Origin of the sequence: Methylobacterium sp. Leaf123, from assembly GCF_001423405.1 — a bacterium.
GTDB lineage: Bacteria > Pseudomonadota > Alphaproteobacteria > Rhizobiales > Beijerinckiaceae > Methylobacterium.
This window is the reverse complement of record NZ_LMNS01000005.1, coordinates 1-55,438: the sequence shown is the minus strand read 5'-3', so window position 1 is coordinate 55,438 and position 55,438 is coordinate 1. Positions and strand designations below refer to the sequence as shown.

The 55,438-nt window shown below is 67.8% G+C and carries 52 protein-coding genes and 2 pseudogenes (1 of these 54 cut by a window edge); 23 read left to right on the top strand and 31 right to left on the bottom strand.

The window, feature by feature from the left end; all coding sequences use genetic code 11:
* The 12 genes from ASF53_RS06530 to ASF53_RS06475 all read right to left on the bottom strand — a co-directional run.
* Positions 1-124, bottom strand: partial view of a hypothetical protein gene (locus ASF53_RS06530; RefSeq protein WP_056195723.1) — the beginning only. It extends 494 nt beyond the left edge of the window; the window shows 124 of its 618 coding nt (coding positions 1-124); its start codon is at positions 122-124; the stop codon falls past the left edge of the window.
* 57 nt (positions 125-181) lie between these two features.
* Entirely contained in the window at positions 182-421 is a 240-nt protein-coding gene (locus ASF53_RS06525) for a hypothetical protein (RefSeq protein ID WP_003605055.1), read from the bottom strand.
* Positions 422-515: 94 nt separating this feature from the next.
* Positions 516-1,553, bottom strand: a complete 1,038-nt coding sequence (locus ASF53_RS06520; RefSeq protein ID WP_056195719.1) for a formate dehydrogenase subunit gamma — start codon at positions 1,551-1,553, stop codon at positions 516-518.
* 259 nt (positions 1,554-1,812) lie between these two features.
* Positions 1,813-2,409, bottom strand: a complete 597-nt coding sequence (gene fdh3B, locus ASF53_RS06515; protein ID WP_056195717.1) for a formate dehydrogenase FDH3 subunit beta — start codon at positions 2,407-2,409, stop codon at positions 1,813-1,815.
* Between the two features lie 17 nt (positions 2,410-2,426).
* Positions 2,427-5,369, bottom strand: a complete 2,943-nt coding sequence (locus ASF53_RS06510) for a formate dehydrogenase subunit alpha (RefSeq protein WP_056195713.1) — start codon at positions 5,367-5,369, stop codon at positions 2,427-2,429.
* A gap of 7 nt (positions 5,370-5,376) precedes the next feature.
* Positions 5,377-5,622 carry a formate dehydrogenase gene (locus ASF53_RS06505; RefSeq protein ID WP_003601742.1) on the bottom strand — a complete coding sequence of 82 codons (246 nt, stop codon included), beginning with the start codon at positions 5,620-5,622 and terminating at the stop codon, positions 5,377-5,379.
* A 76-nt stretch (positions 5,623-5,698) separates the two neighbouring features.
* Positions 5,699-6,334, bottom strand: coding sequence for a TorD/DmsD family molecular chaperone (locus ASF53_RS06500; RefSeq protein WP_056195709.1), 636 nt, complete (start codon positions 6,332-6,334; stop codon positions 5,699-5,701).
* Positions 6,335-6,421: 87 nt separating this feature from the next.
* On the bottom strand, positions 6,422-7,132 hold the full coding sequence (locus ASF53_RS06495; RefSeq protein WP_056195705.1) for a DUF3306 domain-containing protein: 711 nt from the start codon (positions 7,130-7,132) through the stop codon (positions 6,422-6,424).
* Positions 7,129-7,647 (bottom strand): DUF3305 domain-containing protein, encoded by a 519-nt coding sequence (locus ASF53_RS06490; protein ID WP_056195701.1) that lies wholly within the window; start codon positions 7,645-7,647, stop codon positions 7,129-7,131. Before ASF53_RS06490 ends, ASF53_RS06495 begins: the two co-directional genes overlap by 4 nt.
* 8 nt (positions 7,648-7,655) lie before the next feature.
* Positions 7,656-8,666, bottom strand: a complete 1,011-nt coding sequence (locus ASF53_RS06485) for a DUF6352 family protein (protein ID WP_056195698.1) — start codon at positions 8,664-8,666, stop codon at positions 7,656-7,658.
* Positions 8,663-9,229 (bottom strand): DUF6505 family protein, encoded by a 567-nt coding sequence (locus ASF53_RS06480; RefSeq protein ID WP_056195692.1) that lies wholly within the window; start codon positions 9,227-9,229, stop codon positions 8,663-8,665. The genes ASF53_RS06485 and ASF53_RS06480 overlap by 4 nt, the downstream gene beginning before the upstream one ends.
* Positions 9,226-9,984 carry a biotin/lipoate--protein ligase family protein gene (locus tag ASF53_RS06475; protein ID WP_056195689.1) on the bottom strand — a complete coding sequence of 253 codons (759 nt, stop codon included), beginning with the start codon at positions 9,982-9,984 and terminating at the stop codon, positions 9,226-9,228. Before ASF53_RS06475 ends, ASF53_RS06480 begins: the two co-directional genes overlap by 4 nt.
* 182 nt (positions 9,985-10,166) lie before the next feature.
* On the opposite strand from ASF53_RS06475, the gene ASF53_RS06470 reads away from it, so the two are divergent.
* The 3 genes from ASF53_RS06470 (at position 10,167) to ASF53_RS06460 (ending at position 14,145) form a co-directional block, all read left to right on the top strand.
* Complete coding sequence (locus tag ASF53_RS06470; RefSeq protein WP_056196010.1) at positions 10,167-12,179, top strand: 4Fe-4S binding protein; 2,013 nt, start codon at positions 10,167-10,169, stop codon at positions 12,177-12,179.
* A 263-nt stretch (positions 12,180-12,442) separates the two neighbouring features.
* The gene (locus ASF53_RS06465; protein WP_056195685.1) at positions 12,443-13,369 is read left to right on the top strand and encodes an ABC transporter ATP-binding protein; all 927 of its coding nucleotides are present in this window, start codon (positions 12,443-12,445) and stop codon (positions 13,367-13,369) included.
* Positions 13,366-14,145 (top strand): ABC transporter permease, encoded by a 780-nt coding sequence (locus ASF53_RS06460; protein ID WP_056195683.1) that lies wholly within the window; start codon positions 13,366-13,368, stop codon positions 14,143-14,145. Before ASF53_RS06465 ends, ASF53_RS06460 begins: the two co-directional genes overlap by 4 nt.
* A 24-nt stretch (positions 14,146-14,169) precedes the next feature.
* Here ASF53_RS06460 and ASF53_RS06455 read toward each other — a convergent pair whose 3' ends face one another.
* Both ASF53_RS06455 and ASF53_RS06450 read right to left on the bottom strand, forming a co-directional pair.
* Positions 14,170-14,634 carry a hypothetical protein gene (locus tag ASF53_RS06455; RefSeq protein WP_056195679.1) on the bottom strand — a complete coding sequence of 155 codons (465 nt, stop codon included), beginning with the start codon at positions 14,632-14,634 and terminating at the stop codon, positions 14,170-14,172.
* A gap of 137 nt (positions 14,635-14,771) precedes the next feature.
* On the bottom strand, positions 14,772-15,545 hold the full coding sequence (locus ASF53_RS06450; protein WP_056195677.1) for an alpha/beta fold hydrolase: 774 nt from the start codon (positions 15,543-15,545) through the stop codon (positions 14,772-14,774).
* 140 nt (positions 15,546-15,685) lie between these two features.
* Between ASF53_RS06450 and ASF53_RS06445 the strand changes: the two genes are divergently transcribed.
* Positions 15,686-16,513 carry an FkbM family methyltransferase gene (locus tag ASF53_RS06445; RefSeq protein ID WP_056195674.1) on the top strand — a complete coding sequence of 276 codons (828 nt, stop codon included), beginning with the start codon at positions 15,686-15,688 and terminating at the stop codon, positions 16,511-16,513.
* Between the two features lie 577 nt (positions 16,514-17,090).
* Here ASF53_RS06445 and sfsA read toward each other — a convergent pair.
* Complete coding sequence (sfsA, locus tag ASF53_RS06440) at positions 17,091-17,834, bottom strand: DNA/RNA nuclease SfsA (RefSeq protein ID WP_056195670.1); 744 nt, start codon at positions 17,832-17,834, stop codon at positions 17,091-17,093.
* An 83-nt stretch (positions 17,835-17,917) separates the two neighbouring features.
* Here sfsA and ASF53_RS06435 point away from each other — a divergent pair, with 83 nt between their 5' ends.
* Both ASF53_RS06435 and ASF53_RS06430 read left to right on the top strand, forming a co-directional pair.
* The gene (locus tag ASF53_RS06435; protein ID WP_056195666.1) at positions 17,918-18,655 is read left to right on the top strand and encodes a competence/damage-inducible protein A; all 738 of its coding nucleotides are present in this window, start codon (positions 17,918-17,920) and stop codon (positions 18,653-18,655) included.
* Positions 18,656-18,766: 111 nt separating this feature from the next.
* Entirely contained in the window at positions 18,767-19,654 is an 888-nt protein-coding gene (locus ASF53_RS06430; RefSeq protein ID WP_056196007.1) for a formate/nitrite transporter family protein, read from the top strand.
* Positions 19,655-19,691: 37 nt separating this feature from the next.
* Here the strand turns inward: ASF53_RS06430 and ASF53_RS06425 are convergent, their stop codons facing one another.
* Both ASF53_RS06425 and ASF53_RS06420 read right to left on the bottom strand, forming a co-directional pair.
* On the bottom strand, positions 19,692-20,813 hold the full coding sequence (locus ASF53_RS06425; protein ID WP_056195663.1) for a 2'-deoxycytidine 5'-triphosphate deaminase: 1,122 nt from the start codon (positions 20,811-20,813) through the stop codon (positions 19,692-19,694).
* Positions 20,810-21,289 carry a hypothetical protein gene (locus ASF53_RS06420; RefSeq protein WP_200943170.1) on the bottom strand — a complete coding sequence of 160 codons (480 nt, stop codon included), beginning with the start codon at positions 21,287-21,289 and terminating at the stop codon, positions 20,810-20,812. Before ASF53_RS06420 ends, ASF53_RS06425 begins: the two co-directional genes overlap by 4 nt.
* A 136-nt stretch (positions 21,290-21,425) precedes the next feature.
* Between ASF53_RS06420 and apaG the strand changes: the two genes are divergently transcribed.
* Genes apaG through ASF53_RS06405 form a run of 3 tightly spaced genes read left to right on the top strand, consistent with a single transcriptional unit; the run spans position 21,426 to position 23,921 of the window.
* Entirely contained in the window at positions 21,426-21,818 is a 393-nt protein-coding gene (gene apaG / locus ASF53_RS06415) for a Co2+/Mg2+ efflux facilitator ApaG/CorD (RefSeq protein WP_056195660.1), read from the top strand.
* Entirely contained in the window at positions 21,815-22,990 is a 1,176-nt protein-coding gene (gene argE, locus ASF53_RS06410) for an acetylornithine deacetylase (RefSeq protein ID WP_056195657.1), read from the top strand. The genes apaG and argE overlap by 4 nt, the downstream gene beginning before the upstream one ends.
* 10 nt (positions 22,991-23,000) lie before the next feature.
* Complete coding sequence (locus tag ASF53_RS06405; RefSeq protein ID WP_056195654.1) at positions 23,001-23,921, top strand: bestrophin family protein; 921 nt, start codon at positions 23,001-23,003, stop codon at positions 23,919-23,921.
* 296 nt (positions 23,922-24,217) lie between these two features.
* Here the strand turns inward: ASF53_RS06405 and ASF53_RS06400 are convergent, their stop codons facing one another.
* The 7 genes from ASF53_RS06400 to ASF53_RS06375 form a co-directional block, all read right to left on the bottom strand.
* On the bottom strand, positions 24,218-24,601 hold the full coding sequence (locus ASF53_RS06400) for a CsbD family protein (protein ID WP_056195651.1): 384 nt from the start codon (positions 24,599-24,601) through the stop codon (positions 24,218-24,220).
* 73 nt (positions 24,602-24,674) lie between these two features.
* Positions 24,675-24,878 carry a CsbD family protein gene (locus tag ASF53_RS06395; RefSeq protein ID WP_056195648.1) on the bottom strand — a complete coding sequence of 68 codons (204 nt, stop codon included), beginning with the start codon at positions 24,876-24,878 and terminating at the stop codon, positions 24,675-24,677.
* A gap of 83 nt (positions 24,879-24,961) precedes the next feature.
* Positions 24,962-25,873, bottom strand: coding sequence for a hypothetical protein (locus ASF53_RS06390; RefSeq protein ID WP_056195645.1), 912 nt, complete (start codon positions 25,871-25,873; stop codon positions 24,962-24,964).
* 43 nt (positions 25,874-25,916) lie between these two features.
* A complete protein-coding gene (locus ASF53_RS06385) occupies positions 25,917-26,258 on the bottom strand; it encodes a CsbD family protein (protein ID WP_056195642.1) in 342 nt (113 codons plus the stop codon).
* A 58-nt stretch (positions 26,259-26,316) separates the two neighbouring features.
* Positions 26,317-26,472: a CsbD family protein gene (locus ASF53_RS24755; protein WP_082482510.1), complete on the bottom strand. Its 156-nt coding sequence runs from the start codon at positions 26,470-26,472 to the stop codon at positions 26,317-26,319.
* A 95-nt stretch (positions 26,473-26,567) separates the two neighbouring features.
* Positions 26,568-28,028: a helix-turn-helix transcriptional regulator gene (locus ASF53_RS06380; RefSeq protein WP_056195638.1), complete on the bottom strand. Its 1,461-nt coding sequence runs from the start codon at positions 28,026-28,028 to the stop codon at positions 26,568-26,570.
* A 335-nt stretch (positions 28,029-28,363) separates the two neighbouring features.
* Positions 28,364-29,140: an IclR family transcriptional regulator gene (locus ASF53_RS06375; protein ID WP_056195635.1), complete on the bottom strand. Its 777-nt coding sequence runs from the start codon at positions 29,138-29,140 to the stop codon at positions 28,364-28,366.
* A 96-nt stretch (positions 29,141-29,236) separates the two neighbouring features.
* Between ASF53_RS06375 and ASF53_RS06370 the strand changes: the two genes are divergently transcribed.
* The 8 genes and pseudogenes from ASF53_RS06370 to ASF53_RS24750 all read left to right on the top strand — a co-directional run.
* Complete coding sequence (locus ASF53_RS06370) at positions 29,237-30,688, top strand: NAD-dependent succinate-semialdehyde dehydrogenase (RefSeq protein ID WP_056195630.1); 1,452 nt, start codon at positions 29,237-29,239, stop codon at positions 30,686-30,688.
* 40 nt (positions 30,689-30,728) lie between these two features.
* Complete coding sequence (locus ASF53_RS06365; protein WP_056195626.1) at positions 30,729-31,880, top strand: iron-containing alcohol dehydrogenase; 1,152 nt, start codon at positions 30,729-30,731, stop codon at positions 31,878-31,880.
* A gap of 165 nt (positions 31,881-32,045) precedes the next feature.
* Positions 32,046-33,193 (top strand): IS3 family transposase gene (locus ASF53_RS06355; protein ID WP_156635407.1). Its coding sequence is split into 2 segments (ribosomal slippage): positions 32,046-32,295 and positions 32,295-33,193, totalling 1,149 coding nucleotides; the frame shifts between segments, so codons are not numbered across the junction.
* Between the two features lie 118 nt (positions 33,194-33,311).
* Positions 33,312-33,680, top strand: a pseudogene (locus ASF53_RS06350) (type 2 periplasmic-binding domain-containing protein); the annotation flags it as partial.
* 26 nt (positions 33,681-33,706) lie between these two features.
* Positions 33,707-34,249 carry a cupin domain-containing protein gene (locus ASF53_RS06345; protein ID WP_056196000.1) on the top strand — a complete coding sequence of 181 codons (543 nt, stop codon included), beginning with the start codon at positions 33,707-33,709 and terminating at the stop codon, positions 34,247-34,249.
* Positions 34,250-34,415: 166 nt separating this feature from the next.
* Positions 34,416-35,564, top strand: coding sequence for a family 2B encapsulin nanocompartment shell protein (locus ASF53_RS06340; protein WP_286134175.1), 1,149 nt, complete (start codon positions 34,416-34,418; stop codon positions 35,562-35,564).
* Complete coding sequence (locus ASF53_RS06335; protein ID WP_056195615.1) at positions 35,551-37,575, top strand: family 2A encapsulin nanocompartment cargo protein cysteine desulfurase; 2,025 nt, start codon at positions 35,551-35,553, stop codon at positions 37,573-37,575. The genes ASF53_RS06340 and ASF53_RS06335 overlap by 14 nt, the downstream gene beginning before the upstream one ends.
* 291 nt (positions 37,576-37,866) lie before the next feature.
* Positions 37,867-38,091 (top strand): annotated as a pseudogene (locus tag ASF53_RS24750) (transposase); the annotation flags it as partial.
* 1 nt (position 38,092) lies between these two features.
* Here the strand turns inward: ASF53_RS24750 and ASF53_RS06330 are convergent.
* Entirely contained in the window at positions 38,093-39,967 is a 1,875-nt protein-coding gene (locus ASF53_RS06330; protein ID WP_286134174.1) for a redoxin domain-containing protein, read from the bottom strand.
* Between the two features lie 257 nt (positions 39,968-40,224).
* Here ASF53_RS06330 and ASF53_RS06325 point away from each other — a divergent pair, with 257 nt between their 5' ends.
* The gene (locus ASF53_RS06325) at positions 40,225-40,968 is read left to right on the top strand and encodes a response regulator (protein WP_056195612.1); all 744 of its coding nucleotides are present in this window, start codon (positions 40,225-40,227) and stop codon (positions 40,966-40,968) included.
* Complete coding sequence (locus ASF53_RS06320) at positions 40,965-42,266, top strand: HAMP domain-containing sensor histidine kinase (protein WP_056195609.1); 1,302 nt, start codon at positions 40,965-40,967, stop codon at positions 42,264-42,266. Before ASF53_RS06325 ends, ASF53_RS06320 begins: the two co-directional genes overlap by 4 nt.
* A gap of 29 nt (positions 42,267-42,295) precedes the next feature.
* On the opposite strand, the gene ASF53_RS06315 is transcribed toward ASF53_RS06320, so the two are convergent.
* Positions 42,296-43,897, bottom strand: a complete 1,602-nt coding sequence (locus ASF53_RS06315) for an ABC-F family ATP-binding cassette domain-containing protein (RefSeq protein ID WP_056195607.1) — start codon at positions 43,895-43,897, stop codon at positions 42,296-42,298.
* A 378-nt stretch (positions 43,898-44,275) separates the two neighbouring features.
* On the opposite strand from ASF53_RS06315, the gene ASF53_RS06310 reads away from it, so the two are divergent.
* Together ASF53_RS06310 and ASF53_RS06305 are read left to right on the top strand one after the other, a co-directional pair.
* Positions 44,276-45,301 carry an alpha/beta fold hydrolase gene (locus tag ASF53_RS06310; protein WP_056195997.1) on the top strand — a complete coding sequence of 342 codons (1,026 nt, stop codon included), beginning with the start codon at positions 44,276-44,278 and terminating at the stop codon, positions 45,299-45,301.
* Complete coding sequence (locus ASF53_RS06305) at positions 45,285-45,806, top strand: cytochrome P460 family protein (protein WP_056195604.1); 522 nt, start codon at positions 45,285-45,287, stop codon at positions 45,804-45,806. Before ASF53_RS06310 ends, ASF53_RS06305 begins: the two co-directional genes overlap by 17 nt.
* A 96-nt stretch (positions 45,807-45,902) precedes the next feature.
* On the opposite strand, the gene ASF53_RS06300 is transcribed toward ASF53_RS06305, so the two are convergent.
* The 3 genes from ASF53_RS06300 to ASF53_RS06290 form a co-directional block, all read right to left on the bottom strand.
* The gene (locus ASF53_RS06300; RefSeq protein WP_056195994.1) at positions 45,903-49,763 is read right to left on the bottom strand and encodes a hypothetical protein; all 3,861 of its coding nucleotides are present in this window, start codon (positions 49,761-49,763) and stop codon (positions 45,903-45,905) included.
* 78 nt (positions 49,764-49,841) lie between these two features.
* Positions 49,842-51,218, bottom strand: coding sequence for an HlyD family type I secretion periplasmic adaptor subunit (locus ASF53_RS06295; protein WP_056195991.1), 1,377 nt, complete (start codon positions 51,216-51,218; stop codon positions 49,842-49,844).
* Positions 51,219-51,227: 9 nt separating this feature from the next.
* Positions 51,228-52,991 (bottom strand): type I secretion system permease/ATPase, encoded by a 1,764-nt coding sequence (locus tag ASF53_RS06290; RefSeq protein WP_056195601.1) that lies wholly within the window; start codon positions 52,989-52,991, stop codon positions 51,228-51,230.
* A 359-nt stretch (positions 52,992-53,350) separates the two neighbouring features.
* Here ASF53_RS06290 and ASF53_RS06285 point away from each other — a divergent pair, with 359 nt between their 5' ends.
* Positions 53,351-53,647: a helix-turn-helix domain-containing protein gene (locus tag ASF53_RS06285; protein WP_056195597.1), complete on the top strand. Its 297-nt coding sequence runs from the start codon at positions 53,351-53,353 to the stop codon at positions 53,645-53,647.
* Between the two features lie 61 nt (positions 53,648-53,708).
* Here the strand turns inward: ASF53_RS06285 and ASF53_RS06280 are convergent, their stop codons facing one another.
* Both ASF53_RS06280 and ASF53_RS06275 read right to left on the bottom strand, forming a co-directional pair.
* The gene (locus ASF53_RS06280) at positions 53,709-53,918 is read right to left on the bottom strand and encodes a hypothetical protein (RefSeq protein ID WP_056195594.1); all 210 of its coding nucleotides are present in this window, start codon (positions 53,916-53,918) and stop codon (positions 53,709-53,711) included.
* A gap of 240 nt (positions 53,919-54,158) precedes the next feature.
* Positions 54,159-54,863 carry a sigma-70 family RNA polymerase sigma factor gene (locus tag ASF53_RS06275; RefSeq protein WP_056195988.1) on the bottom strand — a complete coding sequence of 235 codons (705 nt, stop codon included), beginning with the start codon at positions 54,861-54,863 and terminating at the stop codon, positions 54,159-54,161.
* A 232-nt stretch (positions 54,864-55,095) separates the two neighbouring features.
* On the opposite strand from ASF53_RS06275, the gene ASF53_RS26400 reads away from it, so the two are divergent.
* A complete protein-coding gene (locus ASF53_RS26400) occupies positions 55,096-55,275 on the top strand; it encodes a hypothetical protein (protein ID WP_286134172.1) in 180 nt (59 codons plus the stop codon).
* Positions 55,276-55,438 lie beyond the last annotated feature (163 nt).

Below are 55,438 nucleotides of genomic sequence, written 5' to 3'. Positions count from 1 at the left end.
TACCGGATGTCTGCAGCGCGGCCGGCGCGCTCGGGCTCGTATCCTGAGCTAGGGCGGTGCCGGCGAGAAGCGCACAGGCCGCAAGGCCGCCGGCGAGGTGCCGGATGATCGGCGAAGGCTTCATCGGGCTCACTCCCTCGTCTTCGTTATCGTGTTTCTTGATCGTGTTTCTTGGGGCCGCTCAGGAGCGCTTCGGGTGCGACGCTTCACCCTCGGCCTTGCCGTGGGGCTCGCCGTTGTACTCGTCGGGCTTCGGATCGCCGTTCCAGCGGGGACCGACGAGGTTGGTGCCGGGCTCCGACACCCGCGCCCCGGAGGTGGCGAAGGCCTGATAGGCGAACTTCTGATTGCTCGTGAGTGCGAACATCGCCAGCACCCCGAGGGCGATGGCGGCGATCACGGCGGCGAGGAAGGCTTTCATGGTCGTGTCTTCCGTTGAGGCCTGAAGCCTCGGTCAGCGCAGGTGGTCTTGCCCTTGGACGGAGACCGGCCCGCGCCGCCGGTCTCCCCTCTCATCACTCCGCAGGTGCGGGATGGCCCTTGAGCTGCGGGCCGCTGGCGGTGCGCGCCTGTTCCTTCTCGACCCAGAGGTCGTGGTGGGCGCGCGCCCAGGCGAGATCGACCTTGCCGCTGCCCATGGCGTCGTAGGCGCCCTCCATCCCGAGCGTGCCGATGTAGATGTGGGCGAGGATGCCGGCGATGAAGACGATGCCGATCACCGAGTGGATCACCTGCATCACCTGCATCCCGTTGATGTCGGTGAGCGCGAACGGGAACAGCATCATCAGGCCGGTGGCGGCCATGGCGGCGCCGAAGCCGGCGACCATCCAGAACACGCCCTTCTGGCCGGCATTGAAGCGGGCGGCATGGGGATGGCCCTTGCCGATGAAGCCGCCGCCGGCCTTGATCCAGGCCCAATCGACCTTGTTCGGGATGTTGTCCTTGATCCAGAGGACGAACATGAAGGCCACGCCGAGCATGAACGGCCATGCGAGGTAGACGTGGCTATATTTGGCCCATTGCGCGATCGCGCCGAAGGCCTCCGGGCCGATCAGCGGCATCAGCAGCCGCTTGCCGAAAATGTAGTTCAGGCCCGACAGCGACAGGATGATGAAGCACACCGCCGTCATCCAGTGGGTGAAGCGCTCAAAGGCGTTGAAGCGCAGGATCTTCTTTCCGGATTCCTGGCTGTGCTCCATCATGATCCGGCCGCGGAACAGGAAGAACGCGCCGAGGGCGGCGAGCATGCCGAGGATGGTCAGCGCGCCGATCCACGGCAGCCAGCGCTCGCGGAAGTTCTGATACTCGCGGCCCTGCGGCTGGATCAGGTTGGCCGCCTTGCCGTCGGGGATCGAGACCCGGCCGCGGATCTTGGACTCCTGCTTGAACAGGAATTCCTCGTTGACCGAATCCGCGGTGGGTCGGGCGCCCATCGGGTTCTGGCCATCGGCCTGGATCGGGTTCTGCGCCTGCGCCGGGCCGAACGCGCCGGGCACCGCGAGAAGCATCACCGCCAGGAGGAGGGTGCTGAGGAAGGTCGTTGCCCGCCGCATCGGCGTTCCTTTCCGAAGTCCTTGTGGAGACGTGCCGAGCCGAGCCCCGCCGTTCCCGTCCCATTGCTGCCGACCGGCAGCGTCCCACCCACCGCCCTCATCCCGAGATGCCGCGAAGCGGTCTCGAAGGAGGGCTCCGGAAACCATTGCGATCCCGGGAGCCCTCCTTCGAGGCTGAGCGGATGCTCAGCACCTCAGGATGAGGTCCGAGGGCGGCAACACGGTTCGAAGGCGTCTTGCCTCGCCCTCGAACCGGGCGTCAGATCGCGACGGTCTCGCGGTAGGCCGTCTTCCAGCCCCAGGCGCCGGAGCCGTAGCCGCGCTTGATCACCCGCAGCTTGTAGATCTCGGCGATCATCTCGCCGTCGCCCGCGAGCAGCGCCTTGGTCGAGCACATCTCGGCGCAGAGCGGCAGCTTGCCTTCCGCCAGGCGGTTCGAGCCATACTTCTCGTACTCGGCGGTCGAGAAATCGGCCTCGGGGCCGCCCGAGCAGTAGGTGCACTTGTCCATCTTGCCGCGCGAACCGAAGTTCCCGACCCGCGGGTATTGCGGCGCGCCGAACGGGCAGGCGTAGAAGCAGTAGCCGCAGCCGATGCAGATGTCCTTGGAGTGTAGCACCACGGCATCGGCCGTGGTGTAGAAGCAGTTCACCGGGCACACCGCCGCGCAGGGCGCGTCGGTGCAGTGCATGCAGGCCATCGAGACCGAGCGCTCGCCGGGCTTGCCGTCGTTGAGGGTGACGACGCGGCGGCGATTGATGCCCCAGGGCACCTCGTGCTCGTTCTTGCAGGCCGTGACGCAGGCGTTGCACTCAATGCAGCGATCCGCGTCGCAGAGGAACTTCATCCGGGCCATGGTTCGGGGTGCTCCTCTTACGCCGCTGCGATCTGGCACAGGGTGCACTTCGTTTCCTGCATGCCCGTCACAGGATCGAAGCCGTAGGTCGTCACAGTGTTCACGCTCTCGCCGAGCACCACCGGGTCGGTGCCCTGCGGGTAGTAGTCGCGCATGTCCTTGCCCTGGTACCAACCGGAGAAGTGGAAGGGCATGAACGCCACGCCCTTGCCGACGCGGTCGGTCACCAGCGCCTTAACCTTGGTCTTGGCGCCGTTCTCAGGGCCGCTCACCCAGACCCACTGACCGTCCTTGATGCCGCGCGCGGCGGCATCGCCGGTGTTGATCTCGACGAACATGTCCTGCTGCAATTCGGCGAGCCACGGGTTCGAACGGGTCTCCTCGCCGCCGCCCTCGTATTCCACGAGGCGACCGGAGGTGAGGATGATCGGGAAGTCCTTGGCGACGCCGCGATCGACCACCGACTTCTGCACCGAGAAGCCGATATTCGGCATGCGCAATTGCCGCTCGTCGGGCCGGGTCGGGTACTTCGCCACGAGTTCGGGACGGGGCGAGTAGACCGGCTCGCGGTGCACCGGCACCGGGTCGGGCAGGTTCCAGGCATTGGCCCGGGCCTTGCCGTTGCCGAAGGGCGAGACGCCATGGTCGAGGCAGACGCGCTGGATGCCGCCCGAGAGGTCGGTCGCCCAGCTCACGGTGTCGGGCTTCTCACCGCCGATCTTGAGGATCGTGGCGAGTTCGTCCGGCGTCAGGTCCTTGTCCCAGCCGAGCTTTTTGAACACCCCGTAGGTGAATTCGGGGTAGCCGTCGGTCAGATCCGAGCCCTTCGAGAAGGAGTTCTCGGCCAGCAGGGTTTGGCCGTTGCGCTCGGTGCCGAACCGCGCGCGGAAGCCGCCGCCGCCGTCCTTCACGTGGAGGCTCGTGTTGTAGAGGATCGCCGAGCCGGGATGGCGCAGCCCCGGCTTGCCCCAGCACGGCCAGGGCAGGCCGTAATAGTCGCCGCCGACCTCGGGGTCGTCCTTCGGGGCGCGCAGCGTCACGAGGTCGAACTTGTGCTGGTTGCGCATATGCGCCTTCAGCCGCTCGGGTGACTGGCCGCAATAGCCCGTGGACCAGCCGCCGCGGTTGATCTCCCGCAGGATGTCTTCCGCCTCGGGCGCGCCGTTGGTGACCTTGATGTTCTTGCAGAGCTTGTCGGCGAAGCCGAGCTTCTGTGCGAGGCGGTAGAGGACTTCGTAGTCGCTCTTCGACTCGAAGGCCGGCTTCACGATCTGCTCGCCCCACTGGATCGAGCGGTTCGAGGCCGTGCGCGAGCCGTCCATCTCCAGCGAGGTGCAGATCGGCAGGAGGTAGGTGTTGTCCTGCCGGGCATCGAGCGCCGCGAAGGTGGTCGGATGCGGGTCGGCGACGACCAGCAGCTCGAGCTTGTTCATGCCGTCGATGGCTTCGGGCATGCGGGTCACGGTGTTGCCGCCGTGGCCGAACACCATGAACGCCTTGATCGGGCTGCGCTGGTCGATCTGCTCGGCCGGCAGGTTCACGGCATCGAACCACCGGGTCGAGGTGATGCCGGGCGATTCCATGTTTTCCTTGCGGGTGCGCGCCTTGCGGCCGCCCTTCGCCGGAACCTCATCGAAGCGCGATTGCAGCCACTCGTACTCCACCTCCCAGACGCGGGCCCAATGGCGCCAGCCGCCCTCGACGAGGCCGTAATAGAGCGGCAGCGACGTCACATCGAGGCCGAGATCGGTCGCGCCCTGCACATTGGTGTGGCCGCGGAAGATGTTGGCGCCGGTGCCCGGCTTGCCGACATTGCCGGTGGCCAGACACAGGATGCACAGCGCGCGCACGTTGGCGGTGCCGACCGTGTGCTGGGTCGCGCCCATGCACCAGATCAGGGTCGCCGGCTTCTCCTTGGCGAATTTCTCCGCCACGCGCTTGAGCTGCTCGCCCGGCACGCCGGAGACGCGCTCGACCTCGTCGGGCGTCCACTTGGCGACTTCCTTGCGCACGTCGTCCATGGCGTAGACGCGCTGGGCGATGAACTCCTTGTCCTCCCAGCCATTCTGGAAGATGTGCCAGAGGATGCCCCAGACCACCGGAATGTCGGTGCCGGAGCGGATGCGCACGTATTCGGTGGCGTGCGCCGCGGTGCGGGTGAAGCGCGGATCGATGACGATCATGTTCGCGCGGTTGATCTCCTTGCCCGACAGGACGTGCTGCAGGGAGACCGGGTGCGCCTCGGCAGGGTTGCCGCCGAGGATGATCATCGTCTTGGCGTTGCGGATGTCGTTATAGGAATTCGTCTGGGCGCCGTAGCCCCAGGTGTTGGCCACGCCTGCCACCGTGGTCGAGTGGCAGATGCGCGCCTGATGGTCGATCGAGTTCGTGCCCCAGAGAGCCGCGAACTTGCGCATCAGGTAGGAGGCCTCGTTGGTGAACTTGGCCGAGCCGAGCCAATAGACCGAGTCGGCGCCGTTCTTCTCGCGGATTTGGACCAGCTTGTCGCCGATCTCCTCGTAGGCCTGATCCCACGAGATCCGCTTCCACTGCCCGCCTTCGAGCTTCATCGGGTACTTGAGGCGGCGGTCGGACGAGACGAGCTCGCGGATCGCCGCGCCCTTGGCGCAGTGCGTGCCGCGGTTGATCGGGCTGGCATAGGACGGCTCCTGGCCGACCCAGACGCCATTCACGACTTCGGCCGTCACCGTGCAGCCCACCGAGCAGTGGGTGCAGACGTTCTTCTTGATGACCGTGTCCGGTCCGACGGCGGAGGAGCCGGCGGCCTGCGCCTTGCGCACCGAGCCGAGCTGAATCGTGCCGGCGGCGGCGAGCGCGCCGGCGGTCAGCCCGGACTTGCGGAGGAAGGCACGGCGGTCGAGCACGCCCGCGGCGAGGCCGGCGGCGACGGCCTGGTGCTTGGTGCGAGCAGCGTCGCCGCTCTTGCGCTTGATCAGCATGGCAGCCTCACTTCGGACCGGTGGAAGCCGGATCAGTGTTCTTCTTCAGCGTCTCGTAGCCGTTGGTCCGGTAGAACGCCTTCACGTGGTCGCTCTCCCGGTAACGGGCCTTGGTCTCGTCGTTGCCGGGATCGTAGGCCTGGGCCTCGGTCGCCCCCATCGGCGAAGCGACGGCGGCTGCGGCGGCCACCGTGCTGCCGCCGAGCGCCCGAAAGAACTGGCGACGACCGAGCGTCTTCGGATCCTGTCGCATCACCCTCGTCTCCTCCGGCGGCTGCCTGCTCTAGGGCAACGCGCCTCGATTTCATTTGTCACGACGGAGCAGCCCTTCAGCCTTCCATGGCGAAGGCTTCCGCCTCGATCTCGATGAAGGCGCGGCCGAGCCCTCCGACCGCGCGGTAGAACCGGCCCGCCTTCGCGTTCTCCAGATCCGCGAAGAAACGGTCCGCCCAGGGTTCGATGTGCCGGGCGAAGAAGCGCGCGGGCATGCCGGGCTCCGCCTCGAACCGCCCCGCCGCGAGCCCCGCCATCACCTCCAGAAGGATCGCGAGATGATCCTCCGGCTCGCTCATCGACTCGTCCCGCTCGATGCCGAGCGCGGCGAAATCTTCGCGCACGCGGGCGAGCGGACGCTCGTTGAGGAAGCCGGTGAGGTAGTAGGAGGCGTAAGGCAGAAGTTCGCCGCGGCCGACGCCGATGAACAGCGCAAAGAACTCGCGCTCTACCGCCTCCGTATCGGTCTCCGCCGCGGCACGGCGCAGGGCCGCGACCTGCCGGCCAAGAATCCCGTCGCCCTCTTTGACGGCCGCGAGGGCCGCGAGCAGGGCAGAACCCGGCGCCCGTCCGAGCAGCGCAGCCAGAAGATCGTATTGCTGCGCGCGCAGGAGGTCGATCTCGTCCGGAACGCCGACGACTCCAGACACCTCATCTCCCGGAAGTGCCATCACGGACGCGACCGAACTCATCGTTTCCCTCGGGCCCGCCTGGAGGACCGCTTGTTTGGATCGATAATAAAAAGCGTTTGGCTTTGCCGCAATCGAAATGCGCGTGAATTACGAGGGCATCGCACCACCATGGCGCCGCAGGCGGGGCCGGGGGAGGGTGGGCTGTTCGACTTCGGGGGCATCGACGGCGGCGACCGCTACGGGTGCGTGCATGTCCGGCATCGGCATCGGCAGGCTTGCGGTTGCAGGGTCGGTCTCGGGCTCCGGGAGCGCCGTGTCGGCGCTCTCCGCGGCGTCCTCCGACGACGCCGTCGGAGCCTCCTGCGACTCGGGGGCCGGTTCCTCCTCGGCCGCGACGGGGACACCGTCGACGATCCGTTTCAGCATCGCCTTCACGTCGTCGGTGGGCAGGAGCGGGCCCATGCCCGGCACGCCGCCGGGCGTGTTCCAGTCATAGGCGTATTCCCGCGCCTCGCTGACGAAGTCGCGGATTGCCGGATCGAGCGACCACATCCGCCGCAGGGCCGCGTTGCGCAGGGCCGTCGGCACACCGGCCTGGAGGAAGGCGGTGAGATCGGTCTCCGGCGTCAGGGCGTCGAGGGAGGGGAGCCTCGCCAGGAGATCGTCCGGCCCCGCCTCCGGTTCATCGCCGGTCAGGACGACAGGCTGCGGCGCAGGTGATCCCTCACCGGTATGCGCCTCCGTGTCGAGATTGACTTCTGCCTCGTCCGCATCCGGGTGAGCGGGCGCAACGGTTCGCTCGGTGGCGCGCACGGCCTCCTTGCGGCGCGCCCAGCGGGAGAGGAAGCCGTCGCTCATTCCGGCTTCCCCTGCTTGCCGGGGGCGCGGCGCGCCAAGGCCTCGGGGTCGGCGCGGTCGCGTTTCCGCTTCTCGAACTTCCGCTCGATGTGGAAGGCCTCGAAGAAGGCGAGCAGCTTGGCCTGCACCTCCGGCGGCATCGGCACCGCCTCGACGATCTCGCCGATGCCCTCGGCCATCGATTCACCCTCGTAGGGATCGGCGGTTACGCTCGCCACCGTGTAGGTGTCCTCTGATGCGGCGTGCAGGGTCACCCAGAGCGAGGGGCGGCCTGAGACGAGGTTGTCGCGGTAATGCGCCGTCTCGGCGATGTGCAGCGTGACCTCGTGGGCGCCGGCATAGAAGGTCGCCTCCTCCTCGGTCTCGGAGAGCTGGGTCCAGGGCGCGGTCTCGGGTGCTGCCGGCAGCGCCTCGACCGGCATCCAGGCATGGCTCGCCCACGGCCCTTTCAGGCGGCGGCGGGCCACGATGATGCCGACCTCGAAGCGGTCTTCCGGGATCTGTTCGCGCGTCATGTCCGACCTCACGCGGCGGCTCGGTCGGAGGCCAGCGGCAATCCGACGACGAGGTTCTGTGGCTTGAACTGCACGGTCTTGTCCGGCGTCATGGCGAGCAGGAGATAGACCGGCCGTTCGCCGACCCGCGGATCGACCCGGGCCGGATCGGCGAAGGTGAGGCTGAACACGGCGATCACCCGCTCGCGGGCGGCGTCGTCCAGGGTCTCACCGCGCCAGAGCGCGTTGCCGATCCGCGTGCCCTCCGCATCGAGCCCGACGAACCAGCGCCAGTCGGGATCCTCCATCCGGTCGAGGGGCGTGACCGTGACCTCGGCGTTGAGGAGGTGGCGCACGAAGGCCTCGATCGCCCGCGCCAGCCCGTCCCGGCTTCGGCCGCTGGTGCCGAGATTGAGCGCCATGGTGAAGGCGTCCGACCGGCTCCAATAGGTCCAGGCGTTCTCCTCGTTGAGCACGTCGAGTTCGCTCGCCGCCTCCTTGCCCAGCATCGTGACGAGCGGCGAGAGCGGTGCGCCGCCTTCGCGCGCCTCGATCACCTCGGCATCGGCGAGCAGCACCGCGCCCTCGTGCAGGCTGGCGCGCTGGGCGCGGAAGAACAGCTCGGCGGCGCGCAGCACGAACGGGTCTTCGCAGCCGTCGAGCGCGTTGCGCAGGATGAGGTGCACGAGTTGGGTCAGGAACAGCCCCGGCACGCCCTGCAACCCGCCGCGCACGAGGGCGAGATAGGCGGCCTCGACCGAGCGGGCCGTGAGCAGCCGCTCGCGGAAGGCGAGCATCACCTCCCAGTTCTCCCGCGCATCCGCGTCCGCGATGTTTTGGATCTCACCGCTCGTGATGGTCCGGCGCGGCTCGGCGAGAAGGCTCGCATGCAGCGCGCGCTCGGCGGCGCAGGCCTCCTCCGGCGGCACCAGTTCGGGGCGCGCGAGATAGGCGAGGATCAGCTCGTCGGTGACGGCGAGGCCGCCCCCTCCCGTGCGCTGCGTCAGGTGGTGGCCGCTCGATACCCAGAACTCGGTCATGCTCTCTCAGCCCCCGTGGAGGCGTCGCTCAGAAGTCCCACGAGGTCGGCCTGTTCGTCCGGCCCGTCCTCGTCGGTCTCGACGAAGTGGAAGGCGCGCCCGTGCAGCGGGTCGGCGCCGGGTGCGCGCTGGTGCAGGGTGCGGAACTCCTCCGCGATTTCCCCATCCTGCGCGCTGCGATGCATGGCCACGACGCTGCCGACCGGCAGATTGCACAGCGAGGCTGCGACCTCGATCTCCTCGCGGGCGGCGGCGCGGGCCGCCTCGCGATCCGGTGCGCCGAAGCGCTCGTGGATGTGGCGGGCGAGATCCTCGATCGCCGCCTCGCGCTCAGCGTCGCTCGCCTCGCTCACGACGACGAGGGTCGAGAAGCCGAGCGAGCGCACGCCGACGAAGCCGGAGCGGAACGCCGCCCGCTCCTTGCCCGCAAGCGCCGAAAGGTCGGCATCGAAGAACAGGAACGAGCCCGTCACCGCCCATTCGCCGGCCTCGGCGGCCTGCGCGAAGACGAAGGTGTCGGAGGGGTCGAGCCGCAGGGTGCGCGGCAGCTTGCCCGCACTCACAGCCGCACCCCGCCCGTAGCCGGGTCGCGCCAGGACGGGGAGACCAGCGCCGGCCGCAGCGTCAGGGTTTCGCTGCGGCCGTCGGCATGGACGAGCCGGGCATCGCCGCTCGGCTCGATCGTCGCCCGAACGCCCGGCGGCAGCGCGAGGCGGGTGAGATAGCGGCCCGTCGAGCGCGCGGCGCCGTCCTCGTCCCAGATCTCGAACGCCTTGGTGAGATGGCGGGCGAAGCTCTCGACCAGGGGCTCGCGCAGATCCTTCGGAAAGCCTTCCTCCTCGAGCGAGGTCGAGTCGGGCGTCAGGCCGGGGTCGCCCGCATCCCGTTTCGAGGCGAGCAGCATCGCCGAGAAGACCAGCCAGTCCGGCGTTTCGGTCTCGTCGCAGCCTTCCGGCCAATGCAGCGCGCCGCCGCCGAGACGGGCGCCGTTGAAGCTCAGCGTATCGGGCCACTGGAACGTCACCGGGATCTCCGGCGGCCCGAAGGCGCCGACCGCATCGGCGAGCGCCTGCATCCCGACGAAGACCGCGCGCCGCGCCGTGGCCAGCGGCTCGGTCGGCGCCAGCACCACCGCGAAGGCGATGACGTCGTCGCGTTCTTCCATGAGGAGGGTGGCGGCATCCGCCTCGCCGCTCTCCGCCATCCGGCAGGCCAGCCCCGCCGCGGAGCCCGCCGCGACGAGACCGGTGAAGGCCGGCGGCAGGACGAGCGGCGCGAGGCGCAAGCCCGGCGATCCGATATCGAGGGGGAGGGTCATAGGCGATCTCGGGCGGGGCACGGTCCTGGGAAGGGTCCCTGCGCCCGCATGTCCGTTCGTCGTTTTAGAATGATACGAGTATAGGGAAGGCAGGCTTCCGCGCGAAGGCCCTCGCGCTCCCAATCGTCTCAGGTTCAATCGTGTCCGATCGTCTCGTGTTCGCCTGTTCCTGCGAGAAGACGATGCCGCTCGATGTCGCGGCCCTGGAAAAGGGTTGCGGCACCCGCGTGCGCACCGCCGACCAGCTTTGCGGTCGGGAACTCGACCGTTACCGCGAAGCCCTGACGACCGGCCTGCCCGTTACGGTCTCCTGCACGCTTCAGGCGCCGCTCTTTGAAGAGATCGCCGCCGAGATGGCGGCAGAGGAGCGCGTCACCTTCGCCAAGATCCGCGAAACCGCCGGCTGGTCGTCGCAGGCTGACCGGGCCGGTCCGAAGATGGCGGCTTTGCTCGCCGCGGCGGCGGAGGCAGTCCCCGTCGCCGGCACGGTGCCGCTGGAGAGCCGCGGCGTCGCCCTGATCTACGGGCGCGACGAGGCGGCGATCGAGGCCGGGCGGCGTCTGGCCGAGCATCTCGACGTCACCGTGCTGCTGAGCCGGCCGGGCGAGGTCCCGCCGCTCCACCGCAACGAGTTCCCGGTGATCCGCGGCACGGTGCGCGGGGCGACGGGCCATCTCGGCGCGTTCGATCTGCGCATCGACGATTACGCCCTGCCGGCACCGTCCTCGCGCACGCACCTCGTGTTCGGGGCAGGGCGCGACGGAGCAGTCTCGACCTGCGACCTGATCGTCGATCTCACCGGCGGCACACCGCTCTTCCCCGCGCATGAGCTGCGCAGCGGCTACCTGCGGGCCGATCCGCGCGACCCGGCCGCGGTCGAGCGCGCGGTGATGGCGGCCTCCCACCTCGTCGGCGAATTCGACAAGACCCGCTTCATCGATTTCCGCGGCGAGCTTTGCGCGCATTCCCGCTCGCGCATCACCGGCTGCACCCGCTGCCTCGACGTCTGCCCGACCGGGGCGATCGCGCCGGCCGGTGACACGGTGGCGATCGACCCCTACGTCTGCGCCGGCTGCGGCAAATGCGCCGCCGTCTGCCCCACGGGCGCGGCCAACTACGCCTTACCGCCGGCCGACGCGCTGATGCGCCGCCTGCGCAGCCTGATGCGCGCCTACCGGGCGGCCGGTGGCGCGGATGCGGTGGTGCTGTTCCATGACGGCGACCATGGCGAGCCGCTGATCGATGCGCTCGGCCGCTACGGCGAGGGTCTGCCGGCCCATGTCCTGCCGGTACGGGTCAACGAGGTGACGCAGTTCGGCCCCGAGGTTCTGGCTGCGCTGTTCGCTTATGGCGCCGCCGGGGCGCGGGTGCTCGTGCGCGAGCGCCCGAAGCACGACCTCGACAGCCTGCACCGCACCGTCGCCCTGGCTCGGACGCTCGCCGACGCCCTCGGCTACGGCACCGGCACGGACGCGCCGACCGTCGCCCTGATCGAGACCGACGACCCCGACGCGCTCGGTGCGGCGCTTCGCTCGGATGTCCCCGGCCGCGCGACCCCGGCGCCTGCCGGCTTCGTGCCGGTGGGCGGCAAGCGCGAGATGCTGCGCCTCGCCTTTCGCGAGATGCATGCCGCGGCCCCGACGCCGGTCGCCGCCGTGCCGCTGGCCGCCGGGGCTCCGTTCGGCGGGCTCGCATTCCGCACGGAGGATTGCACGCTCTGCCTCTCCTGCGTCGGCGCCTGCCCGACCCACGCCCTGTCGGACAGCACCGACCGGCCGCTTCTGGCCTTCGAGGAGAGCCTGTGCGTGCAGTGCGGTCTGTGCGCGGCCACCTGCCCGGAGGACGTGATCAGCCTGAAGCCGCAGATCGACTTCGCGGCTTGGAGCGAGCCCCGCCGGATCGTGAAGGAGGAGGAGCCGTTCTGCTGCATCACCTGCGCCAAGCCGTTCGGCACCCGCGCCACCATCGAGCGGGTGATCGGCAAGCTGCGCGAGCGGCACTGGATGTTCTCAGGCGAGGCCGGTGAGCAGCGCATCCGCTCGCTGATGATGTGCGACGATTGCCGCGTCGAGGCCGCGCTGACCCAGGGTTTCGACCCGCACGCGGCGCCGCCGGCCAAGCCGCGCACCACCGAGGATTACCTGCGCGAGCGCGAGGCCGCCGGAGGGCTATCGGCAAGCCCGCGCGGCGCCTGAGCGAAGCCCAAATCCGCCATCCCGAGGGGATCAACCGGATTTGGCATGAGCACAAAAAACGACCCGCCATCGCAACGAGGGCAGGTCGGAGAGGGATCTATTGTCGCAGGAGAACAATCGGTCAAACCCTGGAGCGCTGGCTGGTTCCGCCGATCGCGCGCCAGGGACAGGGAAACGGCGGGAAATGTAACCGGCTGTCGCAGGGTTCGCGGCTCCGATCCGCGTGCTATAGCGCGCGGCCCATCCGCCAGCCCCGAGCCCCGATGCCACCGATCGTTTCGATCGCGAACCTGTCGAAGGTCTACGCTTCGGGGTTGCACGCCCTGCGCGACGTCAACCTCGACATCGCCCAAGGTGAGATCTTCGCACTGCTGGGGCCGAACGGCGCCGGCAAATCGACCCTCATCAACATCGTCTGCGGCATCGTCACGCCGAGCACGGGCCAGATCCGTGTCGGTGGCCACGACATCCTCAGCGAGTACCGCGCCGCGCGCCGGATGATCGGGCTGGTGCCGCAGGAACTCACCACCGACGCCTTCGAGAAGGTGTGGGACACGGTGAGCTTCAGCCGTGGCCTGTTCGGTCTTCCCAAGAACCCAGCCCATATCGAGCGGGTGCTCAAGGATCTCTCCCTCTACGACAAGCGCGAGAGCCGCATCATGCAGCTCTCCGGGGGCATGAAGCGCCGGGTTCTGATCGCCAAGGCGCTCGCACACGAGCCGCAGGTGCTGTTCCTCGACGAGCCGACGGCGGGCGTCGATGTGGAGCTGCGCCAGGACATGTGGCGCCTCGTGCGCCGCCTGCGCGAGCACGGCGTCACGGTGATCCTCACCACCCACTACATCGAGGAGGCCGAGGAGATGGCCGACCGGGTGGGCGTGATCCGCAAGGGCGAGATCATCCTCGTCGAGGACAAGGTCGAGCTGATGCGCAAGCTCGGCAAGAAGCAGCTCATCCTGCACTTGCGCGAGCCGGTTGCGACCCTGCCCGAGAACCTCGCGCGCCACGACCTCCACCTCGGCGAGAACGGGCGCAGCCTCGTCTACACCTACGACACGCGGCGGGAGCGCACCGGCATCACCGGCCTGCTCCGCGAGCTGGCGGATGCCGGCATCGCGTTCACCGATCTCGATACCAGCCAGAGTTCGCTCGAAGACATTTTCGTCGATCTCGTCCGCGAGCGCGCATGATGGGCGTATCCATGCTGAACGTCCCGGCGGTTCTCGCCATCTACCGTTTCGAGATGGCCCGGTTCTGGCGCACGGCTTTGCAGAGCATCGTCGCGCCGGTGATCTCCACCTCGCTCTATTTCGTGGTGTTCGGTGCCGCCATCGGCTCGCGGATGCAGACGGTCGATGGCATTCCCTACGGCGCCTTCATCGTGCCGGGGCTGATCATGCTCTCGCTGCTGACGCAGAGCGTCTCGAACGCGGCCTTCGGCATCTATTTCCCGCGCTTTGCCGGCACGATCTACGAGTTGCTCTCGGCGCCGATCTCGCCCTTCGAGGTGGTGCTCGGCTATGTCGGCGCGGCGGCGACGAAGTCGATCATCATCGGCCTCATCATCCTCGCCACGGCCTCGGTGTTCGTGCCGCTGCACATCGAGCACCCGTTCTGGATGGTGTTCTTCCTGCTGCTTACGGCGCTGACCTTCAGCCTGTTCGGCTTCGTGATCGGCCTATGGGCGGACGGGTTCGAGAAGCTGCAACTCGTGCCGCTCCTCATCGTCACGCCGCTGACCTTCCTCGGTGGCAGCTTCTACTCCATCGACATGCTGCCGCCGTTCTGGCGCGCGGTGAGCTTGTTCAACCCGGTCGTCTACCTCGTCAGCGGCTTCCGCTGGGCCTTCTTCGGCAAGGGCGACGTCGCGGTCGGCGTCAGCATCGCCGCGACGCTGGCCTTCCTGACGCTGTGCCTTGGCCTCGTGACCTACATCTTCCGCACGGGGTACCGGCTGAAGAGCTGACCTCGCAGAGGCACGCCGATCCGCTCAGAGCGGCCGCACGGCGTCGAGCGTCAGCGTCCGGGCGGCTGCCCCGCATCCGAGGATGCGGAGCGACACCGGCTTGCCGACGCTGAGCAGGGTTTCGAGGGAGTGGTTGACCGCGCCGTTGGTGGCGGCGTCGAGGGTTCGATAGCCGTCCTCGACATTGATGAAGGTCCACTGGCCGGATTGCTCCTCAAGGATGACCGACTCGAGGGAGAGCTCGTCGCGGCTGAATGCCCGCTTCACGACTCGGCCCGCCAGCTTGGCCGAACGGCAGCCTTCGTCGGTCGCGAGGTGGCTCAAGCCGAAGGCCTTGCCCGCGTCATAGGTGAGCTTCGGCCGCGCCAGGACTGCGCCGCCGAACACCAGCAGCAGGATCGCGAGGAGGATGAGCGCGCTGGCGAGGGCATCCGCGACGACCGAGCGAAGAACGCCGTTCGCGGCTGTCTGCGAAGTCCGACCCGGCATGGCCCATTCCCGAAGAAGGGCCACAGCTTAGGGGCGGTCCGGGCCTTCGGCGCAGTCCGTCAAACGATCTACCACCAATAGGTCGTTCGGCTTGGCTCCAGCGCGGGCGGGACGGGCTCTGCGCGAAAAAAACGCCGCTACGAACGTTGCTCGAGAAACTCCAGCACGCCCTTGCGGTGCAGCCGGTCGCCAACCGCGGTGGAGTGGTCGCGGTTCGGCAGGTCGAGGGCGCGGGCGTTCGGCAGCAGCTTCGCCAGTTCCGGGCCCGAGCCCGCCACCGTGTCGAGCGTGCCGACCGAGACCAGGGTCGGCGTTTCGATGGCCGAGAGCTCGGCCCGCGAGAGGGTCTGGCGCGAGGCGCGGATGCAGGCGGCCAACGCCCGCAGGTCGCTCTTGGTCTGCTCGGCGAAGGTGCGGAAGGAGGCGGCCGTCGGGCTCGGCGCAGGCGCACCGGGGGGCGCTTCCAGTGCCTCGGCGATGCCCTGCGGCAGGCCGCGCCCGTCCACGAGGTTGAAGCCGAGGCCGCCCATCAGCAGCGAGCGGACTTCCGTGGGGTAATCGAGCGCCATATGCGCGGCGATGCGGGCGCCCATGGAATAGCCCATCACGTCCGCCCGCTCGATGCCGAGATGGCGCAGCAGCCGCACCGCGTCGCCGGCCATCTGGTCGGAGGTGTAGGCGGAGGGATCGTAGAGCTTCTCGCTCTGCCCGTGGCCGCGGTTGTCGTGGGCGATGACCCGGTAGCCGGCTTCGGTCAGGGTGCGGACCCAGAGCGTATTGACCCAGTTCACCGCGTGATTCGAGGCGAAGCCGTGGATCAGGAGGATGGGATCACCGCCGCCGGAAGCACCTTCCTTGGCCGGTACGTCGATAAAGGCGATCTGCACGCCGTCGGAGTCGAAGCTCTGCATCCCGATGTCTTCGGGTGCCGGGGCGCCGTTGTCAAAGGCGGCGATGGGGCTTCCTGCGACAACGGACGGCGTTTGGCGCGTCGCGCGCGATCAGCGCCCGACTTGCCGCGGCTGCGCCGGGCTGGCATCACCCCGGCACGATGACGGACACCTCGCCCTACGGCACCTACGCTCCCACCGGCCTCGTCGCGCGGATCGCGGAGCGCACCCAGAAGCTCCCCGAGCATTCCTGGCGCGCGCGGCGGATGGCGATGTTCCTGCGCCGCCTCGCCATCTCGATGATGCGCGGCCGGCCGCTCGACGTCGAGCGCTACGGCGCGCGGATGCGGCTGCACCCCTACAACAACAACTGCGAGAAGAAGGTGCTCTTCACCCCGCAGTTCTTCGATCCGCAGGAGCGGGCCTTCCTCAAGGAGCGCCTGCGGGAGGATGCGGTGTTCCTCGATATCGGCGCCAATATCGGCGCCTACGCTCTGTTCGTGGCGGGCTTCACCGGCCGGCGGGCGCGCATCCTCGCGGTGGAGCCGCAGCCCGACGTGTTCGACCGGCTGACCTTCAACATCGGCCAGAACCCGTTCGGCACGGTGAAGGCCATCGCCTGCGCGGTGGCCGACAAGTCCGGCGAGCTGACCCTGTTCATCGATCCGCGCAACCGCGGCGAGTCGAGTGTGAAGATCGTCGGCACTCACAAGAACGCGACGGTGCGCGTGCCGGCGGTGACGCTGGTGGAGCTGTGCCGCTCGGAGGGGATCGAGCGCATCGACGCGATCAAGCTCGATGTCGAGGGCGCCGAGGATCTGATTCTGGAGCCGTTCCTGCGCGATGCGCCGGCCTCGCTGCTCCCGTCCCTGCTTGTCATCGAGAACGGTGCCGACCAGTGGCAGATCGACCTGCCGAACCTGCTCCACAAATACGGCTACCGCCAGATCGCCCGCACGCGGCTCAACCTGATGTTTGAGCGCCAGTGACATGTGGGGGGCCGATTGAGTTCGGCTGCCACTACAGCATTGAGTTGTAGCTTTGACATGATAGAGTTGTCTTCTCCAGCAGAGAAGACGCTTGTTGATCCGTGCCGCCACGCAGCCACGCGCCCCCCGGTTTTGATGTCATCGGGCCGTTCAGGCTCAGAAGAGCCGATTTAGCGGTCGGAGTATTCGTTGAAAAATTTGGCCCTAACGCAAGATTGATAAAAATCTTCCTATCGATCGCATTTATATTGGTCGCAGTCGCCTTTGCGACCGGGGCCGGTCGATATGCGTGGCTCCCGGCGGCGGCTCTATTGCTTGCCGCATTGGAAATCTTCGCGGTCCGTCCCCTGATAATCATGCTCAGATACCGGGGAGGAGCCTGTTTATCTTACGGTGAGCGAGGCATCGACGCCCGATCGATGCATGGTCATGTTCTTTATAAATGGGGCATGATCCGATCGATCGAAAAATTGGGCCCGCGCCTTCTCATTCACATGTTCAACGGCGGTGTGTTGATCGTTCCCGAGCGGTCCACCACGACCGAAAACTTGGAACGCCTTTTATCCACCCTTCACCATCATGGCGTCGCGCTGCCGATGGGACTCGCTGCTGATGTGAGGATCGGGACCGGCGTGTCGATCACGACGCCCTCCGGCCCGACCGCGCAGGTATAGGCGTAGGCCTCGACGCCGGCCGCCAAAGCCACACGAAGCGCACGGTCGAAGACCGGGTCGATGTCGCGGGCGACGTCGAAGGCGTCGGCCCGCATCTGGATCACCACGATCAGCATCGCCCGTCCGCCCGCGGTGACGACGCCGGCCAGTTCTTCCATGTGGCGGGCCGAGCGGGCCGCTTTGCAATCGGGAAACTCCGCGAGCCCCGCTTGGCGCATGAGGTGGCAGTTCTTCACCTCGACATGGCAGGGCGGCAGGCCGCCTCCGCTCGCCAGGAAATCGACGCGGCTCGCCTTTCCGTAGGCGACCTCCGGCCGGAGCGTCTCGTAGCCGATCAGCGGCGCGAGTGTGTTCGCGCGAAAGGCTTCGGCGACGAGGGCATTGGGCCGGGCGGTGTTGATGCCGACCCATTGCGGCCCGCCGGGCAGCACCGCCTCCACCAGCTCCCACGAGAACCCGAGTTTTCGCGCCGGATTGGTCGAGGGCGAGAGCAGGACGCGAAACCCTTCCGTGTTTAGCCCCAGCATCGCACCGGGATTGGCGCAATGCGCCGTCACCATCGTTCCGTCGGGAAGCCGCACGTCGGCGAGGAAGCGCTTGTAGCGCCGCACAAGGCGCCCTTCGATCAGGGGGGAGGGGAAGCGCATCGCGGGCCGGGGCGGAACGAGGGGCTTTCGCTTTCGCGCATCCGCGCCCTAGCTTCCACCCCGATCATCGCCCCCGAGGCCGCATGTCCCAGAGTTCCAACGTCACCGCCGCCATCCTCGTCATCGGCGACGAGATTCTCTCGGGCCGTACCAAGGACAAGAACATCGGCACCATCGCCGAGGTGCTGACCGAGATCGGCGTGGACCTGCGCGAGGTGCGCATCGTGCCGGACGTGAAAGAGGAGATCGTCGCCGCGGTGAACGCGCTGCGGGCGCGCTACACCTATCTCTTCACCTCTGGCGGCATCGGCCCGACCCATGACGACATCACCGCCGACAGCGTGGCGGAGGCCTTCGGCGTCGGCATCGACGTCGATCCCCGCGCCCGCGCCATGCTGTTGGAGCGGCACCGGCCGGAGGATCTCAACGCGGCGCGCCTGCGCATGGCCCGCATCCCCGACGGGGCCGACCTGATCGCCAACCCCGTCTCGAAGGCGCCGGGCTTCCGGCTCGGCAACGTCTTTGTCATGGCCGGCGTGCCGCAGATCATGGCGGCGATGCTCGACGAGATCCGCCCGACGCTGACGGGCAACGCGCCGGTGCTGTCCGAGACGATCGAGGCGGGCGCGATCCCCGAGGGCAACTTCGCCGGTGGCCTCGCCGAAATCGCCGCTGCGCATGGCGATGTCTCGATCGGCTCCTATCCGTCGATGACGCCGGAGGGATTTCGCAACCGCATCGTCGTTCGCGGTCGCGACAGGGACGCTGTGGCAGCGGCGCGCGCGGCCGTGGAGGCGTTGCTGGCCGGGCTTCGGCCGTAGGCATTTCGCTTCCGGCGACGTGCTGGCCGTCATGAAATAAATCTCTGCGCGCAGGGAGCACGCAAGCGCTGCCGTACGTTGGGCTGCGACGAGACGACCGCCGAGGGCCGCATGTCCCAGGATTCCCGTACGCACGGAGAGCCGGAAAACCGGGGTGAACCGAAGACCCACGGCGCCCACACCCGCGAGAAGGACGACGCCCAGGTCGAGAAGGCCCACCGCCCGGATGCGTTGATCCTGCACGAGATCATCCGGCGGGAAGGCGAGGAGGAGATGCGCCGCACATGGCTGGCCCTCTCGCTCTCGGGGTTCGCCGCCGGGCTCACCATGGGTTTCTCGCTGATCGTCCCGGGCGTGCTCAAAGGGCATCTGCCGCACGCGCCCTGGACCGAACTCATCACCAGCGCGGGCTATTCGATCGGCTTCCTCATCGTCGTGCTCGGGCGCCAGCAGCTCTTTACCGAGAACACGGTGACGCCGATTCTGCCGCTCCTCACCGAGCGGACGTTCGGCGCGTTGACGCGGGTTCTGCGGCTCTGGGGCATCGTGCTCGTCGCCAACATCGTGGCGACGATCGCCATCGCCTCGGTCCTGGCCCATACCGACGCGTTCAAGCCGGAGGTGCGGGAGGCTTTTGCCGAGATCAGCCGTCACACCATCGAGGACCCATTCTGGACCACGGTGATCAAGGCGGTGTTCGCCGGATGGCTGATCGCCCTGATGGTGTGGATCCTGCCGGCCTCGGGCTCGGCGGCGCCCTTCATAATCATCCTGATGACGTCGCTGGTCTCGATGTGCGGGCTCGCCCACATCGTCGCCGGCTCGGTCGATGCCTATTACCTCGTCGCCACCGGCGAGATCGATTTTCCGAAATATCTCACCGGCTTCTTCGTTCCGACGCTGCTCGGCAACATCGTCGGCGGCGTGACGCTGGTCTCGGTGCTCAATTTCGGACAGGTGGCGCCCGAGATCGAGGATCAAGACCGCGTCGGCGCCTAACCGTGCAGGGGCGACGCCGGTGGCCGCGGCGGAGCGATCAGGCCGCGGGTGGCTCGGGCTCGGTGGCGAAATGCTTCGAGAGCTTCAGCCCCTGGGCCTGATAATTCGAGCCGGCGCCCGCGGCGCCGTAGAGGGTCGCGGGCCGTTCCAGCATGCGCTCGTAGACGAGGCGGCCGACGATCTGGCCGTCTTCCAGAAGGAACGGCACGTCGCGCGAGCGCACTTCGAGCACCGCGCGGGCACCGGCTCCGCCCGCTTCGCTGAGGCCGAAGCCCGGATCGAAGAAGCCGGCATAGTGGACGCGGAACTCGCCGACTAGGGGATCGAACGGCACCATCTCGGCCGCGTGGTCGGCCGGCACCCGCACCGCCTCTTTCGAGGCCAGGATGTAGAACTGGCCGGGATCGAGGATCAGCGTGCGGCTGCCATCGGCCGGCAGCGGCTCCCAGAAGTCGCGCGTGCGGTGGCCGCGCGGCCGGTCGACGTCGATCAGGCCGGTATGGCGCTTGGCCCGGTAGCCGATCAGCCCGTCGAAGCCCGCGAGATCGACCGAGACCGGCACGCCGCCCTGAAGCGAGGGTGACGCGATATCGATCAGCGGGTCGCTGGCATGGAGCGCGGCGAGTTCCGATTCCCGCAGCCGCGGGTCGCCCTGGCGGAAACGGATCTGCGACAGGCGCGAGCCGGTCCGCACCCGCACCGGGAAGGTGCGCGGCGAGATCTCGGCGTAGAGCTGGCCGGCATAACCCGCTTCGATCTGATCGAAGGCGCTGGCGCGGTCGGTGATCACGCGGGTGAACACGTCGATGCGCCCGGTCGAGCTTTTCGGGTTGGCGCTGGCGCTGAGATCGGGGGGGAGCGCCAGGGTTTCCTGCAATTCGGCGATGTAGACGCAGCCCGTCTCCAAGACGGCGCCCTGCGTCAGGTCGATCTCGTGCAGCGCGAAGGCCGCGACGCAGGTCGCGACCGAGCGCCCGCTGCCGGGCAGGAAGCTCGTGCGCACCCGGTAGGCACGGCTGCCGAGCCGCAGGTCGAGGCTCGCGGGCTGGATCTGGTCGGCGGCGTAGCGGCTTGCGGGGCGGATCGCCCCGGCTTGCGTCAGCGCCGTGATGGCCTGCGCCGGCAGGATACCGGATGCGGCCGGCACGTCTCCGCTCATCGTCCCGTTCCCTCGCCTTTGCCCTTGGCCTCGGCCGCCGCGCGTTCCGCCGCCTCGATCACCACCACCATCCGCGCCAGCGCGAGCCGAGCGCAGGCCCCCATCGCGATCAGACCCGCGAGCGCGCTCGCCAGCAGCGGAAACAGCGTGGGCCGCAGGCCGGCGGCGATGGCCACCACGACCGCAGCGATCCACGCCGCATTCCCGAGCGCGAGCATCGGCGAGGGAAGGCCGCGGAACTCCGTTTCCACGCCCGTCCGCTGCCGCACGGCTCGCGCCACGATCCGCGCCGCGGCGTCGAGACAGAGCGCCAGCACCAAAGCCAGGGCCGGCCACCGGTTCTGCGCCGGGTTCCACCACGCGAAGCCGACGGCGAGGCCGAGCGTCAGGAGGGCGCCCAGAGCCGTGCCGGCCGCGAGCGGCAGACGGTCGGGCCGCCCGGTCTCCAGGGCGCTCCGGTGCGAAGCGTTCGGCACGTGGTCTCCGCCCTCCGCCCCACCGTCCGCCCACGTAGGCGACCGCGATTGACGAGATTTCTGGCGCCACGTACCACGGCGCGTCGCAGATGTCGCGATGCGGCCTGTGCGCCGTCCACGGAGATGCTTTCCCGCGATGTACAAGGCCGAGACGCGCGGCATCATGGTGACGGTGGAGCCCCGATTCGTCGAGGAGGAGTCCTCGCCGGGCGAGAGCCGCTACTTCTTTGCCTACACGGTCGAGATCGTGAACAATGGCAATGAACAGGTGCAGCTCCGCTCGCGCCACTGGCGGATCATCGACGGACGCGGCGCCTGCCAGGAGGTGCGCGGCGCGGGCGTCGTTGGCAAGCAGCCGGTTCTCGAGCCGGGCGAATCGTTCAGCTACACCAGCGGCTGCCCCCTCACCACGCCGGACGGCCTGATGGCCGGCAGCTACACGATGTCCACGATCGGCGGCGAGAGCTTCGAGGCGGAGATCCCGGCCTTCTCGCTGGATTCGCCGCATCTGCGCCGCGTCGTCCATTGACGGCGCCGGCCGGCGGCACCCGCCTCACGCCGCTGGAGCTTCTGGAGCGGCTCGTCGCGTTCGATACCGAGAGTTCGAAGTCGAACCTCGCCCTGATCGACTTCGTGGCCGGCTATCTCGACGGCTGGGGCGTGCCCCATATCCGGGTGCCGAACGCGGAGGGTGACAAGGCCGCCCTGTTCGCCACCATCGGGCCGATGACCGATGGCGGCGTCGTGCTTTCCGGCCATACCGACGTGGTGCCGGTGACGGGGCAGGCCTGGAGCTCCGATCCGTTTCGCCTGCGCGTGGCCGACGGCCGCGCCTATGGCCGCGGCGCCGTCGATATGAAGGGGTTCGACGCCCTGGCGCTCGCCCTGGTGCCGGCGGCGCTGGAGGCCGGGCTGACACGGCCGATCCACATTCTGCTCTCCTACGACGAGGAGACCACCTGTCTCGGCGTCGCCGACACCATCGCCCGCTTCGGCGCCGACCTGCCGCGGCCGGGTGCCGTGATCGTCGGCGAGCCGACGGAGATGCAGGTGGCGGACGCGCACAAGAGCGTCGTGACCTACAACACCACCGTGCATGGCCACGCGGCGCATTCGGCCAAGCCGGGCCTTGGCGCCAACGCGGTGATGGCGGCGGCCGACCTCATCGCCGAACTGAACCGCATCGCCGACGCCATGGTCGCCCGCGGCGACGCCTCCGGCCGGTTCGACCCGCCCAACACCACCGTCCATGTCGGCGTGATCGAGGGCGGTACCGCCCGCAACATCCTGCCGAAGCTCTGCACCTTCCTGTGGGAATTCCGCGGCCTGCCCGATCTCGACATGGCCGAGATCCCCGCTCTCTTCGCTGCTTCCTGCGAGCGGGTGACCCGCGAACGCCTCAACCGCTACGGCGAATTCGGGCATATCGCGACGGTCGAGGAAGTGTCCGTGCCGGGGCTCGCGCCCGATCCGGGCTCGGAGGCCGAGAGGCTGGCCCTTCGGCTCGCCGGGCGCAACGCGACGATCACCGTGCCCTACGCCACCGAAGCCGGACGCTTCCAGCGGGCCGGCATCCCGACCGTGGTGTGCGGACCGGGCTCGATCGATCAGGCGCATCAGCCCGACGAATTCATCACTCTCGACGAACTCGCCCGCGGCGAGGCCTTCATGCGCCGGCTGGTTGCGGCCTGCGCCGGCTGAGACCCTTGCCATGATCGTCCGCCCCCGCCCCGGCCTGCTGACGATCCTGTTCGCCATGCGCGGCTCGATCCTGCCCAAGGTCGCGCCGCAGGTCATCGTCATCGCCGCGCTCTCCTTCCTCGTGGTGGCGATCGAGCAGCGGCATGCGGCGTGGTTCCCGGTCACGGCCGGGATCGGCCCCTTCACCCTGGTCGGGCTCGCGCTCTCGATCTTCCTGAGCTTCCGTAACGGCGCCTGCTACGATCGCTGGTGGGAGGCGCGGCGGGCCTGGGGCAGCCTCATCGTCGAGTTGCGCGGGCTTGCCCGGCTGCTGCCGGCGCTGCTGCCGGAGCCCGAGCACGAGGCCCTGCGCCGCCGTTGCCTGCGCCGCGGTGCCGGCTTCGCCCATGCCCTGCACGCCCGTTTGCGCGGGCTGAACGAGACCGAGGCGCTCGCGTCCTGGCTGCCCTCCGAGGAACTCGCGACCCTCGGGCAACGGCCGAGCGGGGCCGACGCCGCGCTGACGGGGCTGACGCGGGATCTCGCCGCGGCGACGAAGGCCGGTGCGCTAAGCGACGTGCTGTTCGTGAGCCTGGAGCACAAGGTCGCCAGCCTCTCGGCGATCCAGGCGACCTGCGAGCGCATTCACGGCACGCCGCTGCCCTTCGCCTACACGCTGCTGCTCTACCGAACCGCCTGGCTCTATTGCCTGCTGCTGCCGTTCGGGCTCGCCGGCTCGCTCGGCTGGTCCACCCCGATCATCGCGGCGCTGGTGGCTTACGCGTTCTTCGGCCTCGATGCGCTCGGCGACGAGTTGGAAGAGCCGTTCGGCACTGACGCCAACGACCTTCCCCTCGACACCCTGCTGCACACGGCCGACGCGGCGATCCTCGATGCCCTCGGCGAGACCGGCCGCGAGGCACCGAAGGCCGACCGGTTCATGCTGCGATAGGCACGCGTCCCTGCTGCGCGTCGTCGTGGGGCGAACGCTGCGATCAAGAGCCCGTTGGCGGCCGGCTCATGGGAACTGGCCGGGCTGGTAGGGCGGCGAATATCGCAGGCAGGGTGTGCTTGACCCTGCGAGTGTTACTCGCCCCGAGCCGGCGCCCGTTCCGGAGGCTTAGCGCCGATGCCGTGTCGGGGTCGTGGCCTTGCCGGAGAGTCGGCGGCTGATGAAGGCGATGACCCTCGGCAGCACGAGGGCGGTGAGAAACTTGCGGATCATGGTTGTCTCCCGAGTTGCGGCGTTCAGCGCGACGGACGCGCGAGCCAGCCCAGCGTGAAGGCGGCTGCGGCGATACCGAGCAGGGTCGAGGTGCGGTCGGCATCGGCGTAGCGGACGGCGCGACGGCTGTAATCCCGGCCGCGGCGGCGGGCCTCGCCGGCGTAACGGCGTCCATCCTGGATCAGGTCGTCGGCCCGTTCGCGTGCGGAATCGGCGAGGTGTTCGCCCTCGCGGGCGAGGTCTTCGATCCGGTCGCGGGCGCTACCGTAGGCGTACTGCGCCCCGCCGGCCACTTGGTTCGCAGCGCCGCGCACTTGGCGGACCGGGTCACCCGTGACGCCGCCGAGGGCGGTCTGGGCGCGGCCCTTGATGTGACGGGACGCGCCGCGGAACTGGTCGCGGTTCATGGCTCTCTCCGAAAAACGAGTGGAAAGGGGCGGGGCCGGCCCGGCCGGCCCCGCGTGAGGATCCGGGCAGTGATCAGTGTTTGCCGGTGACCTTGTCGGCGAGGGTCTTGGCACCGTCCTTGACGTCGCCGACCGTCTTCTGGGCTTCGCCCTTCAGCTCCTGGGCCTTGCCCTCGGCCACGAGCTTGTCGTTGCCCGTGACGTTGCCGATGCCCTGCTTGACGTTGCCGGCGGCTTCGTTGACGAGGCCCTTGATCTTGTCGGTCGTGCTGCTCATCGGATGCTCTCCTTTTGGGATTGGATTCACCGGCAGCGCCGGTCCTGGAGGCTCCCGCCAACGGCGGGAGCCGGGGGAGGGGATCAGGCGCGGCGGGCGTCGTAGGTGCCGACCAGCGTCGCGGGCTTCGGAGCGCCGAGGCGTCCGCCGAAGAAAGCGGCGAGGGCACCGAGGATCAGCGCCAGGGCGGCGTAGAAGGCACCCTGGGTGGCGGCGGACTTGGCGGCGACGGCCGCGGCCTCGGCCTTCTGCTTGGCCGTGGCGACGGCCTGCTCGTACTGCTTCTCGTAGCCGTCGATCTGCGCCTTGGCCTGGTCGGGCGCGATGCCCTGCGCCTTGGCGAGGGCGTCGGCGGCGCGGGTCTTGGCCTGCTCCTTCTGGGCCGGGTCGCCCGACAGGACGGCACGGACGGCCGCGACGGCGGCGTCACGGGCGGCCTGCGGATCCTGACCGGCGGACTGCTCGCGAACCTTCTGCTCGATGCCGTCGAGCGGGTTGGCGATCTTCGACAGCGACGGGGCCGCAGCCTGGGCCGCCGTCTGCACCGTGCCGCCGACGAGGTTGCCGGCGCCGCCGAGCGCGCCCGAAACCGTGCCGAGCGTGCCGCCAACGAGGCCGCTCGCCGCGGAGGTGATGAGGTACAGCACCACCAGCGTGGTCACCGCCCAGGCGACGAGGCCGTGCAAGGCGGCCACACCCGGCAGCGACTTGCCGGAGAGGCGCCCGGCGATGAGGCCGCCGGCCAGCGAGGCGACGATGCCGGAGACCACGAACCACAGCCCCGCACCGAGCGAGAAGGTCGAGGCGTCCGGATTGTCGGCGGCGTTGGTGCCGACGGAGGCCAAGCCGACGCCCACCCCGACGAGGTTCAGGACAACCTGGGTCACGAGGGCGGTCACGGCGCCGGCGAAGATGGCGCCCCAGGACACCTCGTTGAGCAGCACGGCCCGTGTATCGCTAGCGGCAACGGGGGATAGGCTTGTCGTCGTGGTCACGCAGTTACTCCGGTGGTCTGAGAGGTCGAAACAAAGGGAGAGGTCAGAGGCGGCTGACGAGGAGGCCCAGGCCGAAGCCGATGGCGGCGGCAACGAGAAGCGAGGTACCCGGAGCCTCGGAGACGTATCCGCCGACATCGCGGGACCCCTCGCGGATGTATCGGCGGCCCTGGCCGTAGGCGTCCTCGGCGTATTCGGAGACCTCGTCGGCGGCGTGCCGGACCGCGTCCTTGGCCTGGCCGTAGAGGTTCTCGGCGGTGCCTTGCGCTTCGCGGAAGCGACCCTCGACGGACTCATTCTTCGAGCCGGTCAGGTCGCCGACCGCGCCCTGAACCTTGCCGCCGATCTCTTTGGCGGCACCCGTCATCCTGTCCGTATCGACCATGTGATGCTCCTCCTGTTCTTGATGGGCCGGCACGGTGAGGCGCCGGATGTTGTTCGGGTCAGTCGTCGCGCGGTGCCGCCTTGGAGGGTGGCACTTGGCGTTTCTGAGCCTTGCCCTCGGCTTCGACGCGGGCATCCCCTGTCAGCTTGCCGATGGCCTCCTTCACCGAACCCTTGGTCTCGGTGGTGGAAGTCGATTTCACGCGGTCGGTCATGGGCACCTCGCGAGTGACTGGGAAAATCCCGGTCGGCTTGAGATGTCCGCTCGCGCTCGCCAATCAATAGTATCAAAATACCAGTAGAGCGGTTTTTATGTACCGGAGGCGTGGAGCGGGAAGCCGTTCTCGCGTCCCCAGATCACGGCCTCGGCCCGTTTGTGGACGCCGAGCTTGCGGTAGAGCGCGGCGCCGTGGTTCCGCACGGTGTTGCGGGAGAGGTTGAGCCGCTTGGCGATGGCTTCGTCATCGAGCCCGGTGCAGATCAGGTTCAGGATCTGGCGCTCGCGCACGGTGAGGATCGGGCTGGCGCCGTCGCCGTCGTGGCTGCTGGGCTGGCGCAGGTTGGCGAGCTTCTCGATGAGCCCGCGGCTGAACCATGAGGTGTCGGCCATCACCGCCTCGATGGCCTCGAACAGTTCGCGCTCGCCGCGCTTGCGCTCGGTGATGTCCTGCAGGACGAGCAGGGCGAAGGTCTCCTCGCCGATCTCGACGCGCTCGGCGGAGATGAGGCAGTCGAGTTCCGACCCATCTTGGTGGCGCAGGCAGACCTCCTGGCCGGGGACGAAACCGGTGCGGCCGACCGCCTCCTCGAACCGCTCGCGGGCTCCTTCCGCAACCCACAGCCCGGTCTCGGAGGGTGAGCGCCCGACCACGCTGTCCTCGCCGTAGCCGAAGACGCGGGTGAACGCGTCGTTGACGCCCGTCACCGTGAAGCCGTCCAGCCGCGCCAGCAGCGTTGGCACCGGGGTCAGCCGGAACGCCGTGGCGAAGCGCTCCTCGCTTTGCCGGAGCGCGGTCTCGGCCTTCCGGCGCAGTTCGAGGTCGGCGAAGGTGAACAGCATGCAGGGCTCTTCGCCCATCTCGATGGGCTGGCCGGCGACGATGACGAAGCGCGACCCGCCATCCGGCAGGTCGAGGCAGGCTTCCATCTGCGGGACAGTGCCGCCCTCGTTCAGACGCGACACGGCGAGGTCGCGGTTGCGGGCCCCGGCCAGAACATCGACCTCGTAGACGCTGCGCCCGATGACGGCATCGCGGACATAGCCGGTCATCTCCAGGAAGCCCGCGTTCACCTTGACGTGGCGCAGGTCGGACAGCCGGGTGATGATCGCGGGCGCCGGGTTTGCGTTGAAGGTCTTCTCGAAGCGCTCCTCGGCCTCAAACTGGTCCGACACGTCCTTGAGGATGAGGGCGAGGCAGCTCGGCTCGCCGTCGCGGTCGGTGGCGACGAGGCTGCGGAGCGAGTGGACGAAGTAGACGTCCGGGCGGTCGGGCCGCCGGACCTCGACGACGACGTCGTGGAAACGCTCGCCGGCGACCACCCGCTCGATCGGATATTGCTCGGGCGCCCGGTTGTTGCGGTAGCGCAGGGCAAAACGCTCGCGGTAGGCATCGACGGTGGCGCCCAGCGCGTCGAGGGTCTCGACGCCGTGCATGGCGAGCGCGGCCTCGTTGGCGTAGGCGATGCTCTGGTCGGGCTCGACCAGGATCACGCCCTCGCTCAGGCCGGCGATGATCTGCCGAAGCTCATGCCTGTCGACATCCGCCGTCACGCCCGCGTCGCTCCCTCTCGTGCCACGCTGCCAGATCGGCAGCCGTGCTCAAACGGATTGCGCGCAAAGGAGTTCCGGTGCGTATTTGGTAATTCGGGATCATGGGGCTGATCCGTGTGGACCGGACCGTTCGTTCGCGGACGTCAGGCGAAAGCGGCGTCGCTCGCTTCTGCCGAGCTTGAGCCCCGCGAGGCCGATCTGCGACGCTATTCCGCGCTCAGATCCCAATTCCGAAAGACCTGTATTCTCACAAGGCCTCGGTCAAAGGCGATCGCATCGAAGGTCAGAAAAACATTCGTCCATCAGACATGCCGTCATGTCTCTCGTGGGAGCGTTCAAGCGCCAAGTCGCTTCGACAACGCGTCGGCGGTACGCCGCAGCTCCTGGCCCAACCGGTCCAAGACATCCGGCAAGGCTTCACTCTCGATCAAGCTGATCGCGATGCCGCCGATGGAGCGACCTGAGAATTCTCTGATCGCCGCGCCCAAACAGATCATCCCTTCGCGGATCTGCCCATCGTCGATGGAATACCCCCGCTTCCTGATCTCCTTCAATTCTTCCTTCAGCGCCGCAAGGTTCTTGACGCTGGAGCGCGTCATCGGTTCGGGCCAGTCATCTCCGAACATGTCCTCAAGCCTGTGAGGCGGAACCGTTTCGAGTTGAGCCTTTCCCGTCGCGGTAAAGACGGCCGGCAGGCGCATGCCGATGCGGAAGGTGAAGCCAAGCGGCTTCGTGCTGTTTTGACAGCCGAGATAAGTCACATCCGTTCCATCGAGGACCGTAAGAGTCACCGTATGCTCAGAGAGAGCTGAGTTTTCCGCGAAGTGATTCTGGAATTCCCGAACGATATTCTGCTGAGCCAGGAACCCGCTCGCCCATTGCATGATATGCGATCCCGGCCGGTAAGCGCCCTCCTGTGATCGGGCGAGAAGCCCCAGTTCGACCATGGCCGATAAAAGACCATGCGCCGTACTTTTCGGGATCGCCATCAGGCGAGCGAGATCGGCCGCGTTCGGTGCGCTCTCGGCTGAACTCACGAAATCCAAGATCCGGACCGCCCGTCGCAGAGCGGGAACAGTCTCCGCGCCGCTCTCTCCCATGATGCCGTTCATGCGTGACTGCCTTGACGTGCCAAACGCCGTGGGACTAAGTTCAATTAAGAGAATACAGTTCAATTAGCTGAACCGCAAGCCGCTAGGAGGCTTTTCATGCGCCTGAATGCCCCTGATCTCCTGCGGCAGGCATGCCTCGTCGATGGCGCTTGGCTGGCTGCTGCCGACCGTTCGGTCATTCCGGTTCATAACCCCGCCGATCAATCCCACATCGCCGATGTGCCATCGCTGGACGCGAACGTCATCGAGCAGGCGATCGACGCCGCAGACCGTGCCTTCCGGACTTGGTCGAAGACGGCCGCTCGCGATCGCTCCGCGATCCTGCGCACGTGGTTCACCTTGATCTTGGAGAACGCCGACGATCTCGCGGCGATCATGACGGCCGAACAGGGCAAGCCGCTGGCCGAAGCCCGCGGCGAGGTCGTCTATGCCGCCTCCTTCATCGAGTGGTTCGCCGAGGAAGCCAAGCGCGTCTACGGCGATGTCATCCCCGCCCCGCAGGCCGACAAGCGCATTCTCGTTCTGAAGCAACCGGTCGGTGTCTGTGCTGCGATCACGCCCTGGAACTTCCCGGCCGCGATGATCACCCGCAAGGCGGCCCCCGCGCTCGCGGCTGGCTGCACCATCATCGTGAAGCCGGCGGATCAGACCCCTCTGACCGCTCTCGCCCTGGCCGACCTCGCCGTCCAGGCGGGTGTTCCGGCGGGCGTCCTGCAAATCGTCACCGGCCCGGCAAAGACCGTCGGCGAGGTGCTGACGAAGAGCGAGCGGGTGCGCAAGCTCTCCTTCACGGGCTCGACCGGCGTGGGCCGTCTGCTCATGGCACAGTGCGCGCCGACCATTAAACGGCTGTCTCTCGAACTCGGCGGCAACGCCCCATTCATCGTGTTCGACGATGCCGACCTTGATGCCGCCGTCGACGGTGCCATGGCCGCCAAGTTCCGCAATGCGGGGCAAACCTGTGTGTGTGCGAACCGGATCTATGTGCAATCCGGCATCTACGAAACCTTTGCGCGGCGCCTTGCCGACCGCGTCGCCGGCCTCAAGGTCGGTGCCGGTACGGAAGAGGATGTCCAGATCGGGCCGTTGATCGACGAGGCCGCAATTCGCAAGGTCGAGAGCCACGTTGCCGATGCGCTGGGCAGCGGCGCGCGCTGCCTTGTCGGCGGGCAGCGTCATGCCAGCGGCGCGTCGTTCTATGCGCCGACCGTCCTCGCCGATGTCAAGCAGGCCATGCGGATTGCCCGTGAAGAGACCTTCGGGCCGGTTGCACCCCTGTTCCGGTTCGAAACCGAGGAAGAGGTCGTGCAGATGGCCAACGATACGGAGTTCGGCCTGGCGGCCTACTTCTACACCGAGAGCCATCGTCGCGCTTGGCGGGTGGCCGAAGCGCTGGAATACGGCATCGTGGGGCACAATTCCGGGCTGATCTCGAACGAAGTCGCGCCGTTCGGCGGAATGAAGCAGTCGGGTCTCGGGCGAGAGGGATCGAAGTACGGAATCGAAGAATATATCGAGACGAAGTACGTGTGCTCATCGATCGCTTGAACGACCGTCACCAATCGCTTCCTTGCGGGAAAGTCCGGTCATGCAGGCCTTTGATTTCCAGACCGTTCCCGCAATCCAGCTCGAATGGTCCGGCGCCGGACGGATCGGCGAACGTCTGGCTTCGCGCTTCCCGCAGCGCAAGCTGCTCCTGGTCACGGATGCCGGCCTGGTCAAAGCGGGCTTGATCGAACCCGTTCTCGGCAACCTGCAGGACAACGGCTTCAGCGTCACGATCTTCGACGCGGTCGTTGCCGATCCGCCCGAGGGCGTGTTGCAGGCCTGCGTTGACAGCGCACGGCAGAAGAGCGCCGATATCGTTCTCGGCTTGGGCGGCGGCTCATCCTTGGATGTCGCCAAGCTGGCCGCCGTATTGCTGGACAGTGCGGGGCAATCGCTGTCCGACATGTACGGGATCGGTAAGGTCGAGGGCGCTCGGCTACCCCTTGCCCTGGTGCCGACAACCGCGGGAACCGGTTCGGAAGTTACGAACATCGCCATCATCACGACCGGTGAGGCCACGAAGATGGGTGTGGTCTCCCCCCAACTCTACGCGGATTACGTGCTGCTCGATGCCGAGCTGACCGTAGGTCTGCCGCCAATCCATACGGCGGCAACCGGCATCGATGCGATGGTGCACGCGGTCGAGGCCTATACCGGCCGGCTCCGGAAAAATCCGCTGTCGGACGCGCTGGCTCGCGAAGCGCTCCGTCTCCTGGCCGCCAATCTCGTGCAGGCCTGCCGTGACGGCAGTGACCGCGCAGCGCGCGAGGGTATGCTGCTTGGGGCGACGCTGGCGGGACAGGCCTTCTCGAACGCGCCTGTGGCGGCGGTGCATGCCCTGGCCTACCCTTTGGGCGGTCACTACCACATCCCCCACGGCCTTTCGAACGCGCTGATGCTCGGGCCGGTGCTGCGGTTCAACGCGAAGGCCGCCGCACCCCTCTATGCCGAGCTGGCCGATGTGATCGGGGCGCCTGCGCAAGCGCCCAACCGCGCGCAGGACTTCGTCGATGCCATGCAGGCTCTGATGGACGAAAGCGGTGCCCCGCGCCGCCTGCGTGACGCCGGGGTCGAAGAGGAGAGGCTCCCGCTCCTGGCCTCCGACGCCATGAAGCAGACGCGCCTCCTGATGAACAACCCGGTCGCTATCACGGAAGCGGACGCCCTTCGCCTGTACAGGGAGGCTTTCTGAGTGGCCTGCTGCCGGTTTCACGGACACCCAGTTTAGGTGTGATGATGAAGCCGGAGGTGCTCCATGCAGCGTCGCAAGTTCGGACGTGAGTTCAAGATCGAGTTGGCCTGCTGCCGGTTTCACGGACACCCAGTTTAGGTGTGATGATGAAGCCGGAGGTGCTCCATGCAGCGTCGCAAGTTCGGACGTGAGTTCAAGATCGAGGSGGTTCGACTGGTTCGGGAACGTGGTGTCAGTATTGCGCAGGCGGCGCGCGACCTCGACGTTCACGAGACGATGCTGCACCGGTGGGTGAAGCAGGCGGCGGCCGATCCCCGACACGCTTTTCCCGGTCAGGGGCAGATGAAGCTCGAGCAGATCGAGATCGACCGGCTGCGCAGGGAGGTCGCTCGTCTGAAGGCGGAGCGTGATATCCTAAAAAAGGCCGCCGCATACTTTGCGAGGGACGCGATATGAAGTTCGCSTTCATCGCAAAGCATCGTCCCGTCTGGCCAGTTGCCTGGATGTGCACGGCGCTGGGTGTCTCGCGCTCCGGCTTCCACGCGTGGCTCACTCGGCAGCCCAGCCAACRCACACGTGACGACGAAGCTATCCTGGGCAAGGCCCACGCGAGCTTCGTRGCCAGCGACCGCACCTACGGCGCAAGGCGCGTCTGGCGCGACGTGCTCGCCGAGGGCGTCGCGTGCGGGCTGCACCGCATCGAGCGGATCATGCGCGAGAAYGCCYTGCGGGCACGGCCGCGCCGACGGGGGATGCCGAAGGACGARGGWGAGCGGGCTGCCACTTCGCCCAATCTTCTGGATCGGCGGTTCGCGGCCGACGCCCCAAACCGGAAGTGGATCGCCGACTTCACGTATCTCTGGACCGCCGAGGGCTGGCTCTACGTCGCCGCCGTCATCGATCTGTTCTCGCGCCGTGTCGTGGGCTGGTCGATGCAGGCCAGCATGACGGCTCAACTCGTCACGGATGCGCTCGTCATGGCGATCTGGCGCAGGGGCAAGCCGGATGCCTTGCTGCATCACTCGGACCAGGGCTCGCAATACACGAGTGAAGCCTTCCAGCGTCAGATGGCCGAGCACGGCGTGACCTGCTCGATGAGTCGGTCSGGCAACGTCTGGGACAACGCGGCGATGGAGAGCTTCTTCTCCTCGCTGAAGACCGAGCGCACGGCTCGACGGACCWACCGGACGCGGGATGAAGCCCGTGCCGACGTGTTCGATTACATCGAGCGCTTCTACAACCCGGCGCGGCGGCACTCGACCCTGGGCTACCTCAGCCCTGTCGAGTTCGAAAACCGTGCTCAATTAGCTTAGGACCGTGTCCACCAAACCGGCAGCAGGCCANGCGGCGGCACTCGACCCTGGGCTACCTCAGCCCTGTCGAGTTCGAAAACCGTGCTCAATTAGCTTAGGACCGTGTCCACCAAACCGGCAGCAGGCCAACGGCATCACCCCGGGCCTGAGCTACGCGGTGGCGAGCGACGCGGCACTGAAGTCCAAGCGCGCCCTGCTCGCCGACTACGCCGCCCGCCTCGCCAAGGCCCGAGCCTGGGCGCTGACCGATCCGGCGCCCTACGCGTCCGCATGGTCGCGGCTGATCGGCCTGCCCGAGGCTGTGCCTCTGCGCTGGTTCGGGCGGGCTCGATATCGCACCGTACCGATCGATGAGGCCGTGATCGCCGACGAGCAGCGCATCATCGACCTCTATGTGCGGGCCGGGCTGATCCCGGCGGCGCGGGCTCCGCGCGCCGAGGCGATCCTCGATACTGGGTTTTCGGACGCTCTCGCCGTCGTGCGGTGATCGCGGCGACAAAGGATTTTGTGAACATGCACGACATCGGCGACGGCCACACCCACGACCATGAGCCTCACGACCATGAGCCTCACAATCATGACCACGACGAAGGCGCCGCCGCGCGCTGGAAACACGACGGCGTGCGGGTGATCCCCGGCGACCGGCTCGACCCCAACACCGCCCAGACGCCCGGCATGTTCCGGCAGGCGGCGGTCAACGCCGCCCGCGTCGGCGCGCAGAAGATCTGGGCCGGCACGGTCGCGATCGCACCCGACGCCAAGACCGGCGTGCATCATCACGGCGCGCTGGAGAGCGTGATCTACATCGTCTCCGGGCGCGCCCGGATGCGCTGGGGCGAGCGCCTCGAATACGTGGCGGAGGCCGGGCCCGGCGACTTCATCTTCGTGCCGCCCTACGTGCCGCACCAGGAGATCAACGCCTCGACAGACGCGCCCCTGCATTGCGTGCTGGTGCGCTCCGACAACGAGGCGGTGGTGGTCAACCTACCCGATGTCGATGCGGCCGAGCGGCCCGAGACCGTCTACTGGGTCGATCCGATCCATAAGCACCCATGAGGCGGTTGGCCGATGGTTCTGCCGGCCATTCACAACTGACGCCGGATGAGCAGCGCGCCCCAGGCGGCTATGTGCGCTTCGCCGTCGGGCTGAAGCGCGTCGACGATCTCCGAACCGACCTCAATCGAGCGCTCGCCGCCGGACGGCGGCTGGATCGCTGCGCGCCGTGCCGCTGTTCAGCCGCCTGGGCGATGCCGAACTCGCCGCGCTCGCGGACAAGTGCACGCAGAGCCAGCACAAGGCCGGCGACGTCATCGCCGAGGAGGGCTCATCCGGCCGCAGCCTTGTGATCGTGGCCGACGGCACCGTCGAATTGACCCTGTCGGGCCCCTACAAGGGCCGGCTGCGCCAGGGGCTCGCCACGCGCGGCGACTATTTCGGCGACGACGCTCTCGCCGGCGAGGCCGGTCCGGCGCCTGCGGTGAAGGCGCTCTCGGCGGTGACGCTGCTGACCCTCGACCGCGCGGCGATCGAGGATGACGGTATCCGCTCGCGCATCGGGCAGTACCAGGAGGAGCGTGGCCGTCTCAAAGGCCACACCAACTCCCACGGCGAACAGGGCATCGAACTCTTGGCAGTCCATGCCGGCGAGCCGCGCCTGCCGACAACCTTCGTCGATTACGAGATCGATCCGCGCGAGTACCACCTCTCGACGATCCAAACGATCCTCAACACCCACACCCGCGTCACCGATCTCTACTCCAACGAGATCGACCAGCTGCGCGAGCAGATCCGCCTCACGGTCGATGCCGTGAAGGAGCGCGAGGAGTGGGAGCTGCTCAACAACTCGCAGTTCGGCCTGCTCGGCGAGGTCGCCGGCCGCCAGCGCATCCCGACCCGTTCGGGACCGCCGACCCCGGACGATCTCGACGAGCTGCTCACCCTCGTCTGGAAGAAACCCGCCTTCTTCGTGGCCCATCCCCGCGCCATCGCCGCCTTTGGCCGCGAGGCCACGCGCCGCGGCGTGCCACCGGTCGTCGTTCACCTGTTCGGCGCGCCCTTCATCACCTGGCGCGGCGTGCCGCTGGTCCCCAGCGACAAGCTGCCGATCGACACCGATCCGGTCACCGGCGCGCAGACCACCTCGATCCTGCTCCTGCGCGTCGGCGAGGGCGAGCAGGGCGTGGTCGGCCTGCAGAAGTCGGGCGTCACCGGTGAGATCGAGCCCGGCTTGTCGGTGCGCTACATGGGCACCAACGACCACTCCATCGCCTCGCATCTCGTGACCCGCTACTTCTCGGCCGCCGTGCTGGTCGAGGATGCGATCGCCCGTCTCGATAACGTGCTGCTGGGCAACTATCATGACTACGCCTGACGCACCTGCTCTCGGTCTTCCGACCGGCAGCGCGGGCGATCTGGCGCATGCCGATCTCGTCGGGCGCCTTGCCCGCGAGTCCTACGGCCAGGGACAGGCGGCCAGCGCGCCGTTCCAGCCCCACCTGCCGCAGACGCCTCAAATCTCCCAGGCGCTTGAGAGTCTGCCCACCGGTTCCGGGCAGCCCGCGCTGCCCGGCGCCACGCTCGGCACCCCGTCCGCGCCCGCGGGCGCGCTGCCGACGGGGTTCCAGCCCGACGTGACGGCGCTCGCCACGCGTTCCTTCGGCGCGCCGCCGGTCGGCCTGCCGGGCCTGACCGGTCCGGCCCATGCCAGCCCGGTCGGCGCAACGCCCGCGCCGTCGAGCGCGAATCTGTTCGACGTGTCGGCGATCCCCTCGGTGCATCCGCTCGCGTCGCAGAGCCGGTTGCAGGAGTTCTTCGTGCCGACCGTGCCTGAGGTCGCGGCCCAGATCCCCGGCGGTCATGACCTGCACCGCCAGATCGCGGCAGACCATCCCCGCGCCAAAGGCTTCGCCCACGCGGTGGCACCCCACCTCGTGCCGCGCGATCCCGGCACGCCCAGCGGAGACACCGCGCAGGAGCATTTTTCGCGCGCCGGCCAACTCCCGCATCCGAGCGGGTCCGCCTCCGACAACACGGGCGATTACTACTTCCTGAGCCCGGCCCCGCCGCCCGCGAGGGGCAAGAAGGCCGCCGCCCAGCCGCGGGTCGAGCCCGCGCGCCACGTGGGGCCCGCCCCGCGGGTGACCTCGCACGGTTCGGTTCTGGCCGGCGCCCCCTTCGATGTCGAGTCCGTGCGGAAGGACTTCCCGGCGCTGCACCAGAGCGTGAACGGGCATCGGCTCGTCTGGCTCGACAACGCGGCCACCACCCACAAGCCGCAGAGCGTGATCGACGCCACAGCTGAGTTCTACGGTCGCCATAACTCGAACATCCACCGGGCCGCGCACACACTTGCCGCGCGCTCGACGGATCTGTTCGAGGGCGGTCGCGAGAAGACCCGCCGTTTCCTCAACGCGCCGAGCAAGGACGACATCGTCTTCCTGCGCGGCACCACGGAGGCGATCAACCTCGTCGCCAACTCCTACGGCCGGGCGAATATCGGCCCGGGCGACGAGATCATCGTCTCGACCATCGAGCACCACGCCAATATCGTGCCCTGGCAATTGCTGGCACAGGCGACCGGCGCGACGATCCGGGTGATCCCGGTCAACGACCGCGGCGAGATCATCTTCGAGCAGTACGCCGCGCTGCTCTCGGGCCGCACCAAGCTCGTCTCGGTGACGCATGTCGCCAACGCGCTCGGCACGGTGAACCCGATCCGGGAGATCATCGCGCTCGCCCACGCCTACGGCGCGCCGGTGCTGGTCGATGCCGCGCAATCGACCCCGCACATCCCGATCGACGTGCAGGCGCTCGACGCCGATTTCCTGGTCTTCTCCGGACACAAGGTGTTCGGGCCGACCGGCATCGGCGCCCTGTATGGGAAGCGGCACCTCTTGGAGGCGATGCCGCCGTGGCAGGGCGGCGGCCACATGATCGAGGACGTCACGTTCTCGAAGACCGTCTACAAAGGCGCACCGGAAAAGTTCGAGGCGGGCACGCCGGACATCGCGGGCGCGGTCGGCCTCGGTGCGGCGCTCGACTACTTGGAGAGCGTCGGCCTGCCGGCGATCGCCGCCTACGAGCACGACCTGCTCGAATACGCGCAGGAAAGCTTGGCCGATGTGAAGGGCCTGCACCTGATCGGCACCGCGCTCAACAAGGCGAGCGTCATGTCGTTCACGGTCGAGGGTCTGAGCAACGAGGCCGTCGCCCACCACCTCGATTCCCTCGGAATTGCGGTACGCTCCGGCCACCACTGCGCCCTGCCGGCGCTGCGCCGCTTCGGTGTCGATCAGTCGGTACGCGCCTCGCTGGCCTTCTACAACACGCGGCAGGACATCGACCTCTTCCTACGCGGGCTGCACACCTTGCCGCGGCACTGACCTACGCGTTCAAGCGCCCAATCGGGCGGGGCTGTCGAGACAGCCTCGCCCGTTCGCTATTGTAGATCTGCGACGATGAAAGGCACATCGATACGGTGCTCGCTTTGTTTTCAATAGCCAACGGAAATGGTCACGTTCGCGTTCTGCAAATGACAGGTTGATAGGCAAAACGATGGGATCGCTACGCTATTGTAAAATATCTAAATTATCACGGAAGTATTTTTTACGTATTTTCGATATATTATGGCGAGATCTATCGATGGGCCTCCTTTCTGCTGCGGGCAGCAGAATATGATGGGACATCAGCAAGTCGAGCAGGGTGCTCTGTTCTAGGCGTTCTCGCTCGACACCCACGGTCCCGCCAACCATTTCCTGCGCTCCATCGACCGCTTCGTCGATCTCACCGGCCTGCGCCAGGAGTTGGCCCCGTTCTACGCCTCCACGGGCCGCCCCTCGGTTGATCTTGAGCTGATGATCCGTATGCTGCTCATCGGCTACGGCCTCCGCATCCGCTCGATCAACGGTTCCAACTCGGACCACTGCGCATCCGACGGCATCCCGTCTCCCCGTTCAAAAGAGAAAACGTCAGCCGCCGCGATCCGTTCAGACGACAACAGGCCCTAGCCTCGGTCCTCGATGAAGAATGGGCAAAACGGCTGATTATCCGAACGAAAAAAGCATAGGCTCTCACGCCTGCATCTTGGAAGTGGATCTCGAAAGTGCGTTCCTCGACTGGGCTAGATTGTCGGACCAGTTGGTAGAGCCGCGTCTCCCTCACGATGCCATCGCCGTCCGGCGTGATGTCGCTTCCGTGGTCCGTCCCCGGCGGCTGCCCGGCGAGTGCCACCCGGAAGCGAACGGGGCGTCCGTCCGCCCTTGGACCGAGGACCAGATGAAGGTCGCGTGCCCGGAACCGGTAGGTGATCCCGCCACCCTCACGATCGAGACGGACGGCGTCCGGGCCGAACGACCAGTTGCCGGAGAGTGACCACTGGTTGAGCCTCGGCCCAGCGGGCGAGTAGGTCTGCGTCCTGCGGGAGAGCCCTTCGGGCGAGACGAAACCCTCCGTCTTGTCCGCGCCGAGATAGGTCTCGCCTGAGCGGAGCTGTCCTGGGTCGGCGGGTATTTCCGTGCCTTCGGGTTGCGGAAGGGTGACGCTCGCCTCAGCAGTGCGCCGCCCTGCCCCCTCCGCCAGGAGGTCCTGGATGGCGGCCTCCGACTGCGCCTCGCCGCCCTCGCCGAATTGATGGCGGCGGACCCGCCCTTCAGCATCGACGATGTAGAGAGCCGGCCAGTAGGTGTTGCGTAGCGCGCGCCAGATGCGGAAATCGTTGTCGACGGCGATGGGGTACGGCAGCGCGAAGCGGCGCACGGCGCTCCTCACGTTGTCGATATCGCGCTCGAAAGCGAATTCGGGCGCATGGACGCCGATCACCGCCAGTCCCTGGTCGCGGTAGCGCGCCTCCCAGGCCCGTAGGTAAGGCAGCGTGCGGATGCAGTTGATGCAGGAATAGGTCCAGACATGGACGAGCAGCACCTTGCCCCGGAACGGCTCGTTCGCCGGCGGTCCAGCGTTGAGCAAATGGGAGGCACCTTGGAGGCTCGGCAGGCGCCCTTCGACCGGTAGGCTGCTGCGAGAGAGGCCGGCCGCCGGCGCGGGCTGGGCGGGTTCGAGGTGCAGCGCCGCGCCGAGGGCGGCTTCAACCCGCGTGACCTGCAGCGAGGGGAGCGACGCCAGAAGGTCCGCGTCGAATCCGACGGCGATCGCGGCAACCACAGCGATCATCGCAGCCCCTCCGATTCGGCGCACTTGCTCCGAGAATGCGAGGCCGCCCCGCAGATGCGCATAGAGCGATCCGCCGGCTACAACGGCCGCCGCCAGGGACGTGGCGGCGCCGGCTGCGTAAGCCACGAGGAGACCTGTCGTCTCAGGGCTGGGGCCGCTCAGGGCCGCACCGGTCAGCACGAGGCCGAGGATCGGTCCGGCGCAAGGCGTCCAGAGCAGGCCAGTGGCCGCGCCAAGGCCCAGGGAACTCAAGACGCCGGTCGAGCCACGTCTATCGATGCGGCGCGCGAGGGCTTCCCCGAGCCACACCGAAGGAACGGAGATCAACGCTGCGACGCGCTGCGCCATCAGGGCGACCGCGAAGACGCTGAGCAAGACAAGCGCGGCGATGTGGGCCGCCGCGCTCAGACGCACGACCCAGCTGCCGCCGACGGCCGCGAGCGACGCCGCAGCCGCGAAGGCTGCGACCAACCCGGTCAGGAACGGCAGCGTGCTTGACACGAAGGATCGATCCGCCCGAGCGAACACGAACGGAAGGATGGGAAGAATGCAGGGACTGACGATGGTCAGCATCCCGGCGAGGAAGGCAGCAAGGTACAAGGTCATGGCGGCTCGCTCCGGCGCCCTTTTGTCCCTCGTTGCTTCACCAGCCTCTCGTCTCCCCCGTGTCTGCAGATCTGCCGATCTTGTATCGCCCTGTAGGGAGTAGATCCCTCTGGAACTCTGCCATGCTCGCGGAAGCCCAGCACGACGGTCACGCCGGGCCAGGCACAGGCCGCCGCGCCACTACACTGTGTTACGAAGACCGGCTCGCCTGCCCGCGCCCATCGCGCTATTCGATTAAGGACGCTTGGGGGCTGGCCGTGGATCATATCGATCACATCCTGATCGTTGACGACGACCGGGAAATCCGAGACTTGCTATCGAACTACCTCGGCAAGAACGGTCTCCGGGTGACGCTGGCCGCGGGCGGGCGGCAGATGCGCGCGTTCCTCGATACCGACCGGGTCGACCTCATCGTGCTCGATATCATGATGCCGGGGGATGACGGCCTCGTCCTGTGCCGGGAACTGCGCTCGGGCCGGCATAAGGCCACGCCGGTCCTGATGCTGACCGCCCGCAGCGACGAGACGGACCGGATCGTCGGCCTGGAGATGGGTGCGGACGACTATTTGGTGAAGCCGTTCGCGGCCCGGGAACTCCTCGCCCGGATCAAGGCCGTGCTTCGTCGGACCCGGATGCTGCCTCCCAACCTCCAAGTGACCGAGGCGGGCCGGCTCCTCGCCTTCGGGACGTGGCAGCTCGACACCACCACCCGTCACCTGATCGACGCGACAGGAACGGTCGTCACCCTCAGCGGCGCGGAATACCGGCTGCTGCGGGTGCTGCTCGACCACCCACAACGGGTCCTGTCGCGCGACCAGTTGCTCAACCTCACGCAGGGCCGTGAGGCCGAGCTATTCGACCGGTCCATCGACCTGCTCGTGAGCCGCCTGCGGCAACGCCTGAAGGACGATGCACGCGAGCCCGCCTATATCAAGACGGTACGCAGCGAGGGCTATGTCTTCGCCATGCCCATCACCATCGCGCAGGCGCGCGAGAAATGAAGGGGCTGCTTCCGGCTTGGCCGAGCAGCCTGCGGGGCCGCCTGTTCCTGATCCTGCTCGCAGGCCTCCTGAGTGCTCAGCTGCTCTCGTTCGTCGTCACGAGAGCCGAGCGGGACCAGACGGCGCGCGCCGTCATGCTGACGACGCTCCAGCGCGACGTCGCCGTCGCGGTGGCGCTGCTCGATCGCCTGCCGGCCCCTGAGCGGCCCGAATGGCTCCCGCTCCTCGAAAGGCCAACCTATCGCTTCGCGCTCGACTCCGGCTCGCCGGGGAGTGCGGCGCTCTCGTCCCGTCTGACCATGATCGCGGACGAGATTCGCGCCGCACTGGAGCCGCGCTTCCCCGTCCGGTTCGATGCGGTGTCCGAGCCGCCGGTACGGCTGCAGGGCCACGTCGCCCTGAGTGACGGCTCGGCCCTCACAATCGCGGTCCAGCCGACCCTGCGGCCCGTGGCATCGTGGCTGCCCGTTGCGCTGGCCCTGCAACTGCTCGTGCTCGTCGGATGCGTCTGGTTCGCCGTGCGGCTCGCCGTCCGGCCGCTGACGCGCTTCGCCCAGGCCGCCGACGCGCTGGAGCCAGGGCGACCGGCCACACGCTTCACGGAGGCAGGGCCCGATGAGGTCGCTCGCGCCGCGCGAGCCCTCAACGCGATGCAGGAGCGCGTGGCTCGGCACCTCGACGAGCGCGTCCGCATCCTCGCGGCGATCTCCCACGACCTTCAGACCCCGATCACCCGGATGCGGCTGCGCGTGGAGACAGGCGTCGAGGGCCCCGAACAGGACCGGATACTCGGCGATCTCGAGGCGATCGAGGCGCTCGTCCGCGAGGGGATTGCCTACGCTCGCAGCGTGCACGGAGACGTCGAGCCACCCACCCGCCTCGATCTGCGCGCCTTCCTCGAGAGCATCGTCTTCGACTACCAAGACACCGGCCGCGACGTTGCGGTCGCCACCCTTCCGGACGTGACGATCGTGACGCGCCCGCAAGCCCTGCGGCGGATCCTGACGAACCTGATCGACAATGCGATCCGATATGCCGGTCGGGCCGAGCTCGACCTGCGGATCGCCCATGGCAGCATCGGCATCGCGGTGCTGGATCGAGGACCCGGCATCCCCGCGGACAAGCTCGATGCCGTGCTGCTTCCCTTCGTCCGGCTTGAGCGATCGCGTAGCCGTGAGACCGGAGGCACCGGACTTGGCCTCGCCATCGCCGATCAGCTCGCCTCCGCGATCGGCGGACGGCTGACGCTCAGCAACCGCCCGGGGGGCGGCCTAGAGGCGGCCGTCACGCTCTCGTGACGCCGGTCTGGCGCGGCTCGCACGACCGATCAACCGGACCTGTCGGTGAGATCGTCGAGGGTGAGCCACCGCGTGATCCGTAGCGCGCGGAGAAAAGCCTCGTCGTGGCTGATGACCAGAAGAGCGCCGTCATAGGAGGCGAGCCCGGCCTCGACCGCCTCCACGGCTTCGAGGTCGAGGTGATTGGTCGGCTCGTCGAGAAGCAGGAGTTGCGGCGGGGCCGCATTGCCGAGCACGCAGGCCAGGGCGGCTCGAACCTGCTGCCCTCCGCTCAGTGCCGAGACGGGCCGATCCGCGGCGGCGGACCTGAACTGGAACCGCGCCAGGGCGGCCCGCCATCCGTTCGCATCGTACTCCGGATTGTGGCGGGCGAAGTTCTCCACCACGGTTTGGCTGTGGTCGAGGACGGTGAGACGCTGATCGAGGCATGCACTGCGGACGCCGACCGACACCCGCCCCGACCAGGGGCGGAGGCGACCTCCGATCAGTTCAAGAAGCGTCGACTTTCCCGCTCCGTTGCGACCGGAGATCGCGATGCGCTCCGGTCCCGTCACGGAAAGCGACACATCCTCCAGGATTGGCTGACCAGGCCGATGGCCGACGGTCGCCCGCTCGATCGACAGGACGGACTTCGCAGCATGGAGGCCGCAGGATGGGACCGTGATCGAGACGGCCTTCACGGCCTCGATTCGGCTGCGGGCCTCCTCGAGCTTGTGGTGAGCCTCGGCACTCTGCCGCTCCGCCGCGCGTGCGCTGCCGCCCGCCGTCTTCTCCGCATTGTCCCGGCGGGCGCCGACGAGGATCCGGGGAAGATCGCCGCGGGCACCCCGGCGATGTCCGGCCGCATCGCGCTGCTGCTGGCGTTCGAGCGTCTCCTGGGTCCTTCGTGCAAGGTCCGCCGTCCGCTTCTCGGCCACAGCGAGGTCGTGCTCGGCCGCAGCGATCCGGACCGCCTTGGCCTCCAGATACGCGTTGAAATTCCCCTGATAGCGGCTCGCCCCGGAGGGTCCGATCTCCACGATGGCGTCCATGGCATCGAGCAGGGATCGGTCGTGGCTGACCACGATTGCCCCGCCGCGCCAGTTCCGCAGAGCGTCGCACACGGCGTGCCGCCCTTCGCGATCAAGGTCGTTGGTCGGTTCGTCGAGCAGCAGGAAATCCGGTCCTGCAAACATTGCCGCTGCGAGGGCCGCGCGAGCGCGCTGCCCGCCGGAAAGGCGACACAGAAGCGTCGCGGGGCTCGCCGGCACGCCCATCCGGTCCAGGGCCGCCGTGAGGCGCTCCTCCAGCGTCCAGTCGGCCTCGGCGAGTTCGTCGGTCGTGGCTGTGCCGATCTCGGCGCGGCGCAGCAGCGCGAGCTTGGCGGTCGCACCGAATAGATTGGCGATCGTCTCGTCAGGCGGGATGGTCGCGAACTGGCGCAACAACACCACCGTACCCTTGACGATGATGCTGCCGCTTGCCGGCTTCAGCTGCCCGGCCAGGAGGTTCAGGATTGTGCTTTTCCCGGCGCCGTTCCGGCCGACGATGCCGGTTCGCTCCTGCGCGAAGCTGGCGCTGATGTCGGAGAGGACGGTGCGCCCGTCAGGCGCGGACCACGCGATGTTCAGAAGGGAGAGATGCGCTGGCATGCGGTGAGAGATCCCTGGCGGCAAGGCGGTTCGGCATTGCGGTCAGGGACAGTCTCATCGGCGTCGCGGCTCCATCCGGCGGCGCTCCCATAACCTCAACCGGGGCCGTGCGTCCATTCTTTCACGCGGACGCCGAGCGGGCCGGGGATGACTGGGACGGACGCTGCCGCCCCAGCGCGGGACGAGCCCTGCGGAGCCTCGGAGGCTCACGCTCATCTCTCGACCCAGCACTTTGTAAGCATCTGTATCGAGCCTCGGCCCGTCATACAGATCCTCACATGGGGCCGCCCCGAGCCACACAGAGGAGACACGCCGCGCCTCCATCCATCGCGCCACCCGCACCAACAGAGCGTGATCGTCATCGTGGAGAATCAGGACATGCCCGAGCAGAGCAACTTGACGCGTCGGCACTGGATGATGACTGCTGGCGCCCTCTTGGTGGCCGGACCGGCCATGTCGGCGGCGGCCGTAGCCGCGCAGCCAGCCGGTAGGGAGGTCTCGCAGGCGTCCTTCGGGCCTTTGAAGCAGATCGTCACCAGCGACCTGAACGTCGCCTACGTCGAGGCCGGGCCCCCGACCGGGCAACCGGTCCTGCTTCTCCACGGCTGGCCCTACGACATCCATAGCTACGTCGACGTCGCTCCGGTCCTCGCCGCCGCGGGCTATCGTGTCCTGATCCCGTACCTGCGCGGCTATGGTGCGACGCGCTTCCTCTCGGACGCGACGCCGCGCAACGGCCAGCAGGCCGCCCTCGCCAACGACGCGCTGGAGTTCCTGAACGCGCTCAAGATCAAGACGGCGCTCGTCGCGGGCTACGATTGGGGCGCGCGCACCGCCTGCATCTTGGCTGCGCTCTGGCCCGAGCGCTGCAGGGGCTTGGTCTCTGTCAGCGGCTACCTGATCGGCAGCCAGGCCGCGAACGCGATGCCGTTGCCGCCCAGCGCCGAGCTGCAATGGTGGTACCAGTTCTACTTTGCAACCGAGCGGGGCCACGAGGGATACGCGCGCTACACGAAGGACTTCGCCCGGCTGATCTGGCAGCTTGCCTCACCCAAATGGCAGTTCAGCGACGACACCTTCGCTCGTTCGGCCCAGGCCTTCGAGAACCCCGACCACGTCGCCATCTCGATCCACAACTATCGCTGGCGTCTGAAGCTCGCACAGGGCGAAGCCCGTTTCGACGAGACCGAGCGCAAACTGGCTGCCTTCCCGACCATTGCCGTCCCGACGATCACCATGGAGGGCGACGCGAACGGGGCGCCGCACCCCGAGCCCGCGACCTATGCCAAGAAGTTCACGGGTCGCTATGAGCACCGCCTGATCAGCGGCGGCATCGGGCACAATCTCCCGCAAGAGGCACCGCAGGCCTTCGCTCAAGCGGTGATCGATGTCGATGGCTTCTGATCTCCGCCCGCGCCGGCGTCTGTTGATCCCAGCCGCCGCCCTCGCCCTGGGACTCGCGCTCACGGCGACCGCTCAGGAAGCCGGCAAGCCCGCCTCGCCGATCTTCGGCGTCACCGTCCCGGACGGGTACCGGGCCTGGCAGCTCATCGCCCCTGCTCTGGAGGGGGAGCCGCTCAACGAGTTGCGCGCCGTCGTCGGCAACGACGTCGCGGTGAAGGCCTACACCAGCGGGACCCTTCCGTTTCCCGATGGGACGGTCTTGGTGAAGCTCGCTTGGCAACACGTGCCCTCGCCCGAGTTCGAGCCGGCCACTGTGCCGGGTCGGGCCACCACCGTGCAGGTGATGGTGAAGAACGCCAAACGCTACCCGGAGACGGGCGGGTGGGGATTCGGACGCTTCGTCGACGGCAAGCCGGCCGACGAGGCTCAGCACCAGACCTGCTTCGCCTGTCACGAGGCCCGCGTGAAGGACCGCGACTACGTCTTTACGCGCTACGCCCGCTGACGTCCCGGCCGCATGGTAGCCGGTGCGTCCGCAAGAATTCGCGTCAAGACAAGCATCCAGAGACGCCGGCCTGATGCAATCAGGTCGGATACGGCTCTAGGTGTGGTGATATAGGTCGTGCACCGGATGCGTCTGATCCGTGACCCCGATCAGGCCGACCGTGTGATGGGTCGTTGCCTCATCCGGCCCGTGCGGAGGGGCCGATGGCACCGGATCCTGATGGGCGTCCGTGTGGAACACGAGATTACCGTCCGCGTCGATCAATGCGGGCGGAGGGTTCGGCCGGCCCGGCTTCGCTTGACCGGACGCCCCATGGGACGCCGCGGAGCCGGATTCGCTGTTTGGCAAAGGCCCGCCCGCCAAATCGGCTTCGACCTTCACAGGCGGCTGGGCCGGCTCGTTGGCCTTGACCGGAGGGGCCGCATGTCCGGGCGCTTCCCGGTCGGTGCGGCCGCCGAACGACAGGCCGTCATCGACCTGTCCTTGATCGGGATGGGCCGATGCGATCTCCCCCTGCGAAACCGGTGCGGACGGCGACGTCAGGTTAGGACCTCCGGACGGGCTGGACAGGTCATTCTCGTCCACGCCGTGAACCGTCGCCTGCGGCCCCACCTCTGGGATGGCGCGAACGACGACGGGTCCCGCGCCGTCATGCGGCCCGTCAGGATCGGCTTGGGCGTGCTCATCCATCGGTGACGCACTTTGAGCGTCCGATGCCGGTGAAGCGCCGTGTCCGAGGGGGTTTTCTGTTTCCGCCCGATCGCTTCCCCGATCCTGCAAGACGGGGTCACCGGCAGCCGACGCGGGAATGGTAGGCTCCGCATCGGCACGTTGCCCGTGCGGCGCCGACTCTTCCTGCGCATGCCACGCCGGAAGCCCTGGGCCGCCGGCATGGACGCTCAATGGCGACGTCACGGCGACGTCGCTTGGCGTGGATCCATGCTCCTTCGAGCCGAACACGTCCCCGTTCGTCCGTTCCAAGCCAGCCGCGTTCGCGGCCTGATCGAAGCCATGCTCGATCGGATGACCCGGTGCGTGTTCGGAGGGCGACGATGTCAGATCTTGAGCAGGACCATCCGGCGCCGCGGGCGGCTGATCGGCCTTGGCTGCATGCCCGGGCGCCGCTCGGTCGGCCGGTTCGTGCGCGCCGCCCGGCAGCTCGGTCGGGCTGAGCGTTTGCGATCCGTGGGGAGCGGAATCGGGGTCAAGCAGCGCATGAGCCTTCGTGGCCGTTGCCGCGTCGGATCGCGTTTCGCCGGGAGTCTCTGGCTTACCGTGACTGGAAGTCGTATCGGTCGCGCCGGGACCATGCGCTTCCGGCGCTTGCCGGTCGTCCCGCTCGGCCGGGACCGAATTTTGACTCTTGCCGCGCTCGGCCTGCTGCTCGGTCCCGGGAAGAACGGCCTCGGCCTGCGCGGCCGATCCCCGCTCGTTGGCGTCGCTCGCGGCCCGACCATGGCCGGCACTCGGCGCGTCTGCACCCGGCTCACGGTGCGCGACAAACTCGGCCTTCGAGTTGCCGCCATCACCCTGGCCGTTTTTGCTGCCGGTCGGCTCGATTTGCGGATCATTTCCAGAAGCGGCCTCGGGCGGCCGCTGTGAACCTTGATTGTTGGCATTCTCCTGGCCGCTGGCGCGACCAACCGGTTGAACCTCGGGAGGATCGCCGATCACAACCTCGGCCCGGGCGCTTCCCGGACTGGAGACGCCAGCAGGGCCTTCACTTGGGCCGGTCCGCACGATCGGCAGGTTCTGTGCCTCCGCAGTCTCGGCTTGCGTGCCCCGGTCCTGAGCCACGGCGCGCGTGTTGCCGTTGTCACGGCCGGATTGCTCGACCGGTGGGCTGTTCCTCGTCTCGGCCTGCGCCAGCACGGTTTCGTCCCGAGCGACAATGTTGGATGGGTCATGACCGCGGCCGGTCTGCGCGCTCGGCGGATTACTCCCCGTCGCAGGCTCAGCCTGCGGGCCCCGCTCTTGAGCAGCGGCACCGGAATTGCCACGGCTGCTCGACTCGACTGGTGGGCTCTTCGCAGCTTCGGCCTGAGCCGGTGCGGCGTCTTGCCGAGCGACGCCGTTGGCGTGGCCATTGCCACCGCTGGCCGGCACAGTCTGCGGGTTGTTCCCGCTCGCCCCCTCAGGCGATGAAGCGCGGCCCGGACCGATGGTGCTCACGTGGCCGTTCGTGGGGCTCGTTTGCGCGGCCGGCATTTCATGAGAGGCCGCAGCCGGCGCGCCCTGATCCTGGCCTTGAGGGCTGGTTTGGCCCTGACCGGGTCCAACCTGCTCGGCCTTCGAGCTGTGTCCGACGGCCGCCATCCCAGGCGAGTCGCGGTCCTGGCCGGTGCTGTCGACGAAACTTTGACCGGGGCGGGCCTGCCCGGCCTGTGGCGTGTTCCCGGTCGCGGTTTCAACCTGTTCGCTCTGGGCCGCCGCAACGCTGGTGGCTTGCCTGCCACTCTCGGCGCCACGTTCGGCCTGCGGGCTACTCCCGGCGGCTGTTTCGGCCGGACCGCCCCGGCCTCGACCGGCGCCCTCGGGCTGGCTGTGACCGGGGGCGGCCTGCTCCCCTGTCGGATGGGTCTCGGAACCAGCCTTGGCCGGGGATTCTCGATCCCGGCCCACGCCCTCGACGCGACCGTTGGCAAGCTCTGTCGGATCGACCTTCGGATTGTTCCCGAGCGCAGCCTCAGCGGGCCGGCTGTGGCCCCGATCGTCGGCATCACGCGAGGCTTCGGGGGACGGTACCCGGTTCGTCACAGTCTGGGGCGCGGCATTGCCCCAGGCCGGTCGGGCAAGTCCGCTTCCGGCGTCGGCCGAATCAGGCGATGCGGCCGGTGCAGAACGAGCGTGGGAGCCGGGCTCGGGGATCGAGGCCGATGCGGAACCGGCGCGCTGATCACTGGAGGCCGACCCCGGCTCGTCCGATGCGGGCGCTGCACTCTCGCTGCGACCCGACGTCGACGCCTGTTGGCCGCTGGATTTGGCGGCGGATGCCTCGGCCGATGTGCCGGTCAGCGCGACATCGCTGCCAAATCTCGGCGCCAGCGGCTGGTTCTGCGTGGCTGGTGACTTCGGCGCCTCACCCGGGGATTCAGTCCGCGCCACAGGAGCCGGATCGACCCGGCTCGCTGCGGCAATCGTGTCGGCAGTGGCTTGAGGACGAGCATCGGGATTCGCGCCGCTTCCCTGCGCCGTCAGAACGGCCGGCTGAGCCGGCACGCTCCCGCGGCCGGGGCCGAACGCGGTGCCCGGCGCCAGCGCTGCGTCGCCCTGCGCGGTGAGAATCGAGGCGTTGCCCGCCCCGTCCGCGAAGTCGAGATTTAGCTCCGCGCTTACGGCGCGGTGATCGACCGCTATAGCCTCGGCTGCCAAGATCATCGCGGAGAGGATGATGGCTTCCAGCTGCTTGCGATCGGTGTTCCGATCACCGGACCCGCCACTGGTCTTCGGCTGCGGATGGTCCTGCGCGGACCCGCTTTCATGGGAGATCGGGGGCGAAAACTCGCTTTCGCCCCCCGCCACGAGCGGACCCGCATGAGCATCCTCGGAGGACAGACTCATGGCGGCCGCCGCCACCAGAGCCGCGAGCAGTGCGGCCGGATGAACCACGAGCGTCGTTCCCGTCCCTGTCGCCGGGATCGGGAGCAGGTGCGGATGCAGTCGAGCGATCTGGTCGATCAGGGTCCGGAAATCCGTGCCGCGTACGGGCCGATCCAGAGCTTCCGAGGCGATGAGATAGCTGCCGTCGATCTTGGCGAAGTGAATGATCGCGTCGCCGTCCGGCCGGCAGAAGACGAACCACGGCTCACCCTCGTCGCTGAGGCCGTGATCGCTCGCGATGCTGAACCCGGCACGCAGGAGAGCCGCCTCGACGCGATAGAATTCGGCCAGCTCCTGCTGCGACCAGTTGCCTTGCCTCGCCGATGCCGGACGGAAGAAGGGAATGACTGTGCTCATCGGCATCTCACCGTGTCGGCGCGTTGCATCCCTTGGCGGAGAGCGTCGCCTTCCCTGGCAGCGCGACCGGGCGCGGTGCTAGCGTTCATGGAAGGCGCGTCCCATCGCGTCGAAGAAGGGCGCAAACAGATATTCCAGGGCCGTGCGCTCCCCGGCCGAGACCACCACCTCCGCCGGCAAGCCCGCGAGAAGGCGGTGTCTGACGTCGGCTGGAAGCTGGTGTTCGTCGATCTCCACGGTGCCGGCGAAATAGGCCTGCTTCGTGCCCTCGTCGACCAGACGATCGCGCGACACCACCGTGAGCGTTCCGAAGACCGCGGGCGTCCGGCGGGCCTGAAAGGTCGGAAACTTGATCTCGGCCCGCATGCCGGCATGGACGGCTTCGAGGTCGTTGGGTGAAAATTGTACGTTGACCACGAGCCGGTCCGCCGTTGGGACGATCTCCATCAGCGGCTCGCCCGAGCGGACGACCTGCCCGATCGCAAAGACCTTGAGCGCCTGGATGACGCCGTCATGGGAGGCGCGGATTTCGTGCCGGCGGAACACATCCTGCGCGACGACAAGCTTCTCCCGAAGCTCGCCGATACGCTGCCGCGTCTCAAGAAGCTGGCCAGTGACCGCCTCCTGAAGCTTCTGTTTCATCTGGGTCACCTGCAGCCCGGCCTCGCTGATGGCGTTCTCGGCCTTCGCCCTTTCCGCCACGGAGCGCCCGATCACGCCCTCCAGCCGTGTACGCTCCCGCTCCATCACGAGGAGGCGCGACAGAGGGATCAGATTCCGCTCGTGCAGGCTGCGCAGACCCTCCAATTCCTGTCGGATGAAGCCGACCTGCTGCTCGACCGAGGACTTCTCGACGGCAAGGCCGGAGATCTCCGTCCTCAGTTGGGTGACTTTGGCCTCGATGAGGGCGAGTTGGCCCTTCAGCGTCGTTCTCCGTTCGGCCAACTGACCCGCCTGATCGCCGATCATGCGTGCGAGAACGGGCTCGTTGCGCCGCGCGGCGATGTCGGCGGGCAGTTGCAGGTCATCGGACTGCGCCTGCTCCGCCCGCAGCCGCGCCTCGAGGACGAGAGCGGCGTCGAGCTGGTTTCGGAACAGGTCCGCACTCGCCTGGGACTGTACCGGATCGATGCGCAGAAGGACGTCGCCGGAGCGAACCGTCTGCCCATCCTTCACCAGCACCGCCTGGACCATACCACCCTCGAAGTGCTGGACGACCTTGCGGCTGCTCTCCGCGACGATGACGCCGGTGCTAACGACGGCGCGATCCAGGCGGACATTGGCCGCCCAGGCGCCGGCGACACCGAAGGCCGCGATGATGAGCGCATAGCCGGCAATTGCGTAGCGCTGCCACGCGATTGGAGAGGCCGCGCCATCCTCGACGCCCGTTCCACCCTGCCCCAGCGACGACGCGGAAGCGGCGGAAGGCGTGTTCGGGATCGACGCAGGAGGCATCGTCATGGCTCAGCCCGCGCTGCGTTGAATGTCGGGCGCCCTCTCGGTCTCGGGCAGGGGTCGGCCGCCAGTCGCGACCAGCGCCGGAACCGGACGGGGACCGGAGACCTGAGCGAGAACCTGATCCGCCGGGCCCGATGCGCGCAGCGTTCCGCCCTCCAGCATCAGGATCTGATCGGCTCCCGCCAGCAGACTCACCTTGTGCGTGACGATCACGACCGTCGTCCCGCGCTCTCGGAGGTCCGCCACCGCCCGCATCAGCGCGGCCTCACCGGCTTGGTCGAGACTGGCATTCGGCTCGTCGAGGACGACCAAGCTCGGATCCCCGTACATTGCCCGCGCCAGGGCGATGCGCTGCCGCTGGCCGCCGGAGAGGCCGTGCCCGCCGGATCCGATCCGGGTGTTGTAGCCGTCGGGCAGAGCTTGGATCAGGTCGTGGCAGCCCGCGCGTTGCGCCACCGAGACGATGGCGGCGTCGTCCTGGGTGTCGAAGCGCGCGATGTTCTGCGCCACCGTGCCGTCGAACAATTCAACGTCCTGCGGCAGGTATCCGAGATGCCGACCCAGCGCCTGCGGGTCCCAGTGCCGGAGGTCGGCTCCGTCGATGCGCACCGCTCCGGAGGTGATGGGCCAGACGCCGGTGATCGCGCGGACCAGGGTCGATTTCCCGGCCGCACTCGGGCCGATGATCCCGACGACGCTGCCGGGCTCCAGCCGCACGCTCACATCGTGGAGAATAGCCGTCGACGAGCCCGGCGCCGCGACGACCAAGCTCTCGGTCTCGATCAGACCGCGCGGACGCGGCAGCATCACGCGCTGCGGTTCGAGGCCGATGCGCCCCACGATGTCCGCCAGCCGGGCATAGCTGCGCCGGGCCGCCGTGAAGCTCTTCCAATGTCCGACCACCGCCTCGATCGGCGCCAGCGTTCGGCCCATGATGATCGAGGCCGCGATCATCGAGCCGGCCGAGATCGCGCCATGGATGGCGAGGTAGGCGCCGACACCGAGAACCATCGTCTGCAGGAACATGCGCGTGAACTTCGTCGCCGCCGCGATGAGGCCGGCGCGGTCGCTCGCCCGGGCCTGTAGCCGGATCGCCTCGTCGTGACGCCGCCGCCACCGGGACCGCAAGGCGCCGAGCATGCACATGGCGCGCAGGACCTCGCCCCCTCGGACGGTTGCGCGGGCCTGCTCGCCCGCCTCTCGGGCGGCTTGGCTCGCCACATCGAGGGGCCGCCGGGTCGTGAGATCGGTGAGGAGCGTCAGCCCCAGGAGCGTGCCGCCCCCGAGCAACGCCATCCAGCCGAACCACGGATGGAGGATGAAGCACGCAATCAGGAACAGCGAGGCCCAGGGCAGGTCGCAGAACGCCAGGATCGCGCCGCCCGTGAGGAACTCACGCAGGACATCGACATCGCGAAGGGTCGTTTCGTGTCCGGCCCGGGGCTTGAGCAAGGCGGCTCTGTGAACGATCTCGAAGACCGGGCCGGCAACCTTGCGATCGAAGATCATCCCACCCCGCACCAACAGGCGCGAACGAAGCATTTCGAGGACGGCATAGACGGCGAGTGCGAAGGCCGCGATCCCCGTGATGCCCAGAAGCGTCGCCTCGTTCCGGCTCAGGAGAACGCGATCGTAGACCTGCAGCATGTACAGGGGACCGGCGAACAGAAGCAGGTTCGTGAAGAAGGCGAAGACGAACACCGTCACCAGAACGGGTCGGATCGCCCGCAGCCCATCCTTCAAGACGGACTCGGCCCCACGGTCGCTCATGGCATCTCCCGGCGGGCCGGTTCAGGTATTCGGGATCGTGCGGCCAAGCCGTCCGCCTGCGGATGCCGGCCCCATGGCGCCGGACCGCGGAACAGGGATGGGAAAACCGATGCCGTTGGCCGGGACCCATTCTTGGAAAAATCTGGCTCGTGCCGCCGCATCGCGTTCGCTTCCCTGGCCCGCATCATCACGCGCCGGCTCATGAATCTTAGCGCAGGCTTATTGTATTCCAAGAAGCGCCGCGAAGACCGTCGAAAATCGAACGCACCGCGAACTGGACATCGGCTGTCCGAGCGCCATATGGGGATCACTGTACCATTCGGCGCTCGCGCATCCGGGCGCTGGCGGGAGCCTTACTTTTGTATGTTCATCAGCAACGTCTCGGCTCCGAGGAGGTGCAGGAACTGCGCCGCGAAGGCGGCCGATTCCTGAAGGAACTGCGGGAAAAGCAGGGTCTGTCACAGAGACAGTTGGCTTCGCTGGTCGGCGCCGAATACTACACCTTCATCTCACAGCTTGAGACGGGGCGCGGCCGTGTGCCTCCGGACCGGTACCGGCTCTGGGCCGATGCCCTCGGAGTGGATGCGAAAGACTTCGTGAAGAGCCTGATGCGCTTCTACGATCCGCTGACCTTCGACATCCTCTTCAGCGACTGACCGAGCGTCGATACGGCCTCAATTCCTGCCAAGAAGCCCGCAGGAAGCAGGCCGTCCGCTGCTATTCGGCAGCAAGGTTGAGCGTCTCCGCTTCGACGAGGACGGCACCACAGGCTGTCATCAAGTCGCGGAGCATCGCCAGAGCGGTTTCCACTTCCGCCGGCGTCGATAAACCTTCTCGGAAATGCGTGCCGCCGCCGGCCAACGTCACGGCGATGTCGAACCGGCCATCAGGGCGTTCGATGATTCGATACGACGCGCGGCGGGGCATGGGCACGAGGGAGAGCGGTGGCTGGAAGCGAAGAACGCCCCTGTCATGCGTCGGCCATCCGTGCCGTTCAAGCTATGGAGTTCACTGTATCCATCCAATCGAAACGAGGCGTGGCCAAAAATCATCCGAGGAATGCCCTGAACCCACTCTAATCGCGAGCTGGTTCTCATGGTGATTGAAGCGGACTGCGCATCTCTGCGGCAATTGCATCGAACTGTTATAATCGGAGCAAAATAGAGTTCAGGCCGGCACTTTGGTGGAAGGCATGCTCAGCCGCTCCATCAAGTAGGAGCGCGCGCGGCTGACCCGGCTCTTCACGGTCCCGGTCTGGCAGCCCATGACCTCCGCGGCCGCTTCGTATGTCAGGCCTTGCGCACCGACGAGAAGCAGCGCTTCACGTTGGGGAGCAGGGAGTTGCGCGATGTAGGACATCACGACCTGAAGGTCTGAGCCGTGCTCCTGCGCCGCCAAGGCGACCAGTTGGCCCGCCATAGCCCCGTCTACGTCCTCCACTTCACGCCTGTGCTTGCGTCGCTCGGTGTAAAAGTGATTGCGCAGGATGGTGAAAAGCCACGCTTTCAGATTCGTACCTGGAACGAAGCGGGCCTGATTGGCCCACGCTTTCAGCACCGTCTCCTGTACGAGATCGTCGGCCCGCGCTGGACTTCCAGCGAGCGACTGCGCGAATGCCTGCAGGGCCGGGAGCGTTGCCGTGAGCCCCGCACGAAAGGCGGCGTCGCGCTCACCGGCCAGAATCGTAAGGGTGCGCTCCAGAGCCCGGGTGAGATCGCGCAAATGCTGCGGCGACTCTGAGGTGACGACGTCGAGATAGGTCGCCTGCAACTGCGCCCCGATGTGCTTCTGCACGGCCAAGGGCAGTTTGGCAGCGCCTGCTTCCCAATTCCGGTCCGAGCAAACCGGACCGAGTCCGCCTGCAATCAACATGTCGATCAACCCATGTCCCTTCTCGGCGCGAGCGGCAGAGGCGTGCCCGAACCAGCTTTCTCCGCCGTACAGTGAACCTCTAACTCGCGGAGTTGGGGGATCGATCCATTCCGCGGATGCGTTTGGGGGTACGTTTTGATCTGTCTTGAGAGATTGCGCGGTCGAGGTGATGGCACGCCCGGTGACGTACAGAATCGTCGACTGCCCGGACGGCCGGTTTGCGATTGTCGCCGTGGCCACGTCGGGTACCGCCCACTGGCGCGGCGGCCTGCTCACGCTGGCAGAGGCAGAGGCTTGCGTCGAGGACCTCCGCGCCATGCTGGCGCTCTGCGGCGCAGAACTCGCTTGCTACGACAATGTGCCTGCCATCCAGACGCCAAGCGGGCCGCAGCCGCCGGGGCGAGTCGCCTGAGTCGGAACCGCGATCTGCTTGCAAGTTCGCCCAGCTTAGAGCCCGTCCGATAATGTCTGGCCGGGGTTGAGTGGCCGGGATGGCGGTGATTCCAGAAGGGTGCTGAAGCCTGATCTGGACGTGCCATGTGGACCCCGACCACTCGCCGGCAGCATAACCGTGC

Bases quoted from the DNA above. Each gene is read 5' to 3' on its own strand.
- ASF53_RS06525 (WP_003605055.1), bottom strand. From the start codon at position 421: ATGAAAGCCTTCCTCGCCGCCGTGATCGCCGCCATCGCCCTCGGGGTG.
- ASF53_RS06520 (WP_056195719.1), bottom strand. From the start codon at position 1,553: ATGCGGCGGGCAACGACCTTCCTCAGCACCCTCCTCCTGGCGGTGATG.
- fdh3B (WP_056195717.1), bottom strand. From the start codon at position 2,409: ATGGCCCGGATGAAGTTCCTCTGCGACGCGGATCGCTGCATTGAGTGC.
- ASF53_RS06510 (WP_056195713.1), bottom strand. From the start codon at position 5,369: ATGCTGATCAAGCGCAAGAGCGGCGACGCTGCTCGCACCAAGCACCAG.
- ASF53_RS06505 (WP_003601742.1), bottom strand. From the start codon at position 5,622: ATGCGACAGGATCCGAAGACGCTCGGTCGTCGCCAGTTCTTTCGGGCG.
- ASF53_RS06500 (WP_056195709.1), bottom strand. From the start codon at position 6,334: ATGAGTTCGGTCGCGTCCGTGATGGCACTTCCGGGAGATGAGGTGTCT.
- ASF53_RS06495 (WP_056195705.1), bottom strand. From the start codon at position 7,132: ATGAGCGACGGCTTCCTCTCCCGCTGGGCGCGCCGCAAGGAGGCCGTG.
- ASF53_RS06490 (WP_056195701.1), bottom strand. From the start codon at position 7,647: ATGACGCGCGAACAGATCCCGGAAGACCGCTTCGAGGTCGGCATCATC.
- ASF53_RS06485 (WP_056195698.1), bottom strand. From the start codon at position 8,666: ATGACCGAGTTCTGGGTATCGAGCGGCCACCACCTGACGCAGCGCACG.
- ASF53_RS06475 (WP_056195689.1), bottom strand. From the start codon at position 9,984: ATGACCCTCCCCCTCGATATCGGATCGCCGGGCTTGCGCCTCGCGCCG.
- ASF53_RS06470 (WP_056196010.1), top strand. From the start codon at position 10,167: ATGCCGCTCGATGTCGCGGCCCTGGAAAAGGGTTGCGGCACCCGCGTG.
- ASF53_RS06465 (WP_056195685.1), top strand. From the start codon at position 12,443: ATGCCACCGATCGTTTCGATCGCGAACCTGTCGAAGGTCTACGCTTCG.
- ASF53_RS06460 (WP_056195683.1), top strand. From the start codon at position 13,366: ATGATGGGCGTATCCATGCTGAACGTCCCGGCGGTTCTCGCCATCTAC.
- ASF53_RS06455 (WP_056195679.1), bottom strand. From the start codon at position 14,634: ATGCCGGGTCGGACTTCGCAGACAGCCGCGAACGGCGTTCTTCGCTCG.
- ASF53_RS06450 (WP_056195677.1), bottom strand. From the start codon at position 15,545: ATGCAGAGCTTCGACTCCGACGGCGTGCAGATCGCCTTTATCGACGTA.
- ASF53_RS06445 (WP_056195674.1), top strand. From the start codon at position 15,686: ATGACGGACACCTCGCCCTACGGCACCTACGCTCCCACCGGCCTCGTC.
- sfsA (WP_056195670.1), bottom strand. From the start codon at position 17,834: ATGCGCTTCCCCTCCCCCCTGATCGAAGGGCGCCTTGTGCGGCGCTAC.
- ASF53_RS06435 (WP_056195666.1), top strand. From the start codon at position 17,918: ATGTCCCAGAGTTCCAACGTCACCGCCGCCATCCTCGTCATCGGCGAC.
- ASF53_RS06430 (WP_056196007.1), top strand. From the start codon at position 18,767: ATGTCCCAGGATTCCCGTACGCACGGAGAGCCGGAAAACCGGGGTGAA.
- ASF53_RS06425 (WP_056195663.1), bottom strand. From the start codon at position 20,813: ATGAGCGGAGACGTGCCGGCCGCATCCGGTATCCTGCCGGCGCAGGCC.
- apaG (WP_056195660.1), top strand. From the start codon at position 21,426: ATGTACAAGGCCGAGACGCGCGGCATCATGGTGACGGTGGAGCCCCGA.
- ASF53_RS06405 (WP_056195654.1), top strand. From the start codon at position 23,001: ATGATCGTCCGCCCCCGCCCCGGCCTGCTGACGATCCTGTTCGCCATG.
- ASF53_RS06400 (WP_056195651.1), bottom strand. From the start codon at position 24,601: ATGAACCGCGACCAGTTCCGCGGCGCGTCCCGTCACATCAAGGGCCGC.
- ASF53_RS06395 (WP_056195648.1), bottom strand. From the start codon at position 24,878: ATGAGCAGCACGACCGACAAGATCAAGGGCCTCGTCAACGAAGCCGCC.
- ASF53_RS06385 (WP_056195642.1), bottom strand. From the start codon at position 26,258: ATGGTCGATACGGACAGGATGACGGGTGCCGCCAAAGAGATCGGCGGC.
- ASF53_RS24755 (WP_082482510.1), bottom strand. From the start codon at position 26,472: ATGACCGACCGCGTGAAATCGACTTCCACCACCGAGACCAAGGGTTCG.
- ASF53_RS06375 (WP_056195635.1), bottom strand. From the start codon at position 29,140: ATGAACGGCATCATGGGAGAGAGCGGCGCGGAGACTGTTCCCGCTCTG.
- ASF53_RS06370 (WP_056195630.1), top strand. From the start codon at position 29,237: ATGCGCCTGAATGCCCCTGATCTCCTGCGGCAGGCATGCCTCGTCGAT.
- ASF53_RS06365 (WP_056195626.1), top strand. From the start codon at position 30,729: ATGCAGGCCTTTGATTTCCAGACCGTTCCCGCAATCCAGCTCGAATGG.
- ASF53_RS06345 (WP_056196000.1), top strand. From the start codon at position 33,707: ATGCACGACATCGGCGACGGCCACACCCACGACCATGAGCCTCACGAC.
- ASF53_RS06335 (WP_056195615.1), top strand. From the start codon at position 35,551: ATGACTACGCCTGACGCACCTGCTCTCGGTCTTCCGACCGGCAGCGCG.
- ASF53_RS06330 (WP_286134174.1), bottom strand. From the start codon at position 39,967: ATGACCTTGTACCTTGCTGCCTTCCTCGCCGGGATGCTGACCATCGTC.
- ASF53_RS06320 (WP_056195609.1), top strand. From the start codon at position 40,965: ATGAAGGGGCTGCTTCCGGCTTGGCCGAGCAGCCTGCGGGGCCGCCTG.
- ASF53_RS06315 (WP_056195607.1), bottom strand. From the start codon at position 43,897: ATGCCAGCGCATCTCTCCCTTCTGAACATCGCGTGGTCCGCGCCTGAC.
- ASF53_RS06310 (WP_056195997.1), top strand. From the start codon at position 44,276: ATGCCCGAGCAGAGCAACTTGACGCGTCGGCACTGGATGATGACTGCT.
- ASF53_RS06305 (WP_056195604.1), top strand. From the start codon at position 45,285: ATGTCGATGGCTTCTGATCTCCGCCCGCGCCGGCGTCTGTTGATCCCA.
- ASF53_RS06300 (WP_056195994.1), bottom strand. From the start codon at position 49,763: ATGAGCACAGTCATTCCCTTCTTCCGTCCGGCATCGGCGAGGCAAGGC.
- ASF53_RS06295 (WP_056195991.1), bottom strand. From the start codon at position 51,218: ATGCCTCCTGCGTCGATCCCGAACACGCCTTCCGCCGCTTCCGCGTCG.
- ASF53_RS06290 (WP_056195601.1), bottom strand. From the start codon at position 52,991: ATGAGCGACCGTGGGGCCGAGTCCGTCTTGAAGGATGGGCTGCGGGCG.
- ASF53_RS06280 (WP_056195594.1), bottom strand. From the start codon at position 53,918: ATGCCCCGCCGCGCGTCGTATCGAATCATCGAACGCCCTGATGGCCGG.
- ASF53_RS06275 (WP_056195988.1), bottom strand. From the start codon at position 54,863: ATGTTGATTGCAGGCGGACTCGGTCCGGTTTGCTCGGACCGGAATTGG.